Source organism: Citrobacter sp. GW821-FHT07H02, from assembly GCF_059418505.1.
Genome location: NZ_JBWKPZ010000020.1, coordinates 1 through 56987, shown reverse-complemented (window position 1 = coordinate 56987; position 56987 = coordinate 1). Strand labels below are relative to the sequence as shown.

The 56987-nt window shown below is 52.3% G+C and carries 52 protein-coding genes, 2 pseudogenes and 1 riboswitch (1 of these 55 running past the window's edge); of the genes and pseudogenes, 30 read left to right on the top strand and 24 right to left on the bottom strand.

The annotated features are described in order from the left end of the window. Window positions 1–437, top strand: the 3' end of a protein-coding gene (lysP, locus tag AC07NP_RS17970; RefSeq protein WP_203360649.1) for a lysine-specific permease. It extends 1033 nt beyond the left edge of the window; 437 of the gene's 1470 nt are visible here — the last part of the coding sequence; its start codon lies beyond the left edge, outside the window; it ends in the stop codon at window positions 435–437. 104 nt (window positions 438–541) lie between these two features. Here the strand turns inward: lysP and AC07NP_RS17965 are convergent, their stop codons facing one another. Both AC07NP_RS17965 and fghA read right to left on the bottom strand, forming a co-directional pair. Next, window positions 542–2527, bottom strand: coding sequence for a ligand-gated channel protein (locus AC07NP_RS17965; protein WP_494661284.1), 1986 nt, complete (start codon window positions 2525–2527; stop codon window positions 542–544). A gap of 284 nt (window positions 2528–2811) precedes the next feature. Continuing rightward, window positions 2812–3648 carry an S-formylglutathione hydrolase gene (gene fghA / locus AC07NP_RS17960; protein WP_494661283.1) on the bottom strand — a complete coding sequence of 279 codons (837 nt, stop codon included), beginning with the start codon at window positions 3646–3648 and terminating at the stop codon, window positions 2812–2814. A gap of 329 nt (window positions 3649–3977) precedes the next feature. Between fghA and folE the strand changes: the two genes are divergently transcribed. The 6 genes from folE to mglC all read left to right on the top strand — a co-directional run bounded on the left by folE (window position 3978) and on the right by mglC (window position 10912). After that, window positions 3978–4646, top strand: a complete 669-nt coding sequence (gene folE / locus AC07NP_RS17955) for a GTP cyclohydrolase I FolE (protein WP_043000121.1) — start codon at window positions 3978–3980, stop codon at window positions 4644–4646. A gap of 14 nt (window positions 4647–4660) precedes the next feature. Then, complete coding sequence (gene yeiB / locus AC07NP_RS17950; protein WP_494661282.1) at window positions 4661–5818, top strand: DUF418 domain-containing protein YeiB; 1158 nt, start codon at window positions 4661–4663, stop codon at window positions 5816–5818. Between the two features lie 149 nt (window positions 5819–5967). Next, window positions 5968–6990 carry an HTH-type transcriptional regulator GalS gene (gene galS, locus AC07NP_RS17945; RefSeq protein WP_203360653.1) on the top strand — a complete coding sequence of 341 codons (1023 nt, stop codon included), beginning with the start codon at window positions 5968–5970 and terminating at the stop codon, window positions 6988–6990. A 297-nt stretch (window positions 6991–7287) separates the two neighbouring features. After that, window positions 7288–8286: a galactose/glucose ABC transporter substrate-binding protein MglB gene (gene mglB, locus AC07NP_RS17940; protein WP_203360654.1), complete on the top strand. Its 999-nt coding sequence runs from the start codon at window positions 7288–7290 to the stop codon at window positions 8284–8286. A 79-nt stretch (window positions 8287–8365) separates the two neighbouring features. After that, entirely contained in the window at window positions 8366–9886 is a 1521-nt protein-coding gene (gene mglA, locus AC07NP_RS17935) for a galactose/methyl galactoside ABC transporter ATP-binding protein MglA (protein WP_203360655.1), read from the top strand. 15 nt (window positions 9887–9901) lie between these two features. Continuing rightward, window positions 9902–10912, top strand: coding sequence for a galactose/methyl galactoside ABC transporter permease MglC (gene mglC / locus AC07NP_RS17930; protein ID WP_203360656.1), 1011 nt, complete (start codon window positions 9902–9904; stop codon window positions 10910–10912). Window positions 10913–10961: 49 nt separating this feature from the next. Here the strand turns inward: mglC and AC07NP_RS17925 are convergent, their stop codons facing one another. From AC07NP_RS17925 to AC07NP_RS17905, 5 genes are all read right to left on the bottom strand, one after another. Then, window positions 10962–11201: a DUF2542 family protein gene (locus AC07NP_RS17925; protein WP_203360657.1), complete on the bottom strand. Its 240-nt coding sequence runs from the start codon at window positions 11199–11201 to the stop codon at window positions 10962–10964. Between the two features lie 2 nt (window positions 11202–11203). Beyond that, entirely contained in the window at window positions 11204–11923 is a 720-nt protein-coding gene (gene sanA / locus AC07NP_RS17920) for an outer membrane permeability protein SanA (RefSeq protein ID WP_203361241.1), read from the bottom strand. 166 nt (window positions 11924–12089) lie between these two features. Beyond that, window positions 12090–12974 carry a cytidine deaminase gene (cdd, locus tag AC07NP_RS17915; protein WP_494661281.1) on the bottom strand — a complete coding sequence of 295 codons (885 nt, stop codon included), beginning with the start codon at window positions 12972–12974 and terminating at the stop codon, window positions 12090–12092. Window positions 12975–13103: 129 nt separating this feature from the next. Then, window positions 13104–13799 (bottom strand): CidB/LrgB family autolysis modulator, encoded by a 696-nt coding sequence (locus tag AC07NP_RS17910; RefSeq protein WP_494661280.1) that lies wholly within the window; start codon window positions 13797–13799, stop codon window positions 13104–13106. Beyond that, window positions 13796–14194 (bottom strand): CidA/LrgA family protein, encoded by a 399-nt coding sequence (locus tag AC07NP_RS17905; RefSeq protein WP_203360660.1) that lies wholly within the window; start codon window positions 14192–14194, stop codon window positions 13796–13798. Before AC07NP_RS17905 ends, AC07NP_RS17910 begins: the two co-directional genes overlap by 4 nt. 190 nt (window positions 14195–14384) lie before the next feature. Between AC07NP_RS17905 and dusC the strand changes: the two genes are divergently transcribed. Together dusC and mdtQ are read left to right on the top strand one after the other, a co-directional pair. Beyond that, window positions 14385–15338: a tRNA dihydrouridine(16) synthase DusC gene (gene dusC, locus AC07NP_RS17900; protein ID WP_494661279.1), complete on the top strand. Its 954-nt coding sequence runs from the start codon at window positions 14385–14387 to the stop codon at window positions 15336–15338. A 219-nt stretch (window positions 15339–15557) separates the two neighbouring features. Next, window positions 15558–16997, top strand: coding sequence for a multidrug resistance outer membrane protein MdtQ (gene mdtQ, locus AC07NP_RS17895; RefSeq protein ID WP_494661278.1), 1440 nt, complete (start codon window positions 15558–15560; stop codon window positions 16995–16997). Between the two features lie 36 nt (window positions 16998–17033). Here mdtQ and AC07NP_RS17890 read toward each other — a convergent pair whose 3' ends face one another. Then, complete coding sequence (locus AC07NP_RS17890; RefSeq protein ID WP_494661277.1) at window positions 17034–17603, bottom strand: DedA family protein; 570 nt, start codon at window positions 17601–17603, stop codon at window positions 17034–17036. A gap of 165 nt (window positions 17604–17768) precedes the next feature. Here AC07NP_RS17890 and AC07NP_RS17885 point away from each other — a divergent pair, with 165 nt between their 5' ends. Both AC07NP_RS17885 and pbpG read left to right on the top strand, forming a co-directional pair. Next, window positions 17769–18356 (top strand): Yip1 family protein, encoded by a 588-nt coding sequence (locus AC07NP_RS17885; RefSeq protein WP_494661276.1) that lies wholly within the window; start codon window positions 17769–17771, stop codon window positions 18354–18356. 176 nt (window positions 18357–18532) lie between these two features. Then, window positions 18533–19480: a D-alanyl-D-alanine endopeptidase gene (pbpG, locus tag AC07NP_RS17880; RefSeq protein ID WP_494661275.1), complete on the top strand. Its 948-nt coding sequence runs from the start codon at window positions 18533–18535 to the stop codon at window positions 19478–19480. Between the two features lie 45 nt (window positions 19481–19525). Here pbpG and dld read toward each other — a convergent pair whose 3' ends face one another. Next, window positions 19526–21232, bottom strand: a complete 1707-nt coding sequence (gene dld / locus AC07NP_RS17875) for a D-lactate dehydrogenase (protein ID WP_494661274.1) — start codon at window positions 21230–21232, stop codon at window positions 19526–19528. Window positions 21233–21427: 195 nt separating this feature from the next. On the opposite strand from dld, the gene bglX reads away from it, so the two are divergent. From bglX to AC07NP_RS17835, 8 genes are all read left to right on the top strand, one after another. Beyond that, window positions 21428–23725: a beta-glucosidase BglX gene (bglX, locus tag AC07NP_RS17870; RefSeq protein WP_494661273.1), complete on the top strand. Its 2298-nt coding sequence runs from the start codon at window positions 21428–21430 to the stop codon at window positions 23723–23725. Between the two features lie 363 nt (window positions 23726–24088). Further along, window positions 24089–25453, top strand: coding sequence for a glycoside hydrolase family 28 protein (locus AC07NP_RS17865; RefSeq protein WP_494661272.1), 1365 nt, complete (start codon window positions 24089–24091; stop codon window positions 25451–25453). A 42-nt stretch (window positions 25454–25495) separates the two neighbouring features. Beyond that, entirely contained in the window at window positions 25496–27052 is a 1557-nt protein-coding gene (locus AC07NP_RS17860) for an MFS transporter (protein ID WP_203360669.1), read from the top strand. Window positions 27053–27099: 47 nt separating this feature from the next. Next, window positions 27100–28347, top strand: coding sequence for an MFS transporter (locus AC07NP_RS17855; protein ID WP_494661271.1), 1248 nt, complete (start codon window positions 27100–27102; stop codon window positions 28345–28347). Window positions 28348–28417: 70 nt separating this feature from the next. After that, the gene (gene osmF / locus AC07NP_RS17850) at window positions 28418–29335 is read left to right on the top strand and encodes a glycine betaine ABC transporter substrate-binding protein OsmF (protein ID WP_494661270.1); all 918 of its coding nucleotides are present in this window, start codon (window positions 28418–28420) and stop codon (window positions 29333–29335) included. Window positions 29336–29350: 15 nt separating this feature from the next. Further along, on the top strand, window positions 29351–30517 hold the full coding sequence (locus AC07NP_RS17845; RefSeq protein WP_494661269.1) for an ABC transporter permease: 1167 nt from the start codon (window positions 29351–29353) through the stop codon (window positions 30515–30517). Then, window positions 30510–31457, top strand: coding sequence for an ABC transporter ATP-binding protein (locus tag AC07NP_RS17840; protein WP_494661268.1), 948 nt, complete (start codon window positions 30510–30512; stop codon window positions 31455–31457). Before AC07NP_RS17845 ends, AC07NP_RS17840 begins: the two co-directional genes overlap by 8 nt. Further along, window positions 31441–32172, top strand: coding sequence for an ABC transporter permease (locus tag AC07NP_RS17835; RefSeq protein WP_494661267.1), 732 nt, complete (start codon window positions 31441–31443; stop codon window positions 32170–32172). The genes AC07NP_RS17840 and AC07NP_RS17835 overlap by 17 nt, the downstream gene beginning before the upstream one ends. On the opposite strand, the gene AC07NP_RS17830 is transcribed toward AC07NP_RS17835, so the two are convergent. Together AC07NP_RS17830 and mlrA are read right to left on the bottom strand one after the other, a co-directional pair. After that, window positions 32153–32260 (bottom strand): protein YohO, encoded by a 108-nt coding sequence (locus AC07NP_RS17830; protein ID WP_192612784.1) that lies wholly within the window; start codon window positions 32258–32260, stop codon window positions 32153–32155. The genes AC07NP_RS17835 and AC07NP_RS17830 overlap by 20 nt on opposite strands. Before the next feature lie 59 nt (window positions 32261–32319). Then, window positions 32320–33051: an HTH-type transcriptional regulator MlrA gene (gene mlrA, locus AC07NP_RS17825; protein ID WP_276294622.1), complete on the bottom strand. Its 732-nt coding sequence runs from the start codon at window positions 33049–33051 to the stop codon at window positions 32320–32322. 222 nt (window positions 33052–33273) lie between these two features. On the opposite strand from mlrA, the gene AC07NP_RS17820 reads away from it, so the two are divergent. From AC07NP_RS17820 to AC07NP_RS17810, 3 genes are all read left to right on the top strand, one after another. Continuing rightward, window positions 33274–34959: a LytS/YhcK type 5TM receptor domain-containing protein gene (locus tag AC07NP_RS17820; RefSeq protein WP_494661266.1), complete on the top strand. Its 1686-nt coding sequence runs from the start codon at window positions 33274–33276 to the stop codon at window positions 34957–34959. Continuing rightward, the gene (gene btsR / locus AC07NP_RS17815) at window positions 34956–35675 is read left to right on the top strand and encodes a two-component system response regulator BtsR (RefSeq protein ID WP_494661265.1); all 720 of its coding nucleotides are present in this window, start codon (window positions 34956–34958) and stop codon (window positions 35673–35675) included. The genes AC07NP_RS17820 and btsR overlap by 4 nt, the downstream gene beginning before the upstream one ends. 179 nt (window positions 35676–35854) lie before the next feature. Further along, window positions 35855–36325, top strand: coding sequence for a YehS family protein (locus tag AC07NP_RS17810; RefSeq protein WP_490470339.1), 471 nt, complete (start codon window positions 35855–35857; stop codon window positions 36323–36325). Window positions 36326–36414: 89 nt separating this feature from the next. Here the strand turns inward: AC07NP_RS17810 and metG are convergent, their stop codons facing one another. After that, entirely contained in the window at window positions 36415–38448 is a 2034-nt protein-coding gene (gene metG, locus AC07NP_RS17805) for a methionine--tRNA ligase (RefSeq protein ID WP_494661264.1), read from the bottom strand. 164 nt (window positions 38449–38612) lie between these two features. On the opposite strand from metG, the gene apbC reads away from it, so the two are divergent. Next, window positions 38613–39722 (top strand): iron-sulfur cluster carrier protein ApbC, encoded by a 1110-nt coding sequence (gene apbC, locus AC07NP_RS17800; protein ID WP_494661263.1) that lies wholly within the window; start codon window positions 38613–38615, stop codon window positions 39720–39722. Window positions 39723–39958: 236 nt separating this feature from the next. Here apbC and AC07NP_RS17795 read toward each other — a convergent pair whose 3' ends face one another. From AC07NP_RS17795 to AC07NP_RS17780, 4 genes are all read right to left on the bottom strand, one after another. Continuing rightward, the gene (locus AC07NP_RS17795) at window positions 39959–40282 is read right to left on the bottom strand and encodes an RcnB family protein (protein ID WP_490470342.1); all 324 of its coding nucleotides are present in this window, start codon (window positions 40280–40282) and stop codon (window positions 39959–39961) included. Between the two features lie 302 nt (window positions 40283–40584). Continuing rightward, window positions 40585–40947 carry a hypothetical protein gene (locus AC07NP_RS17790; protein ID WP_494661262.1) on the bottom strand — a complete coding sequence of 121 codons (363 nt, stop codon included), beginning with the start codon at window positions 40945–40947 and terminating at the stop codon, window positions 40585–40587. After that, complete coding sequence (locus AC07NP_RS17785; RefSeq protein WP_494661261.1) at window positions 40947–41201, bottom strand: hypothetical protein; 255 nt, start codon at window positions 41199–41201, stop codon at window positions 40947–40949. Before AC07NP_RS17785 ends, AC07NP_RS17790 begins: the two co-directional genes overlap by 1 nt. 65 nt (window positions 41202–41266) lie before the next feature. Then, window positions 41267–42232 (bottom strand): YadA C-terminal domain-containing protein, encoded by a 966-nt coding sequence (locus tag AC07NP_RS17780; RefSeq protein WP_494661260.1) that lies wholly within the window; start codon window positions 42230–42232, stop codon window positions 41267–41269. Window positions 42233–42920: 688 nt separating this feature from the next. Next, window positions 42921–43018: riboswitch (TPP riboswitch) on the top strand. 33 nt (window positions 43019–43051) lie between these two features. Here AC07NP_RS17780 and thiM point away from each other — a divergent pair. The 3 genes from thiM to AC07NP_RS17765 are packed head-to-tail and all read left to right on the top strand — an operon-like array spanning window position 43052 to window position 45428. Continuing rightward, complete coding sequence (thiM, locus tag AC07NP_RS17775; RefSeq protein WP_494661259.1) at window positions 43052–43840, top strand: hydroxyethylthiazole kinase; 789 nt, start codon at window positions 43052–43054, stop codon at window positions 43838–43840. Next, window positions 43837–44637 (top strand): bifunctional hydroxymethylpyrimidine kinase/phosphomethylpyrimidine kinase, encoded by an 801-nt coding sequence (gene thiD / locus AC07NP_RS17770; protein WP_494661258.1) that lies wholly within the window; start codon window positions 43837–43839, stop codon window positions 44635–44637. The genes thiM and thiD overlap by 4 nt, the downstream gene beginning before the upstream one ends. A gap of 44 nt (window positions 44638–44681) precedes the next feature. Then, entirely contained in the window at window positions 44682–45428 is a 747-nt protein-coding gene (locus AC07NP_RS17765; protein ID WP_494661257.1) for a GntR family transcriptional regulator, read from the top strand. On the opposite strand, the gene AC07NP_RS17760 is transcribed toward AC07NP_RS17765, so the two are convergent. The 3 genes from AC07NP_RS17760 to AC07NP_RS17750 are packed head-to-tail and all read right to left on the bottom strand — an operon-like array spanning window position 45402 to window position 48642. After that, entirely contained in the window at window positions 45402–46367 is a 966-nt protein-coding gene (locus AC07NP_RS17760) for a PfkB family carbohydrate kinase (RefSeq protein WP_494661256.1), read from the bottom strand. The two genes, AC07NP_RS17765 and AC07NP_RS17760, sit on opposite strands and share 27 nt — an antisense overlap. Next, complete coding sequence (locus AC07NP_RS17755; protein WP_494661255.1) at window positions 46364–47368, bottom strand: ADP-ribosylglycohydrolase family protein; 1005 nt, start codon at window positions 47366–47368, stop codon at window positions 46364–46366. The genes AC07NP_RS17760 and AC07NP_RS17755 overlap by 4 nt, the downstream gene beginning before the upstream one ends. After that, window positions 47365–48642 (bottom strand): nucleoside permease, encoded by a 1278-nt coding sequence (locus AC07NP_RS17750; RefSeq protein ID WP_494661254.1) that lies wholly within the window; start codon window positions 48640–48642, stop codon window positions 47365–47367. The genes AC07NP_RS17755 and AC07NP_RS17750 overlap by 4 nt, the downstream gene beginning before the upstream one ends. Window positions 48643–48894: 252 nt before the next feature. Between AC07NP_RS17750 and fbaB the strand changes: the two genes are divergently transcribed. Continuing rightward, window positions 48895–49947: a class I fructose-bisphosphate aldolase gene (gene fbaB / locus AC07NP_RS17745; RefSeq protein WP_203360688.1), complete on the top strand. Its 1053-nt coding sequence runs from the start codon at window positions 48895–48897 to the stop codon at window positions 49945–49947. Window positions 49948–49995: 48 nt separating this feature from the next. Here the strand turns inward: fbaB and yegS are convergent, their stop codons facing one another. The 4 genes from yegS to AC07NP_RS17725 form a co-directional block, all read right to left on the bottom strand. Then, complete coding sequence (gene yegS, locus AC07NP_RS17740; RefSeq protein ID WP_494661253.1) at window positions 49996–50895, bottom strand: lipid kinase YegS; 900 nt, start codon at window positions 50893–50895, stop codon at window positions 49996–49998. Between the two features lie 342 nt (window positions 50896–51237). Beyond that, entirely contained in the window at window positions 51238–52080 is an 843-nt protein-coding gene (locus tag AC07NP_RS17735; protein ID WP_494661252.1) for an MBL fold metallo-hydrolase, read from the bottom strand. 13 nt (window positions 52081–52093) lie between these two features. Then, window positions 52094–52420 carry a hypothetical protein gene (locus tag AC07NP_RS17730; RefSeq protein WP_494661251.1) on the bottom strand — a complete coding sequence of 109 codons (327 nt, stop codon included), beginning with the start codon at window positions 52418–52420 and terminating at the stop codon, window positions 52094–52096. Next, window positions 52413–52973: a sugar ABC transporter gene (locus AC07NP_RS17725; protein ID WP_494661250.1), complete on the bottom strand. Its 561-nt coding sequence runs from the start codon at window positions 52971–52973 to the stop codon at window positions 52413–52415. The genes AC07NP_RS17730 and AC07NP_RS17725 overlap by 8 nt, the downstream gene beginning before the upstream one ends. A 155-nt stretch (window positions 52974–53128) precedes the next feature. On the opposite strand from AC07NP_RS17725, the gene AC07NP_RS17720 reads away from it, so the two are divergent. From AC07NP_RS17720 to AC07NP_RS17710, 3 genes and pseudogenes are all read left to right on the top strand, one after another. Further along, window positions 53129–54010, top strand: a complete 882-nt coding sequence (locus AC07NP_RS17720) for a LysR substrate-binding domain-containing protein (RefSeq protein ID WP_494661249.1) — start codon at window positions 53129–53131, stop codon at window positions 54008–54010. Window positions 54011–54159: 149 nt separating this feature from the next. Then, a pseudogene (locus tag AC07NP_RS17715) lies at window positions 54160–54240 on the top strand (hypothetical protein); the annotation flags it as partial. Window positions 54241–54550: 310 nt separating this feature from the next. Further along, on the top strand, window positions 54551–55267 hold the full coding sequence (locus tag AC07NP_RS17710; RefSeq protein ID WP_494661248.1) for a YebC/PmpR family DNA-binding transcriptional regulator: 717 nt from the start codon (window positions 54551–54553) through the stop codon (window positions 55265–55267). Window positions 55268–55937: 670 nt separating this feature from the next. Here the strand turns inward: AC07NP_RS17710 and AC07NP_RS17705 are convergent. Next, window positions 55938–56913, bottom strand: a pseudogene (locus AC07NP_RS17705) (IS3 family transposase); the annotation flags it as partial. Window positions 56914–56987 lie beyond the last annotated feature (74 nt).

The window sequence follows — 56987 nt, the reverse complement described above, 5'->3', positions numbered from 1 at the left end:
CGCGTAACGCACTGTATGCGACAACGGTGGTTGCGGGTCTGTGCTTCCTGACCTCTATGTTTGGCAACCAGACTGTTTACCTGTGGCTGCTGAACACGTCCGGGATGACGGGCTTTATCGCCTGGCTGGGGATCGCCATTAGTCACTATCGTTTCCGTCGTGGCTATGTGATGCAGGGGCATGATATTAAGGATTTACCGTATCGTTCAGGATTCTTCCCGCTGGGGCCGATCTTTGCGTTCGTGCTGTGTCTGACGATTACGCTGGGCCAGAACTACGAAGCCTTCCTGAAAGACACCATTGACTGGGGCGGCGTGGCGGCGACCTACATAGGTATTCCGCTGTTCCTGATTATCTGGTTCGGCTACAAACTGACCAGAGGTACGCGCTTCGTTCGTTACAGCGAAATGCAATTCCCGGAACGCTTCAAGAAATAGTGTGAGTCAGTTGTCGGCGGGATTTGGTGTTTGCGCAGCCCTTCGGCAACGATGAATAAGAAAAAACCCCGGCAGAGATGCCGGGGTTTTTTGTTGTACTGAACTCAGAAGTTGTACGTTAAACCGACTGTATAACGACGACCATCAAGAATCGTGTCATAGGTATCGTAATCGATCTGCTTATCCAGCGCGTTGTATACCCCAGCGGTCACCAGCAGATTTTTGTTGGCGTTGTAGCGCATGCCCACATCAACCTGAGTATAAGAGGGCGTTCCCTGCGACATTGACGTACGGCTCAGGTATTCAGAGGTTTTACCGCGGAAGTTCAGGCGGCTCCAGAAACCGACATCCTGCGTTGCCTGCCAGTCCAGCGTGGTGTTGAACATGTGTTTCGGCATCTTGTTCAATGGCTTACCCGAGAACTGGCCGCTTTTCTGCTCTGATTCGGTATAGGTGTAGTTCGCCGTCCAGTTCAAATCAGAGGTGATCTCCCAGCCAAACGTCGATTCCACGCCGCGCATGTTTGCTTCATCAACGTTGACACGATCGCTGACGAAATCGTAGGTTTCATCGCCGATAGTACAGGCGGGATCGGCGCTGCTGTTGCAGCGGCGAACTTCGGTGATCTTGTCTTTGAAATCGGTGTTGAACAGGGTGACGCCGGCGTTGAGGTTATCGCCGTTATCCCACAGCAGGGCGATTTCTTCGCTCAGGCTTTTTTCGGGTTTCAGATCCAGGTTACCCACAATGATGCCATTCAGTCGACCACCGCCAGTGACCTGTCCCCAGCTTGCTGAAGACTGGCGCAGATCAGGGGCGCGGTAGCCCGCAGAAACGCCACCTTTCACGGTCCACTGCTCCGCCAGATGCCAGACACCGTAGCCGCGTGGCGTCCAGTTGTCGCCGTAGTTTTCATCTTTATCCATTCGCAGGCCGCCGGTCAGCGTGAAGGTGTCGGTTACCGCCCACTCATCTTCAGCAAACAGCGCCCAGCTCCAGCGCGTCAGTTTGTTCAGGCCATCGGCCGCCTGCAACTGGTTTCCGTTATCGCGGAGTTTTTCATAACGGTATTGCCCGCCCAGCGTCAGAGTATGTGCGCCGAGGAATATCTGGTTCTGGTTGTTGAAAATCGTATTGTAAGACTTCATCTCGCGACCCGGGTTATTGGTCTCTTCCTGCTGAACGTAGCTGGTGGTGTTGAAGTCATCGTAATAACCGCTGTGTGTTAATGAGTACGTGGTGTGCTCGTAGCGGTTTTCGCTTTTGGTGTTGGGTTTACAGGTGGTGCCACGGCAGGTGACTTCCGCCATTGACATACCCGGCGTGCTGTCGCGGTCCTGCAATTCGCGCGCAATGTCGAAATCAACATCGTTTTTTTCATCTGGCGTAAAGTTAAGTGTCAGGCCGCCGTTGCGCAGGCGCTGCTCATTAAAGCCATTGACGATCTGATCCTCGGCGCGGCGTGACAGCAACCCTGTCACTTTAGCACCCAGCAATCCGTCAATTAATGGACCAGAGGCATAGGCGTTTGTCTGGAAGAGATCGCCGGAATCACTGTTTTCCTGGAAGGTGGCATCGCCATGCAGAGAACCGGTCCAGCCTTTGGTATTGGAGACTTTCTTGGTGATCACGTTGATCACGCCGCCCATCGCGTCTGAACCGTAAAGAGATGACATCGGTCCACGAATCACCTCAATCCGCTCAATAGACTCCAGTGGGGGCAGCCAGCCTTGTTCAATCCCGGCGTTATCGCTGTTCGGTCGCGTGCCACGGGTACTGATTCGCTTGCCGTTGACCAGGAAAAGTGTGTATTGCGAGGCCATGCCGCGAATACTGATGTCGCTACTGCTCCCGCCGCCAGTCACTACCACGCCAGGGACATCTTTTAGCGCATCGGTGACATCGCGATAGGCTTTATCCTCAATCTGCTGTTTGGTAATCACAGAGATGGAGGCGGGGGCGTTCTGAATCTTCTGCTCAAATCCCGTAGCGGTAACAACGACGGTGTCCTGGTCAGCAGCATGGGTGACTGATGGGAGGCTGGCTACGCTTACTGCGATAGCTACGGCCTTAACGTGAGGTATGGTCATTTGTATCATTCCATTAAATGAATAAAAAAACTGCGTGTCATGTGTAAAGCCACGACGACTGTATGTATTTGTCTTTTAAGTATTCTTTACGTAGATGAGGCGGGGGAATTGTACAAAAGAATGATTTTTTGTAAACACAAATGATAATTGGAATCATTTGTGTTTGTGTGAGTTTGAGTTGAAATAGTTTTAAATCAATAAGATATATAAATGTAAATATGGCGGGAATGTGAAGGAAAAATGAAGATACGCGGGAGGAGAAGGAGGGCTTGCGCCCTCCAAAATTACTTCAACAAATGCTGTGCGTGGAACCGCAGATGATCCTCAATAAAAGAGGCAATGAAGTAATAGCTGTGATCGTAGCCGGGTTGAATGCGCAGTGTCATAGGCCATGACGTCTGGCGAGCCGCTTCCGCCAGTACCGCAGGCTGGAGCTGATCGGCGAGGAATTGATCGTTATCCCCCTGATCCACCAGCGTTGGAATAGCGTGTTCGGGTTTACTGGCCAGCATTAACGCACAGCTATCCCACTCGGCCCACTGCTCCCGCTCTTCGCCGAGATACGCGGTAAAGGCTTTTTCACCCCACGGCACGCGACTCGGATTCACAATGGGCGCAAAAGCGGAAACGCTGGTGTATTTACCGGGATTCTTCAGCGCCATGATGAGCGCGCCATGCCCGCCCATCGAATGTCCGCTGATAGCGCAGCGGCTGCTGACGTTAAATTGAGACTGGATCAACGCCGGCAGTTCATCGCGCAGATAATCATACATACGAAAATGTGTGGCCCAGGGCTGCTGCGTCGCATTCAGGTAGAATCCGGCCCCTTTGCCCAAATCGTAATGTTCATCATCGGCGACCTGTTCACCACGTGGGCTTGTGTCTGGCATGACCAGCACAATACCCAGTTCTGCCGCGATGCGCTGCGCACCGGCTTTGGTGGTGAAGTTCTCATCATTGCAGGTCAACCCTGACAGCCAGTACAGCACGGGAGGCGGCGCGGTATCACGGGGAGGGGGAAGAAAAATACTGAATGTCATCGCGCAATTCAGCGTGCTGGCGTCGTGCCGCCAGCGTTGCTGCCAGCCTTCAAAACAGCGGTGCTCTTCGAGCATTTCCATGCGTGGCTCCTGTTGTGTTGTGCGTTGTGAACTCCCCATAATACAGATTATTCATTGTGCTGTGAGTAACTTTCACTTCCGCATTTAGCTAACATGCTTCATCATCTACACAACTTTGCATTAACACTCAGGCATCGTGAGCCATCAGGTTTGCCGGTCAGGGGAGGCGTGTAAAATCCAGGTGATGAAAGGCAGCGTCAATTTCAATAATTATCACTGCGAATACTGGATTATGTGCGCGGCCTCACGCACAATGTTTGGGCTGTCATACAGCTTAAAAACTTTGCCCCACGTAGGGCAGAGGCGCCACACCTGCAGGAGAAAAAGAAATGTCATCACTCAGTAAAGAAGCGGCCCTGGTTCATGAAGCGCTGGTTGCGCGTGGTCTGGAAACCCCGCTGCGCCCGCCCGTGCATGAGATGGATAACGAAACGCGCAAACGTCTTATCTCAGGCCACATGACTGAGATCATGCAGTTATTGAATCTTGATTTGAGCGATGACAGTCTGATGGAGACGCCTCACCGCATCGCCAAGATGTATGTCGATGAGATCTTCTCCGGTCTTGATTACGCCAACTTCCCCAAAATCACCGTCATTGAAAATAAAATGAAGGTCGATGAAATGGTAACGGTGCGTGATATCACCCTGACCAGCACCTGCGAACACCATTTCGTGACCATCGATGGGAAGGCGACGGTGGCATATATCCCGAAAGAGTCGGTGATTGGCCTGTCGAAAATTAACCGTATCGTGCAGTTTTTTGCCCAACGCCCGCAGGTTCAGGAGCGTTTGACCCAGCAAATTCTGACGGCGCTGCAAACGTTACTCGGTACTAACAATGTGGCGGTGTCGATTGACGCAGTGCATTACTGTGTGAAAGCGCGTGGAATTCGCGATGCGACCAGCGCAACGACGACGACCTCGCTCGGCGGGTTGTTTAAATCCAGCCAGAATACCCGCCAGGAGTTTCTGCGCGCTGTTCGTCACCACAACTGATTAAGGCCCAGACTATGGAGCGTAATGTCACGCTGGATTTTGTTCGTGGCGTTGCCATCCTGGGCATTCTGCTTCTCAATATCAGCGCCTTTGGTTTGCCAAAGGCCGCGTATCTCAATCCCGCCTGGTACGGCGATATTACCACTGCGGATGCCTGGACCTGGGCTGTCCTCGACCTCTTTGCGCAGGCCAAATTTCTCACACTCTTTGCACTGTTGTTCGGCGCGGGGCTGCAAATGTTGCTGCCGCGCGGCAAACACTGGATCCAGTCACGTCTGACGCTACTGGTATTGCTAGGATTTATTCACGCCCTGTTTTTCTGGGATGGTGACATTTTGCTGGCCTACGGTCTTGTGGGGCTGATTTGTTGGCGACTGGTGCGCGACGCTCCCTCCGTGAAGAGTCTGTTCAATACCGGCGTCGTGCTTTATCTGGCTGGGATTGGTGTTTTGCTGCTGCTGGGAACGATCTCGGGTAATGAGATCAGCCGGGCCTGGACCCCGGATGCTTCCGCGCTGTTGTATGAAAAATACTGGAAGCTGAACGGGGGAGTGGAAGCCATCAGCAATCGAATTGACGGGCTGTCGAACAGTTTGCTGGCGCTGGGGGCGCAGTATGGCTGGCAACTGGCGGGGATGATGTTGCTGGGGGCGGCGTTAATGCGAAGCGGCTGGTTGAAAGGTCAGTACAGCCTGCATCACTACCGCCGAACAGGCACCTTACTGATTGTCGCCGGGGTCTTGATTAATCTGCCCGCCATCGTCGCGCAATGGCAGTTGGACTGGGCCTGGCGTTGGTGCGGTTTTCTGTTACAGGCGCCGCGAGAGCTGAGCGCGCCGTTTCAAACGCTGGGGTACACCGCGCTGATGTTTGGCTTCTGGCCTCAGTTGAGCCGCAGCAAACTGGTTATTGCCATTGCTTGCGTAGGGCGAATGGCGCTGAGTAATTACCTCTTGCAGACGCTGATCTGTACCACGCTGTTTTATCACTTCGGTTTGTTTATGAAATTCGACCGACTGGAACTGCTGCTGTTTGTGGTTCCGGTGTGGCTGGCGAACCTGCTTTTCTCCGTCATTTGGCTCCATTTCTGGCGGCAGGGGCCGGTGGAATGGCTGTGGCGTCAATTGACCCTACGTGCGTCAGGGGCATCATTATCTCGATCATCCAGATAACGATCTGGATCACATTCATTAACAAAACGCATGTAACCGTTTCCAACCCTGTGACCTTACTCACGCAGTCCTCCGCGCGTCGCTGACAAAATGGCCGCCTGCAAAGGGGGTGTCTGTGAGCAACGGCAATTTCAAACAGGGTAGTGAATATGATAACCATTCGTGATGTGGCACGTCAGGCGGGTGTCTCTGTGGCTACCGTTTCTCGTGTACTGAATAACAGTACGTTGGTGAGTCCTGATACGCGTGACGCCGTCATGAAAGCGGTCACTTCACTGGGTTATCGTCCGAATGCAAATGCGCAGGCGTTGGCAACGCAGGTGAGCGACACCATCGGCGTTGTGGTGATGGATGTCTCAGATGCCTTTTTTGGCGCGCTGGTAAAAGCGGTCGATCTGGTTGCTCAGCAGCATCAGAAATATGTGCTGATTGGCAACAGTTACCACGAGGCTGAAAAAGAACGGCATGCCATTGAGGTGTTGATCCGCCAACGCTGCAACGCCCTGATTGTCCACTCAAAAGCGCTAAGCGATCGGGAACTGAGCGAATTTATGGATCAGATCCCCGGCATGGTGCTGATCAACCGTCTCATCCCCGGCTATGCCCACCGCTGCGTCTGTCTGGACAATATCAGCGGCGCAAAAATGGCCACGCGGATGCTGCTTAATAATGGCCATCAACGCATTGGCTATCTGGCTTCCAGCCACCGTATTGAAGATGACGCGATGCGGAAAGAAGGGTGGTTAGCCGCATTGAGAGAGCAGGGGATCACCCCGTCTGAGAGTTGGGTTGGTACAGGCTCGCCTGACATGCCGGGTGGCGAATCCGCCATGGTTGAGCTTTTGGGGCGCAACCTGCAACTCACCGCCGTGTTTGCTTACAACGACAACATGGCCGCCGGCGCGCTCACCGCGTTGAAGGACAACGGTATTGCCATCCCGCTACACCTGTCGATTATCGGTTTTGATGATATTCCCATCGCACGTTACACCGACCCGCAACTGACGACGGTGCGCTACCCGATTGCGTCAATGGCAAAAATGGCGACTGAGCTGGCGTTACAGGGCGCAGCAGGAACGTTAGATGCGTCCGCAACGCACTGTTTTATGCCGACTCTGGTGCGTCGGCATTCCGTGGCATTGCGACAGAATGCGGCCCTGATCACTAACTAAAAATGTCGTTGTATGTAACCGCTTTCAATATGTGAGTAAATTCACAGTATCTTAACAATGTGATGGCTATGATGGCACCGTTTCAAGCGCTGTAACTATTATGTAACGGTGAGCAATCAGTTTTACCGCTGCGTTAGCGCTTTAAACAATAATTAAAGCCTATTTTTGGAGCGTTACCGGGCACGGAATAAAGATTTTTTAAAAGTGAGCTTCGGCGTTCAGTAACACTTCATTAACGTTCTGCCCTGCCGAGCATTTTTCTCAAGTACTACCCTGCATAATAAAACCGGAGATACCATGAATAAGAAGGTGTTGACTCTGTCTGCTGTGATGGCAAGCATGTTATTCGGCGCGGCTGCGCACGCTGCTGATACCCGCATTGGTGTGACGATCTATAAATATGACGATAACTTTATGTCCGTGGTACGTAAGGCGATCGAGCAAGATGCCAAAGCGGCACCTGACGTACAGCTGCTGATGAATGACTCCCAGAACGATCAGTCTAAACAAAACGACCAGATCGACGTTCTGCTGGCGAAAGGCGTGAAAGCGCTGGCGATCAACCTGGTTGATCCGGCGGCGGCAGGCACAGTGATTGAGAAAGCGCGTGGTCAGAATGTCCCGGTTGTCTTCTTCAACAAAGAACCTTCCCGTAAGGCGCTGGACAGCTATGACAAAGCCTATTACGTCGGCACTGACTCTAAAGAATCCGGAATTATTCAGGGCGACCTGATTGCGAAACACTGGCAGGCGAATCAGGGTTGGGATCTGAACAAAGATGGCCAAATTCAGTTTGTTCTGCTGAAAGGCGAGCCGGGCCACCCGGATGCTGAAGCCCGTACCACCTACGTTATCAAAGAGCTGAACGATAAAGGCATCAAAACCGAGCAGCTGCAGTTAGATACCGCAATGTGGGATACCGCACAGGCGAAAGATAAAATGGATGCCTGGTTGTCCGGTCCGAACGCCAACAAAATTGAAGTGGTTATCGCCAACAACGATGCAATGGCAATGGGTGCTGTAGAAGCCCTGAAAGCGCACAACAAAACCAGCGTACCGGTATTTGGTGTGGATGCATTGCCTGAAGCGCTGGCTCTGGTGAAATCCGGCACGCTGGCGGGTACCGTGCTGAACGATGCCAACAACCAGGCGAAAGCGACGTTCGATCTGGCGAAAAACCTGGCGGATGGCAAAGCCGCTGCTGAAGGCACCAACTGGAAAATTGAGAACAAAATTGTTCGCGTTCCTTACGTAGGTGTTGATAAAGATAATCTGACTGAGTTCACCAAAAAATAATCGTTGTTATCCGTTTTCTCGGGCGCAAATCTCTTGCGCCCTTTAATAACGCACTCTGCGAGGCCAACAAGGTATAATTATGGTCAGCACTACTACTCAGTCGTCAGGCGAATTCTTGTTAGAAATGAGCGGCATCAACAAGTCTTTTCCCGGCGTTAAGGCACTTGATAATGTCAATTTAAAAGTCCGCCCCCATTCCATTCATGCATTAATGGGAGAAAACGGTGCAGGGAAATCAACATTATTAAAATGTCTTTTTGGAATCTATCAAAAAGATTCTGGCAGCATTTTATTTCAGGGCAAAGAAATCGATTTTCATTCTGCCAAAGAAGCGCTGGAGAATGGCATTTCGATGGTTCACCAGGAATTAAACCTGGTGTTGCAGCGTTCCGTGATGGACAACATGTGGCTGGGGCGTTATCCCACGAAAGGCATGTTTGTTGATCAGGACAAAATGTATCGCGATACCAAAGCGATATTTGATGAGCTGGATATTGATATCGACCCGCGGGCGCGAGTGGGGACGTTATCCGTTTCACAAATGCAGATGATCGAAATTGCGAAAGCGTTCTCGTATAACGCTAAAATCGTGATTATGGATGAACCGACCTCTTCATTAACAGAGAAAGAGGTTAATCATCTGTTTACCATTATTCGTAAGCTGAAAGATCGCGGCTGCGGTATTGTCTATATCTCTCATAAAATGGAAGAAATTTTCCAGTTATGCGATGAGGTCACTGTCTTGCGCGACGGCCAGTGGATTGCGACACAACCGCTGGAAGGGCTGAATATGGACAAAATTATCGCCATGATGGTCGGGCGCTCGCTGAACCAGCGCTTCCCGGACAAAGAAAACACGCCTGGCGAAGTGATTCTGGAAGTGCGTAATCTGACCTCGTTACGTCAGCCTTCAATCCGTGACATCTCGTTTGATCTGCATAAAGGCGAGATCCTGGGGATTGCCGGTCTGGTCGGGGCAAAACGTACGGACATCGTTGAAACGCTGTTTGGTATCCGTGAAAAATCGTCTGGCACCATTACGTTGCACGGCAAAAAGATTAACAACCACAGTGCTAATGAAGCCATTAACCATGGTTTTGCGCTGGTGACGGAAGAGCGTCGTTCGACCGGTATTTACGCCTATCTGGATATTGGCTTCAACTCCTTGATTTCCAATATTCATAATTACAAAAATAAAGTCGGTCTGTTGGACAACTCCCGGATGAAGAGTGATACCCAATGGGTCATTGACTCTATGCGGGTAAAAACGCCGGGCCACCGTACGCAAATTGGTTCTCTTTCGGGCGGAAACCAGCAAAAGGTCATTATTGGCCGTTGGTTGTTAACTCAGCCAGAAATATTAATGCTGGACGAACCTACGCGTGGGATTGATGTGGGCGCGAAATTTGAAATTTATCAGTTAATCGCGGAGCTGGCGAAGAAAGAGAAGGGAATCATTATCATCTCCTCGGAGATGCCGGAATTGTTAGGGATCACAGATCGTATTCTGGTAATGAGTAACGGTCTCGTTGCTGGAATTGTTGACACCAAAACGACTACGCAAAACGAAATTCTGCGTCTTGCGTCTTTGCACCTTTAAGATCAGGGGCTCCTCATGAGTGCGTTAAATAAGAAAAGTTTTCTTACTTATCTAAAAGAAGGCGGCATTTACGTCGTTCTTTTAGTCTTACTGGCCATTATTATTTTCCAGGACCCCACATTCTTAAGTCTGCTGAACTTGAGTAACATCCTGACGCAGTCTTCCGTACGTATCATCATCGCATTGGGTGTTGCCGGACTGATTGTTACCCAGGGAACTGACCTGTCAGCGGGGCGTCAGGTCGGGCTGGCGGCGGTGGTTGCGGCGACGCTGCTGCAATCGATGGAAAACGTCAATAAAGTCTTCCCAGAAATGGCGACCATGCCTATTGCGCTGGTGATCCTGATCGTCTGTGCGGTGGGGGCCATTATCGGTCTGGTGAACGGCATTATTATTGCCTACCTCAATGTGACGCCGTTTATCACAACCCTTGGCACGATGATCATCGTTTACGGTATCAACTCCCTCTACTACGACTTCGTGGGGGCATCGCCAATCTCTGGCTTTGATAGCGGCTTCTCGACCTTCGCGCAGGGCTTTATTGCGCTGGGCAGTTTCCGACTCTCTTACATCACCTTCTATGCGCTGATTGCTGTAGCTTTCGTATGGGTGCTGTGGAACAAAACCCGCTTTGGCAAAAACATTTTTGCTATCGGCGGTAACCCGGAAGCGGCAAAAGTCTCTGGTGTTAACGTCGCGCTGAACCTGCTGATGATCTACGCATTGTCAGGTGTGTTCTACGCTTTTGGTGGTTTACTGGAAGCCGGTCGTATCGGTTCTGCTACCAACAACCTTGGCTTCATGTACGAACTGGATGCGATTGCGGCGTGCGTGGTTGGCGGCGTGTCGTTCAGCGGTGGGGTAGGGACCGTTTTCGGGGTCGTGACCGGTGTGATTATCTTCACCGTCATCAACTACGGTTTGACCTATATCGGCGTGAACCCTTACTGGCAGTACATCATTAAGGGCGGCATCATTATCTTCGCGGTCGCGCTGGATTCTCTGAAATACGCCCGTAAGAAGTAATTCATCAACGGAAAACAAACCGGTGCAGAGACGTTCTGCACCGGTTTTTTTATTTGAGAAAGACTAACCAAATTCCCACCAGCAGTGCGCCCAGCGAAAGCCCAAAATAGACACCGATATAGATCCAGTACGTCGTGGGTTCAGCGGAACGTTGAATTAAGAGTGGCTCTTGCGAGCCTTTGACCGTTTTCTCGATGACGCCAGTGCGTATCCCCTTTAGCCCTTGCCGGAAGGTCCAGACGACGACCATCAGTACGCCAATTACGATAAAAAGGGTTTTATCTTCCACGCTTATTTTCCTTGTTTCTTTTGTAATTCCAGCAGTTGCTCAGGCGTTACCGCCGGATAACCCTGTGCATCGTCAGGGACCTGATGCATAGCGGGAATGGGCACCAGCGGGCCTAAAAAGCGCGGTTCACGCTTGAAGAGATAGAGGTCGGCCAGCGCGCCAAAACGCGCGCCGAATTCGCGCACCCGGACGGTGAGCATATCTTTTGGCGAAGGCACTGCGTAGCACTGCGCCTGTATTCCCATATGCAGCGCAATGAATAAGGCGCGTTCACAGTGGAAGCGCTGAGTGATGATGATGAAATCGTTGGTATCAAAGACCTTGCGGGTGCGCACAATCGAGTCCAGCGTGCGAAAGCCCGCGTAATCGAGCACGATATCGGCAGGATCAACGCCTGCTGCGATGAGATCTTTACGCATCGTCATCGGCTCGTTATAGCTTTGCAGCGCGTTGTCGCCGCTAAGCAGGAGGTAGTTAACCTTACCGCTGTTGTAGGCGTTAAGCGCGCCCTGAATACGGTAGCGGTAATACTGATTAATCACGCCGGTGCGATAGTATTTGGCGGTGCCTAAGACCACGCCAACCTGGCGATAGGGCAGGTCCTGCAATTCGTCATAGATGTACGGGGCCGTTTTCCAGCTCATCCATCTGTCGAGGCCAAGCGCAGTTAACAGCAGCAAGCCGACCAGGACTAACAGGCTGTAAAACAGACGCTTTAACATTGCGAAGAACTCGATAAAAGGAAGAATTTTCAATCAGGCTACTTTACCCAGCGGCGTTGCGCAAGAAACGGTAGTCTGATTGCGGGGATTTTCGACAGACTTCAACGTTGCCGGACGGGGCTTGCCGTTTCAGGCCCGGTAAGCTTGCGCCACCGGGCACAACGATTTACGCCAGCAGTACGCGCTCGATGTTGTCGCAGCCCAACGCTTTCAGCGTCGCGGCGGTGGCATCCCATTGAATCAACGGCGCATCCGCTTTCTCTGCCAGAATTGCACGCTGGATATCCGGATAGTCGTAACCGTTCAGATTCAGCAGGTTTAATGCGCCTTGCAGAGGCGGCAGCGTTGGGTTAAAGGCGGCGTTTTCAGCATAGCTACCGGTGAAAATACGCCCGTCTTTGCACTCCAGCGCCACACCGCTCGGGGAGTTGCTGTAGGGCATATGGCATCGGTTGGCTGCGCGAATCGCTTCCTGAGTCAGCGCGTCGCCTTTCAGGGCGAAGCCGTGATCTTGTTCGTCCATCAGCAGCGTTTTGATCTCCAGATCTTTCGGGCCGAAAGCGTCTGGCAAATAGTGACGCAGCGTGTGCGGCTCGCGGCCTGGCAGGTGAATGCGCAGATCCAGTCCGCTGTTCAGTTCGTTCATAAACTGACGGCAGTGACCACACGGGGTGTAGTTGACGGTAATGGCGGCAAGGGCTTTTTCGCCGCGTAACCAGGCGTGGCTGATGGCGCTTTGTTCGGCATGGACGGTTTGCTGCATGGTGGCCCCCAGGAACTCCATGTTCCCACCGAAATACCATCTCCCACTGACGCCGCGCGCCACGGCGCCAACGTTAAAATGGGAAAGGTCGGTACGCGCGCAGGCGGCAGCCAGCGGCAGGAGCGCGAAAGCCAGCGCGTCTTCGTCCAGCCCCGATTCACTTTTAAGCGTCGAGACCTGCTCCGCACTCAGCATGGCGGGGAAATGCTTATCCGCCAGAAGTGGTGCCAGCGCTGATTGCAAATTATCCGCTAGTTGGGCAAAAGCAGTTTGAAAACGTGGATGCATAGCGTTGCCTCATAACAATGTAATGGAATGGTAGTGTACGGGCCTGTTACCGCTTTATATGTGATTCATATCTCATTACTTGTGCAACTTATGAAACTTAAACTAAAAATGCGCGACGCATCGCAAATTTTAACCCACCACGGCCAGAATGACAGGAAACAAAAAGGGAGCCAAAAGCGATGTGATGATCCCGCAAATCACCAGCGCCAGCGAACTAAAGGCGCCTTCCTGGTAATCCAGCTCAGCACAACGTGAAGTGCCGAGGGCATGTGATGCGGTTCCCATTGCCAGCCCGCGCGCGGCTTTAGTACGGATCCGCATGGCGTTTAACAGCGTATGACCAAAGACGGCTCCGAGGATCCCGACAAATATCACGCATACGGCGCTGATCGCCGGAATGCCGCCAAGACTCCCCCCAACCGCCATCGCGATAGGCGTGGTGACAGATTTAGGCAATACCGATGCGGCGATTTCAGGCGTGGCGCCCATTAACAAGGCCACCGACGTGCCCGTCACCATGGCGACCACGCTGCCAAAGAAACAGATAGTGATGATGGATTTCCAGCGGGCGCGGATCTGGTGCAGTTGCTCATAAAGCGGATAGGCCAGCGCGACCACAGCAGGTTGCAGCAGGTCGTTCAGCACTTTGCTGCCCTGAAAATAGTGTTCGTAAGGCGTCCCGGTGAGGATAAGCAACGGAATGATGACCACCATGGCGACCAGCAGCGGGTTCAGCAATGGCATCTTAAAACGTACCGCCAGTTTGCGTGCTGCAAAAAACACCGCCAGTGTCAGAGGTAATGACCACCAGATGTACGACATCATTGTTTTGATCCTTTATGCCCAATCACTTTTCGTTCGCCATGCACAATATGCGAGCTCCAGCTAACCACCAGAAAGACGACCAGCGTACTTATCGCGCAAGAGACAATGACAGGCCCAAACTGCGCGCGTAGCAGGTCAAAGTACTGCATTACGCCAACGCCAATGGGAACGAAAAGTAATGCCATATAGCGAATCAGCACGTAGCAGCCCGGGTTGACCCATTTAGCCGGCAGAATTTGCAGTGCCAGTAAAACGAAGAGGATCAGCATGCCGATGATGCTGCCGGGAATCGTAATGGGAAGCAGCGACGCAATAAAAATACCGGCATATAAGCAGGCATAGATCAGCACAAATGCGCGTAAATATTGCCAGACAATATTCAGTGATTTACTCATAGTAAACGTCCTTGATGAGAGGTATTCATCATACAATTAAACTTTAAAATGTGCTACCGATCACATCATGAATTCTGAGCATGGTGAATATAGACAACGGGAACGTTGCGTCATAAAGATCATAGCGGAGAGACTTTAAACCGCCCTGGAGAGACGCTACCATAGCGCCTCTTTTTTTGCGGGTAACGATATGCGTGTTTTGCTGGCGCCGATGGAAGGCGTGCTTGATTCTTTGGTGCGCGAGCTCCTGACCGACGTGAACGACTACGATCTGTGCATCACGGAATTTTTGCGCGTGGTGGATCAACTCTTGCCTGAGAAAGTATTCCACCGTATTTGCCCGGAACTGCTCAATGCCAGCCGGACACCCTCGGGCACATTGGTGCGCATACAGCTTCTGGGGCAATATCCGCAATGGCTGGCGGAAAATGCCGCGCGCGCGGTGGAGTTAGGATCGTATGGCGTTGATCTTAACTGCGGCTGTCCGTCAAAGCTGGTTAATGGCAGCGGTGGCGGTGCAACCTTGCTCAAAGATCCTGAACTTATCTATCAGGGGGCAAAGGCGATGCGTGAGGCAGTACCGGCACATCTGCCCGTGACGGTTAAAATACGTCTTGGCTGGGACAGCGGCGACAGAAAATTCGAAATTGCCGATGCGGTACAGCAGGCGGGTGCGAGCGAACTGGCGGTACACGGTCGCACGAAAGAACAAGGGTATAAAGCGGAGCACATTGACTGGCAGGCGATTGGCGAAATCCGACAGCGGTTAACGATTCCGGTTATCGCCAACGGTGAGATCTGGGACTGGCAAAGTGCGCAGGACTGTATGGCAGTCAGCGGTTGCGACGCGGTGATGATGGGGCGAGGGGCATTAAATATTCCCAACCTGAGTCGTGTCGTGAAATATAACGAACCGCGTATGCCGTGGCCTGACGTGGTTGTTCTGCTGCAGAAATATAGCCGACTGGAAAAGCAAGGCGATACCGGGCTGTATCACGTGGCGCGCATCAAACAGTGGCTGGGGTATTTACGTAAAGAGTACTCAGAAGCGACAGCACTTTTTCAGGAGATTCGTTCTCTCAATAATTCACCGGATATTGCCCGTGCGATCCAGTCCATTGATATTGCGTCGTTGCGGCCATGAGACATGGCCGATGGCGCATCGGCGGATTGGGCAAATAAGGGGAACAAAATGGGGTCTATATTTATTTATCATTTAAATAATTTTTAAATATTCATTTAAGCTGAATATATTTTTCTGATTATTTCTTTTATTTTCCAAAGATGTATTGCCACGCGTAACTAAAAAAAAAGATGCGACACCACGTAATCTCTGCGCACCTTTTCTCACCAGAACACCCCCATGAATTGTTATTCTCCTTTTGTTGCGACCGCGTGTTTGCCGCTAATTATTGCACTTGCGGGATGCGCCCCGATGCACGACAACCGCCAGACGCTGGCGCAGCAGGTGCCCACTTCACACGTTGAATCTGCATTACCGGCAGCATTAAAAAACGGTTGGCCGGACAGCCAGTGGTGGCGGGCTTATCAGGATCCTCAACTGAATGCGCTGATTGAGAGTGCGCTGGCACATGCGCCAGATATGCAGGTGGCAGAGCAGCGCATTCAATTAGCGGAGGCGCAGGCCAAGGCTGTTGAAGTGCAGGACGGACCGCAGATCGATTTCTCGGCGAATGCAGAGCGGCAGAAAATGTCAGCTGAAGGGGTGATGGGGCCCTTTGCCAGCAGCGATCCCGCTGCGGGCACGACCGGCCCGTGGTACACCAACGGGACATTTGGGCTAACGGCAGGCTGGAACCTGGATTTGTGGGGCAAAAACCGGGCAGAAGTGACGGCGCGGATTGGCACCGTCAAAGCGCGTGAAGCCGAGCAGGAACAGACTCGTCAACTGCTGGCGAGCGGGGTGACGCGTTTATACTGGGAGTGGCAAACCCAGGCGGCGCTGAGCAACGTGTTAACGGAGATTGAACAAGAGCAAAAAAACATCATTACGGCTGACCGCCAGTTGTATCAAAACGGCATTACCTCCTCCGTGGAAGGCGTGGAGACGGACATAGACGACAGCAAAACGCAGCAACAGCTCAGTGATGCCGCCGGTAAAATGAAAATCATTGAGGCAAGGCTGGCGGCGCTAACCCATCAGCAATCCACGCCGCTGACGCTGCATGCGGTTGCGCTGCCGAAGGTGGAAAGCGCATTACCCGCGCAGTTAGGATACTCATTACTGGCTCGTCGGGCGGATCTGCAGGCGGCGCACTGGTACATTGAGTCCTCTCTGGGCAGCGTCGACGCGGCGAAAGCGGCCTTTTATCCTGATATCAACCTGATGGCCTTTCTGCAGCAGGATGCTCTGCACATGAGCGACCTGTTCCGCAGTTCAGCGCAACAAATGGGCGTCACTGCCGGGCTGACGCTGCCGATATTCGACAGTGGCAGGCTGAATGCGAATCTCGATATCGCCAGGGCGCAGAGTAACCTCTCAATAGCGAATTACAACAAAGCGGTGGTTGATGCGGTGAATGACGTGACGCGCGCGGCAAGTCAGGTTGAAACGATGGCGGCAAAAAACCAACACCAGATGCAGATTGAACATGATGCTCAACGGGTTGTTGGACTGGCGCAGGCGCGTTTCAATGCCGGTATCATTGCCGGTTCGCGGGTCAGTCAGGCGAAGATCCCGGCGCTGCGCGAGCATTGCAATGGCCTGATTTTACAAGGCCAGTGGCTTGATGCCTCTGTTCAACTGACCAGCGCATTAGGCGGGGGCTACCACACAAGCTGACAGCCAGCAGCCGTCAGCGCGGGCTGTCGGCTGCCTTTATTGCACTTTTTGCTTGCTGCGCCGTTTCAGCCACCAGCGTGTCCCCACCACCAGTCCGACGATCAGCACCAGCCAGACCCCATGTTTGATGTGCTGATCGAGATGGTGCAGCCAGGGTGCAATCACTTCGCCGCCGAGATAGCCCAGAGCCGTAAACAGCAGCGCCCAAATCAGCGCGCCCAGAATATTCAGCGGCAGAAAGATCTTTGGCGGTAGATGGCTGGCGCCAATCAGAAGCGGGCCGATGACGCGAAATCCGTACATGAATCGTGTACCGATCACAAACAGGTAAGGGCGGCGTTGGATCATCTTTTGCGCGTAATGAATTTTGCTGCGGTGACGTGAGAAGCGGCGCAGCAGTTTCCCACCAAATCGACGCCCCACTAAATAAAGGACCTGATCGCCGATCATGCCGCCGAGCGCAACGGAGATGACGACCAACGGAAATTTGAGCAACCCCTGATGAGCGGCAACACCCCCTAACAGGGTGATGGTTTCGCCTTCGGCCAGACTGCCAATGACCAGCGCGGCATAGCCGTAATGCGCGATAAGACTGTTTATATCCATACGTCGGTATGACCTCCACAATCTTTAGCATACACCTTATGAATCTTTATGACCGGAAAAGCGCCCGTTCAGCGGACCGGTATTTCGTGGGCTGTACATAAAATAATCGAAAGCTGAATTATACTTGAAGTGTTGAGGTCCGGAGCTGACAAGAAGGGGGGCGGTATGAACCATGTCTGGGGGCTGTTTTCCCATCCCGATCGTGAAATGCACGTGATCAAAAGTGAGAACGAAACCATTTCGCACCACTACACCCACCATGTCCTGATGATGGCGGCAATCCCGGTGATTTGCGCATTTATTGGCACCACGCAAATTGGCTGGAATTTTGGCGATGGCAATGTGTTTCAGCTCTCTCTGTTTACCGGTTTTGCACTGGCCATTGTTTTTTACGCGGTCATGCTGGCAGGGGTGGCGGTAATGGGCCGGATCATCTGGTGGATGGCGCGAAACTATCCGCAACGTCCTTCTCTGGCGCACTGCATGGTCTTTGCCGGCTATGTCGCTACGCCGCTTTTCCTGAGCGGTTTTGTCGCGCTATATCCGCTGGTATGGCTGTGTGCGCTGGTCGGTACCATCGCGTTGTTCTACACCGGTTATTTGTTGTACCTCGGTGTCCCGACATTCCTGAACATTAACAAAGAGGAAGGGCTGAGCTTTTCCAGTTCGACGCTGGCTATCGGCGTGCTGGTGCTGGAGGTCCTGTTAGCTATCACGGTGATCCTGTGGGGCTACGGGTACCGGTTATTCTGATTTAATCTTCTTCAATGGCGTTGCTGGCGTAAAAGTCAGCAACGCAGCATTTGTTGACGATTCTTCTGTGGCGGCAAACCTGCCCGATCGCTATGATGCCTGAGCTAGCTTGAGTTTATACTTAACTCCGGCGGTGCGCGTTGTGACGTGCGTGAACCATTATCAGAAATCTCATCATGCTGAAATTCCGAGTTTCAATACTAAGCCTTGCCCTGATGCTGGCTGTCCCTTTTGCGCCGCAGGCTGTGGCGAAAACGGCGGCTACCACAACAGCGTCTCAACCTGAGATTGCGTCTGGTAGCGCGATGATTGTTGATTTAAATACCAACAAAGTGATCTATTCGAACCATCCTGACCTTGTGCGTCCGATAGCGTCGATAACCAAATTAATGACGGCGATGGTGGTGCTTGATGCGCAGCTGCCGCTGAACGAAAAACTGAAAGTGGATATCAGCCAGACGCCAGAAATGAAAGGGATATACTCCCGCGTGCGTCTGAACAGTGAAATTAGCCGTAAAGATATGCTGCTGCTGGCGCTGATGTCCTCGGAAAACCGCGCGGCGGCAAGCCTGGCGCACCATTATCCGGGCGGCTATAACGCGTTTATCAAAGCGATGAATGCCAAAGCCAAAGCGTTGGGCATGACCCACACGCGGTTTGTGGAACCAACGGGGTTGTCCATTCATAACGTCTCAACGGCCCGCGACTTAACAAAGCTGCTGATTGCCAGCAAACAGTATCCGCTGCTGGGACAGTTGAGCACTACCCGCGAAGACATGGCCACGTTTGCCAACCCGGCCTACACGCTGCCATTCCGCAACACGAACCATCTGGTGTATCGCGATAACTGGAATATTCAGTTGACCAAAACAGGCTTCACCAACGCGGCGGGTCACTGCCTGGTGATGCGCACCACCATTAAGAACAAACCGGTGGCGCTGGTAGTGATGGATGCGTTCGGCAAATATACCCACTTTGCCGATGCCAGCCGTTTACGTACGTGGATTGAAACCGGCAAAGTCATGCCGGTTCCGCCAGCGGCGCTGAGTTATAAGAAGCAAAAAGCCGCACAGATGGCCGCCGCAGGTGCCAATAAGAGCGAGCAAACGGCACAGAACGATTAATGTGTTTCAGTATGCCCGAGAGCGCTACGCTCTCGGGCAATCACTTCACTTCCAGAACTTCTGCTTACTTGTCTTACCGATACCCGGATTCATGCTATTCGTCGGGTCGTTTTCACGATAAAAACGCGTGAGCGTTTCTGGCGCCTTATACAGATGCCCTACGTTATGTTCCGCCGGGTATTGCGCCCCGCGCTGCTGGAGAAGTTCCAGCATCTGCTCTTTTAACGCATGCGCATCGACGCCTTTCTTCACGATGTAATCCTGGTGGAAGACGTAGCACATGAAATGGCCGTAATAGAGTTTATGCACCAGTTTATCGCTGATTTCGGGCGGCAGGTGCTCATACCATTCGGTGTCGTTGCGGCGCAGGGCAATGTCGAGCGCCAGAATATCCTCTACCTCATCAGCATGAACTGCCTGATAACGAATGGCCGCGCCAGCTGCTGCAAAACGGTGCAGGAACGCCTTACTGCCTTCTTCCGGCGTACAGGCGAAAAAGTCACCCTCGGCTGTTTTGAAGAACTCCGTCAACCAGCTTTGCGCTTCCGCTACACCGTCTCCCGCCATTTTTAACAACAGGTGATGTTCGTATTTATCGCGCCAGTTTTTCATCCGCGGCGGCAGGTGACTCGGGAACAGATGACCGAACTTTTGCATTGCGCGGTCAGTGAAGTGCGGACGGAAAAATTTTACGTTTTCCAGCATCGCATCGGTGCGGCCTTTCAGAGTGAAGAAGAACGGCATTTTGTCGGTGCCGAGCTTATCGATCATCAGGAACGTATCTTTGCCGTACTTTTCCGCGATGTCATAGATGTCGCGATGCATATATTCGCCCGCAACCGGCAGGTTCTCAAACGTCGCCAGGATATGGCGGCGGATCTCCGTCAGTACGTCCGGCTGGTTGGTGCCGATGTAGAAGACCTGCTGATTTTTTTCCGCCGGGAAGGTGTCCAGACGTACGGCGAATACGGCCAGTTTGCCTGCGCAACCGGAGGATTCATATAGGCGGTCCGGGTCGGCGTTGTAGCGTGCGGGGGTGTCGGCTTCAATATCGCGCACGCGGGTGACGTAATCATGGTCATGAGCGTGGCGACCATCATGGCGAACGTCTTCATCTTTGACGCGTTCGTCATCCAGTTTGCTGAGGATCTGCTCCGGCGTCTCGCCCAGCTCGATTCCCAGATGGTTAACGAGTTGCAATTTACCCTGTTCATCAATGCGCGCGAACAGTGACATCTCGGTGTAGGCCGGGCCACGCTGCACCAGCGATCCGCCCGAGTTATTACAGATACCGCCGATGACGGAAGCGCCAATGCAGGAGGAGCCAATCACCGAGTGCGGTTCGCGACCAAAGGGCTTAAGCGCTTTTTCCAGCGAGTAGAGGGTGGTGCCAGGAAACGCCAGCACCTGCTCGCCTTTATCCAGCAGATGAAGTTTGTCGAGGCGCAGGGTGCTGATAATGACAATGTCCCGGTCGTAGTCATTGCCGCTGGGCGTGGAGCCTTCGGTCAGCCCGGTATTGGCGGCCTGCATCAGAATAATTTTATCGGCGTTGACGCAGGCATTGAGCACGCGCCACAGTTCCATCAGCGAGCCAGGGAAGACCACGGCCAGCGCGTCGCCGTGTCCGGAACGAAAGCCTTTGCGATAGCGGGCGGTTTTAGCCGGGTCAGTGAGCAGGTGTGAATGACCCACCAGGCGGGCGAGCTCATGAATAAGATCGTTATTATCGGTTGTTGTAATGGAAGACATTTTCCACTCCTTGTGGTGGGACAAAATATCGGTGTTAAGCATAGCGCTTTGTATGACGATTTCATTCATGAATGTTTCGAAAAAATCAGAGAATAACCTTAGCTTTCTTTTTCTCACCCGTTTAGGCTTATGCCAAACTCCGGTTTTTGCTATATTTTCGCCGCCTCTGCGGGCTAAAAATAAGAGAGAAACAACATGAAATGGCTATGTTCTGTAGGTGTCGCGGTGAGTCTGGCCATGCAGCCAGCGTTGGCGGAGTCGCTGTTTGGCAATCATCCCTTAACACCTGAAGCGCGGGACGCGTTTGTCACCGATTTGCTCACCAAAATGACCGTTGATGAAAAGATTGGTCAGCTGCGTTTGATAAGCGTGGGTCCGGACAATCCAAAAGAAGCCATCCGCGAAATGATCAAAGACGGGCAGGTGGGGGCGATTTTTAATACCGTCACCCGCCAGGATATCCGCAAAATGCAGGATCAGGTCATGGAACTCAGCCGCCTGAAAATTCCTCTGTTCTTTGCCTACGATGTGCTGCACGGCCAGCGTACCGTTTTCCCTATCAGCCTTGGTCTGGCATCCTCCTTTAATCTGGATGCGGTCAACACCGTGGGACGCGTTTCAGCCTATGAAGCGGCGGATGATGGTCTGAATATGACCTGGGCGCCGATGGTGGATGTTTCGCGCGACCCGCGTTGGGGCAGGGCTTCTGAAGGGTTTGGCGAAGATACTTACCTGACCGAAACGATGGGCAAAGCCATGGTTGAAGCGATGCAGGGCAAAAGCCCGGCGGATCGCTACTCGGTGATGACCAGTGTGAAACACTTCGCCGCTTACGGTGCGGTTGAAGGCGGTAAAGAGTACAACACGGTGGATATGAGTCCGCAGCGCCTGTTCAACGACTATATGCCGCCGTACAAAGCCGGGCTGGATGCCGGAAGCGGCGCGGTGATGGTGGGGCTTAACTCATTAAATGGCACCCCGGCGACCTCCGATGCCTGGCTGCTGAAAGAGGTATTGCGCGATCAGTGGGGCTTTAAAGGCATCACCGTTTCCGATCACGGGGCAATCAAAGAGCTGATTAAGCACGGTACCGCCGCCGATCCTGAAGATGCTGTGCGTGTGGCGATCACGTCCGGTATCAACATGAGCATGAGTGATGAGTATTACAGCAAATACCTTCCGGGTTTGATTAAGTCGGGCAAAGTGACGATGGCGGAGCTGGACGATGCTGCGCGTCACGTCCTCAACGTTAAGTACGATATGGGGTTGTTTAACGATCCCTACAGCCACCTGGGGGCAAAAGAGACTGACCCGCAGGACACCAACGCTGAAAGCCGTCTGCACCGTAAAGAAGCGCGTGACGTTGCCCGCGAGAGCTTGGTGTTGCTGAAAAACCGTCTTGAAACGCTGCCGCTGAAAAAATCCGGCACCATTGCCGTGGTGGGGCCGTTGGCCGACAGCAAGCGTGATGTGATGGGCAGTTGGTCCGCCGCAGGCGTTGCCGATCAGTCCGTGACGGTGCTGACGGGCATTCAAAATGTATTGGGCGATAAAGGAAAAGTGGTGTACGCCAAAGGGGCGAACATTACCAACGATAAAGGCATTGTTGATTTCCTCAATCTGTATGAAGAGGCGGTGAAGGTCGACCCACGCTCGCCGCAGGCGATGATTGATGAAGCGGTGGCCGCCGCGAAGCAATCGGACGTTGTAGTCGCCGTGGTCGGGGAAGCCCAGGGGATGGCTCACGAAGCCTCCAGCCGTACCGATATCAATATTCCGCAAAGCCAGCGTGATTTAATCACTGCGCTGAAGGCGACGGGTAAACCGCTGGTGCTGGTGTTGATGAATGGGCGTCCGCTGCAGCTTGTGAAAGAAGACCAGCAGGCCGATGCGATTCTGGAGACCTGGTTTGCCGGTACGGAAGGCGGCAACGCCATCGCCGATGTGCTGTTTGGCGACTATAACCCCTCCGGTAAGTTGCCGATGTCCTTCCCGCGCTCTGTCGGGCAGATCCCGGTTTACTACAGCCACCTGAACACCGGTCGCCCGTATAACGCTGACAAGCCGAACAAGTACACCTCGCGTTATTTTGATGAGGCGAACGGCCCGCTATATCCGTTTGGCTATGGGTTGAGTTACACCACCTTTACGCTGTCGGAGGTGAAACTCTCCTCCCCGACGATGAAACGTGATGGCTCAGTCACCGCCAGCGTGCAGGTCACCAATACCGGCAAGCGTGAAGGCGCGACGGTCATTCAGATGTATCTGCGGGATGTGACGGCGTCCCTGAGTCGCCCGGTGAAACAGCTAAAAGGGTTTGAGAAAATCACGCTGAAACCGGGTGAAACGCAGACCGTCAGTTTCCCGATTGACATCGACGCGCTGAAGTTCTGGAACCAAAGCATGAAGTATGATGCTGAACCCGGTAAGTTTAACGTCTTCATCGGCATGGATTCCGCCAGGGTAAAACAAGGCGAGTTTGAACTGCTGTAACCTGTAAACAAAAAGGCTGGGAAACCAGCCTTTTTTTCTTTGCATTGAACATTTTCTTGTTTGCAATAGCGATTCTTTTGATTTTCATGGAATTGTGATGGCCGTCGATATTTATTGCGTATGAGGAAGAATGACCTCTACATGCGATCCCCTGCTCCCTTCATTTAAGTTAAAACTGTGCGTTAGATCACCTCTCAGGTGAAATTGCTGTCGCGTTTTGTGCGCGTGTTCAAATTTTTATTGCCTCCACCTACCCAGACGTGAAGCGTTTCACTGTTACGTCAAAAAGCCGGTTTTCGTCGCGGGCGAGAGAGAGAAAAACTTCGTTAAATGCCGTCCAATACACTTGTGACAGGTAGGACTATGAAGCTCTCTTTAGAAAATAGCTCGCTTGATAAAACCGGTAATACGGTGGTCACCACGCAGCTTCAGCAAATGATTGACGAGATTGATAGGGCGGGCGGCGGTACGCTTACCCTCACGCCTGGAATTTATCGCACCGGTACGCTGGTACTTCCTTCGAATTTTACGCTGCATCTCGAGGCTGGAGCGAGCCTGCTTGCAAGTGCCGATGCTGAGGATTATCAGACGGTAGAAACGGTCACGATGGCTGAGCTGTCGCGCATGGCGCTGATTTATGCCCGTGGCCAACACCACATTACGCTCAGTGGCGAAGGTCGCATTGACGGCGAGGCCGCCAGCTGGTTTGCCGCACAGCCGGACTCGCAAGGCTATCGACTGCCGAAAAACCAACGCCCACGTTTGCTGGTGCTGGAAGGGTGTGAACAAATCCGCATTCGCGATATCACGTTGTATGATGCCCCGATGTGGACTGCGCATCTGGTGAGCTGCAACCACGTCTATATTCGCAATCTGACGATTGATAACTCCCTGACGCTGCCGAACACCGACGCGCTGGATATCGACAGTTGCCAGCACGTGCATATCAGCGACAGCTACTTCAGCGCGGCAGATGACGGTATTTGCCTGAAGACCACCAACAAGCCCGCCTCGCTGCAACAGCCTATTCGCAACGTTGTGGTGAATAACTGCATCGTGCGTTCGAAAAGCTGCGCCATCAAGATCGGCACCGAAACGTTTGCCGATATCGAAAATATCACCCTGTCCAACTGCACCATTTTTGAGTCTAACCGCGGGATTGGCCTGGTGTCGCGTGACGGCGGACGTTTTCAGCAGATGGTGTTCAGCAACATTCTTTTTGACTGCTGCCATGCTCACCCTTGCCATTGGGGTAAAGCCGATCCGGTCTACATTTCTGTGCGCCATCGCGCGCCTGACATTACGCCTGGCATTGTTTCAAACATCACCTTCAGCAACCTGGCCGGGACTGCGGAAGGGGCGATTAACCTGCACAGCGAAACGGCAGGCATGATCCGCGATGTCATGTTCAATGGGGTCAGTATCGAACAACGGGTCAGCACGTCTGAAGAACAGGGGTTCTACGACATTCGCCCGCCGTGCAATCCAGAACGCCCAACGGGTATGGGACTGGATAATGCGTACAACGTTAACCCGCAGACAGGTCGCGCCCATGGCGTTGAAGCCTTCCCCGGCGGATTACCTGTGTTTTACGCCAACGGCGTCACGGGATTGCGGTTGTCGGGCATCACTGTTCGCCGCCCTGAAACGCTGCCTGCTCACTGGCATACACAACCCATCGTATTGCTCAACGTTCAGGACTGCCTGACGGATTCTCCCTCTGTATGAGGGAAATGCTTTGTATGCCTTCTCAGTGACCGGGGATAGAAAATGATAAAAAAAGCTCGTGAAATAAAAATGCACAACTACGTCTGCTATGGTCTTGCAGATGTGATTGGCTCCGGCGCCTTCACTCTGGTGAGCGCATGGCTGCTGTTCTTTTTAACCACCTTTTGTGGACTGACGCCGATTCAGGCCGGTTCACTGTTTGCCGTGGCGCGTATCGTTGATGTGATCATGTGCCCGTTAATGGGATACATCTCGGACAACTTCCACAAAACGCGTCTGGGCCGTCGTTTTGGTCGCCGCCGTTTCTTCCTGCTGCTGAGTATTCCGCTGGTGGCGGTGTATAGCCTGCTGTGGGTGGAAGGCTTCAACTATTGGATGTATCTGCTGGTCTACATCCTGTTTGAAGTGGTCTATTCCATGATCATCATCCCGTATGACACGCTTTCTGCGGAGATGACGTCCGACTTTAACAAACGCTCAAAACTGACCAGTGCGCGTATGTACATCGCACAGCTTGCCGGTTTTGCCGCGGCGTTCCTGCCAGGACGACTGATCTCTTACTTTGGCGCAGATTCGTCAGACTCGTTTTTCTATGCGGGCGCTATCTTCACCGTTTCATTCATGATTGTGCTGTTCTTTGTTTATTTCGGAACCTGGGAACGCTCCCTGGAAGAGATCGAGCAAAACGAGCGCAAAATTGATGAGACGGAAAAACTGCCTCTCGGCACCCGTATTTACAATATTTACTACGATTTTGTCTCCACGCTGAAAATCAAAACCTTCCGTTCGCATCTGGGGATGTATCTGGGGGGCTCTGTTGCCCAGGATATCTTCAACTCCGTGTTCACCTATTTTGTGGTGTTCGCGCTGATGACCTCTTCTGTGACGGCGTCAAACCTGCTGGGAATGATCAACGGTCTGCAATTCTTTGGTGTGGGTCTGGCGACCTGGTTAACGCTGCGCTTCTCGCCTTCACGCGCGTTTGCCACTCAGGGTGCGCTGGCTGTTCTGGCATTCATTCTGTTTACCGTCACCTGGATGAACGGCTCAACCAGTATGGCAATGCTGTATCTGGCGGCGGGTATTGCTGGTCTGGCGCGCGGTGGCATTTATGCCATTCCGTGGAACAACTACACCTTTGTAGCTGACGTGGATGAAATCCTCACCTGTAATCGTCGTGAAGGGATCTTTGCCGGGTTCATGAGCCTGCTGCGTAAAGCCTCCCAGGCGCTGTCCATTTTCCTGGTCGGTGTGGCGCTGCAGATGGCCGGTTTTGTTTCCGGACAAACCAACCAGCCAGAGTCTGCCATCAATATGATCATGATAATCATGATTGTCCTGCCGGTGCTCCTCACCCTGTGGGGGATCTGGTCTGCATTCCAGTTCAAGGTCAATAGCCGCACTCACGCGATCCTCAATGAAGAGGTTGCCCGTCTCAAGCGTGGCGAAAGCAAAGCGACCGTTAGCGCTGAAAACAAAGCCGTTATCGAAAGCCTGACCGGGATGCCGTACGAGCAGTGCTGGGGCGAAAACACCGTTGGCTACATCAACCGCAGCCACATGAAATCGCAGTCAGCTGCCCAACCTAAAAATGCCTGAATACCGGGGCGGACAGCAATGTCCGCCTGCTATTGGAAGAGAACAAAATGACTGAACAGAGCCTGGTGATGCAACAAGGGCTATGGGCGCGGATGGGATTACCTCGCGAACTTTGCTGGGGATTTATCGGCGTATTTCTTTTTATTACGGGCGCAACAATAGAACAAAGTTGGCTCTCCTCAATGCTGCAACAGCGGGGATTCTCTCCGTTTGATATCAGCCTGTTGTCATCCATATTTGGCCTGTGCGTGGCGGCGATCTCCTGGTTTTCCGGCATCGGTGCCGGGGTTCTGGGATTACGCCGTTTAATGTGGGTCGCAACGGCGGTGTACTTTATCGGTTCTGTGCCGTTTATCTTTTTTGCCTTACCGCAAAACAACTACCCGCTGATGGTCGCCACGTATGCGCTGCGCGGCGTCGCATACCCGCTTTTCGCCTACTCGTTTCTGGTGTGGATCAACCAGCGCTGCGAGATTCGGATCCTGGGGCGCGCGGTGTCCTGGTTCTGGATTGCGTTTGGTGTCGGCATGACCATCGTCGGCCCGTGGTATTCAAGCCTGATGATTGCGAAATGGGGTGAAACCAACACGCTGCTGAGTGGCTTTATCTTTGTCCTGTGCGGCGCGTTTTGTGCGTTGGTGCTGAACCGCGATCGTCCCGACTGGCAGCGCGGTCAGGCGCTGGGACCGGCGCTTCTCGAAGGGATAACCGTACTGGCGCGTGAACCGAAAATGCGTCTGGCGGTGGTGGTGAAAACCATCAACGACATTGGTAAGTTTTCACTGGTGATCCTGATGCCAGTGTACCTGCCCCGGTTTGGCTTCAGCATCGCGGAGTGGCTGACTATCTGGGGTCTGGTCAACGTCATCAATATTTTCTCCAGTTATCTGTTTGGCTGGTTAGGCGATACCATTGGCTGGCGGAATACGGTGGTGTGGTTTTCCGGCACGCTGTGTGGGGTTGCCTCGCTGGCGGTCTGCTATGCGCCGGTGTTGTTTGGTCATAGCGAACTGGCGCTGTTCCTGGCGTTGTCGATTTATGCGATTGGGCTGGGGGCGTTTGGGCCACTGAGCGCACTGATCCCCTCGTTGTTGCCGCAAAATAAAGGGGCGGCCATTTCGTGTCTGAACCTGGGGTCCGGGTTAAGTAATTTCGCCGGACCGTTTATTGTGACGCTGTGCGTCGGGCCGTTGGGCGTGGAGGGGACGCTGTGGGTGATCGCCATTCTCTATTTTGCCGCCAGCCTGTTGACGATCCCGCTGAGATTGCCTGATAACCCGCAATCTCCAGGTTAACCTCTAACTTTTCGTCTATGCTTTTTCCTCAAGTCTCTGAAAAGGGCAGCAAAAGAGTGAGGAAAGCGACATGACAATCTCAAAGCTATGGTTGAGCTCACTGGCGCTGGTCGCGGCAGTGAGCCTGCCATTACAGGCTGCATCTCCTGTCACCGTCGGGTCGAAGATCGATACCGAAGGGGCGCTGCTCGGCAATATTATTCTGCAAGTGCTGGAAAGCCACGGCGTTAAAACAGTCAATAAAGTGCAACTGGGCACCACGCCCGTGGTGCGCGGGGCGATCACCTCCGGGGAGCTGGATATTTATCCGGAATACACCGGTAATGGCGCCTTCTTCTTCAAAGATGAAAACGATCCGGCGTGGAAGAACGCCCAGGCAGGCTTTGAAAAAGTCAAAAAGCTGGACGCTGAGCAAAATAAACTGGTCTGGCTCACACCTGCACCCGCTAACAATACGTGGACCATCGCCGTACGTCAGGACGTGGCAGAAAAGCACAAACTTGCGTCGCTTGCCGATCTGGGGCGTTATCTGAAAGAGGGCGGTGAATTCAAGCTGGCGGCGTCTGCTGAATTTATCGAGCGCACTGATGCGCTTCCCGCCTTTGAAAAAGCCTACGATTTTAAACTAAATCAGAACCAACTGCTGTCGCTGGCCGGTGGCGATACGGCGGTCACCATTAAAGCCGCCGCCCAGCAAACCTCCGGCGTCAATGCGGCAATGGCGTATGGCACCGATGGGCCGGTGGCGGCGCTGGGTCTGCAAACGTTGAGCGATCCTAAGGGTGTTCAACCGATTTATGCCCCCGCACCGGTGGTGCGCGAGGCGGTGCTGAAAGCGCATCCGCAAATCGCCGAATGGCTACAGCCGGTATTTGCCAGTCTCGATGAGAAAACGTTGCAGCAATTAAACGCCAGCATTGCCGTCGAAGGACGGGATGCGAAAAAAGTGGCGGCAGACTACCTGAAGCAAAAAGGGTGGGTGAAGTAACTGAATTTGTCTGCGATGCGTAAGGTGTCAAACGTCAGCCTCAATCGTGTGCTGTTGCTGCTGGTTCTCCTGACCGCCATTGCTGCTGCGCTTCCTTTCGTGAACTACGCCCCGAACCGACTGATGTCAGGTGACGGGCGTCAGCTCTGGGATATCTGGCCGGACATTAAATGGGGACTGCCAGGGGGATTCGCGCTACTGCTTGCCCTGTGTCTGTTCCCCGGTCAACGCGGTTCTGTCGCTACGCTGGTGGTTGTGCAACTGCTGCTAACGGGCGTGCTCATCGCGGCCGGAAGTGCGGCGACGTATCTGGCCCAGACAGGCAGCCCGCTGGCGCGTACCAGCCTCGGCAGCGGTTTTTGGCTGGCGCTGGGTATGACGCTTTTGGCCTGTAGCGATGCGATTCGACGTATCACCGTACACCCGCTGTGGCGCTGGATATTGCACGCGCAAATCGCGGTGGTGCCGCTGGCGCTGTTGTTTTCCGGCACCTTCAACGATCTCTCGTTACTGAAAGAGTACGCCAACCGCCAGGATGTCTTTGATGCGGCTTTCGCGCAGCATCTGACGCTTTTGATCGGTACGGTGGTGCCTGCGCTGCTGATTGGTGTACCGCTGGGGATCGGCTGTTATTTCTCAGCCGCGCGTCAGGGGGCTGTCTTTGCGGTACTGAATGTTATCCAGACCATTCCCTCAGTCGCTCTGTTTGGCCTGTTGATTGCGCCGCTTGCCGGGCTGGTGAAGCACTTTCCCTGGCTGGGGAGCGTGGGGGTGGCAGGCACCGGCCTGACGCCGGCGCTGATCGCACTGGTGCTGTATGCCTTATTGCCGCTGGTGCGCGGTGTGGTGGCAGGGCTAAACCAGGTGCCGCATGAGGTTCTGGAAAGCGCCAGAGCCATGGGGATGAGTCTTCGTCAGCGTTTTATCCATGTCCAGTTGCCCCTGGCGCTACCGATTTTCTTGCGCAGTTTACGGGTGGTGATGGTGCAGACCGTCGGAATGGCGGTGATCGCCGCGCTTATCGGCGCCGGAGGATTTGGCGCGCTGGTCTTTCAGGGACTGCTCAGTAGCGCCGTTGACTTAGTCTTGCTGGGGGTCGTTCCGGTCGTTGCACTGGCGATAGTTATTGATGCGCTGTTCGATTTATTGGACGCACTCCTGAAGGTCAAACACGATGATTGAATTTAGCCATGTCAGCAAATCGTTTGGCGAACAAAAGGCCGTCAGCGATCTCAACCTGCATTTCCGTGAGGGCAGCTTTTCGGTCCTGATTGGAACGTCTGGCTCAGGAAAATCCACCACGCTGAAGATGATTAACCGACTGGTGGAGCATGACAGTGGGCGGATCCGCTTTGCTGGGGAAGAGATTCGTAGCCTGCCGGTGCTGGAACTGCGCCGACGTATGGGATACGCCATCCAGTCGATCGGACTTTTCCCCCACTGGACGGTGGCGCAGAATATCGCCACGGTTCCGCAACTGCGGAAATGGTCGCGTTCGCAAATTGATGACCGCGTAGAGGAATTGATGGCGCTTCTGGGGTTAGAGGCGGGACTGCGTGAGCGTTATCCCCATCAGCTTTCCGGTGGTCAACAGCAGCGGGTGGGCGTGGCGCGCGCACTGGCGGCGGATCCGCAGGTATTGTTAATGGACGAACCGTTCGGCGCGCTGGACCCGGTGACACGCAGCGCGTTACAGCATGAGATGACCCGCATTCATCGCCTGCTAGGGCGCACTATTGTGTTGGTGACGCACGACATTGATGAAGCATTACGCCTCGCTGAGCATCTGGTGCTGATGGATGGTGGTGAAGTGGTGCAGCAGGGGACGCCGCTGGAGATGCTGATGTCTCCCGCCAGTGATTTCGTACAGGAATTTTTTGGCCGCAGCGAGCTTGGCGTACAACTGCTGTCGCTCCGCCATGTAGGCGATTTTGTCCGGCGTCAGGAGCGGCTGGAAGGAGAAGCGCTGGCAGAGGAGATGACGCTGCGTGACGCGCTTTCCGCCTTTGTGGCGGGTGGGTGTGACGTCTTGCCGGTGGTTAATCAGCAGGGCGTTCCCTGCGGGACGCTCCATTTTCGCGATTTACTTTCAAAGACCTTGCCTCATGAAACTTCTGCGTGATCCGCTGTTATGGCTCATTGTCATTTTTCTGCTGTTGCTGGTGAGTTTGCCGCACAGTCAGGCGCTGTTTGGCGCGCTGTTTCCCCAATTACCGCGCCCGGTGTATCAGCAGGAAAGTTTTATCGCGCTGGCGTTGGCGCACTTCTGGCTGGTCGGTACTTCGAGCGTGGTTGCCGTGGCGGTAGGCGTTGGGGCGGGGATTGCAGTGACGCGTCCGTGGGGGGGCGAATTTCGTCCGCTGGTTGAAACCCTTGCGGCGGTTGGACAAACCTTTCCCCCGGTGGCGGTGCTGGCGATAGCGGTTCCGGTGATGGGATTCGGTCAGGAACCGGCGATCATCGCCCTGATCCTGTATGGCGTGTTACCGGTTTTGCAGGCCACCCTGGCGGGGCTGGGGGCAATCCCGGAGAGTGTGGTCAGCGTGGCGCGTGGGATGGGGATGAGTCGCGGGCAGCAGCTGCGCAGCGTTGAGCTTCCGTTGGCGGCGCCGGTGATTTTGTCCGGTATTCGGACATCGGTGATTATCAATATCGGAACGGCGACCATTGCTTCAACGGTGGGGGCCAGCACGCTGGGCACACCCATTATCATTGGGCTCAGCGGGTTTAACACAGCCTATGTGATTCAGGGGGCGGTGCTGGTGGCGCTGGCGGCAATTATTGTCGATCGCGTGTTTGAACGACTCGGGCAATACCTTACCCGGCATGCAAAATAAACGTATAGCCTGCGAGCATGACGCCGCCAATGCCACCGATGGCCATCAGCAGGAAGAGGGTAATAACACCGATTTTAGCTACGCTCATTATGCACTCCTTATGTTAACGGAGCGATTATATGATAAAGCGTATTTGTTAATGAACCATTAAATGCCGAGTAGATGAATATCGTGACCCTGCGCAAGCCATTCGGCAAGCTGTTGCTGCTGGGCGGGGGTCTGGTTTTCGCCGCACCAGATGAGCAACGTTCGACCATCAAACAGTTCCGGGCGCAGCTGATTCAGTGAATGGGGCAGCACGTCAACGCGCCATCCCTGCTGGCTGGCGATCCAGCCTTCCAGCCATAATCGCGTGGTATCGTGAATATTCCAGCCGACGACCAGCGCATCTTTTCCTTGTTTTTTGCGGGCAGAGGCCAGACAAATCGCAATGTAGTTAATGAGAACGCCGTCGAGAATACCCAGCAGCGCCTGTAGGGTGGGCTGCTGGCATTGCAAACGTCGGCGCAGGGGAATAAACAAGTGTGTGGTGAGTGTTTGGGCCGGGTAATCCTGGCCGCGTTCTTTGATCCACAGCCTGAGGCTTTGCAGATTGTTGCTTTGCAAATAGTGCAGCAGAGTTTCTTGCTGTTCGCGCCAGCCGTTTTGCAAATCGATATTATCATTACTCAGTAGCATTTTGACCTTGCTGACCTGCACGCCGTTGTCTATCCAGCGCTTGATCTCACGGATCCGGTCGATGTCCGCATCGTTAAACAGGCGATGACCACCGTCGGTTCGTTGCGGTTTCAACAACCCGTAACGCCTCTGCCACGCGCGTAATGTGACAGGGTTGATATCACAAAGCAAAGCCACTTCACCTATCGTGTAAAGCGCCATCGTCTCACCCTTGCTCGCGAGGTCCCAGTCTTACTGTAGACGCTCTTTTGCGAACCAGGTAGTTTTGTCTGTTTTTTGTCCGGCCAGGGGGTGAGAATGTGCGCATTCGCGTGCTTTTGAGTGATCGTTCTCACGAATTGATGTTTTTATGCAACAGTTCAAAGAAAGTTCAGCGGACTCAATGTATGTTACGCGGTTTTAAGTGATGTGTGGTTAGCGGGTATGTACGAGTTCAATCTGGTGTTGCTGCTGCTTCAGCAGATGTGCGTGTTTTTGGTTATCGCGTGGTTGATGAGTAAAACGCGTCTGTTTATCCCGCTGATGCAGGTTACGGTTCGTTTACCGCATAAATTCCTCTGCTATATCATCTTCTCTATTTTCTGCATTATGGGCACCTGGTTTGGCCTGCATATTGACGATTCCATCGCCAACACGCGTGCTATTGGCGCGGTGATGGGCGGTTTGCTGGGGGGACCGGTGGTCGGTGGGCTGGTGGGCTTGACCGGTGGCTTACATCGCTACTCAATGGGCGGTATGACGGCGCTCAGTTGCATGATTTCGACCATTGTCGAAGGGCTGCTGGGAGGGCTGGTGCATAGCGTGTTGATTCGCCGTGGCCGGACCGACAAAGTCTTTAGCCCGTTGACGGCAGGGGCAATTACCTTTGTGGCTGAACTGGTGCAGATGCTGATCATTCTGCTGATTGCCCGTCCGTTCGAAGATGCGCTGCACCTGGTCAGTAACATTGCGGCGCCGATGATGGTGACCAACACCGTCGGGGCGGCGTTGTTTATGCGTATTCTGCTCGACAAGCGCGCCATGTTTGAAAAATACACCTCGGCGTTTTCGGCGACCGCGCTGAAAGTGGCGGCCTCCACCGAGGGGATCCTGCGTCAGGGCTTTAACGAAGTGAACAGCATGAAAGTGGCGCAAGTGCTGTATCAGGAACTAGATATTGGCGCGGTGGCGATTACCGATCGCGAAAAACTGTTGGCGTTTACCGGGATTGGCGACGATCACCATTTGCCTGGCAGACCTATCTCGTCGACCTACACGTTAAAGGCGATTGAAACCGGAGAGGTGGTCTACGCCGATGGCAATGAAGTGCCATACCGGTGTTCATTGCACCCGCAGTGCAAATTAGGTTCGACACTGGTTATCCCGCTACGTGGAGAGAACCAGCGGGTCATGGGCACCATTAAGCTGTATGAAGCGAAAAATCGTCTCTTCAGCTCGATCAACCGCACGTTGGGGGAGGGGATCGCCCAGCTATTGTCGGCGCAGATTCTGGCGGGTCAGTATGAGCGGCAAAAGGCGCTGCTTACCCAGTCGGAAATCAAATTGCTGCACGCGCAGGTGAATCCTCATTTTCTGTTTAACGCGCTCAACACGATTAAGGCGGTGATCCGCCGCGACAGCGAGCAGGCAAGCCAGTTGGTTCAGTACCTTTCGACCTTCTTTCGTAAAAATTTAAAACGCCCGTCGGAGATTGTTACCCTTGCCGATGAGATTGAGCATGTGAATGCCTATTTGCAGATCGAGAAGGCCCGCTTCCAGTCTCGTCTACAGGTGACGCTGACCGTGCCGGACGCGCTTTCGCACCAACAACTGCCCGCATTTACCCTGCAACCCATCGTTGAAAATGCCATCAAACATGGGACTTCCCAGCTACTGGGAACCGGCGAGGTCTCCATTACCGCGCGCCGTGAAGGGCAGTATCTGATGCTGGATATTGAAGACAATGCCGGACTGTATGAGCCAACGAACAATGTCAGCGGCCTCGGTATGAACCTGGTGGATAAACGGCTGCGGGAGCGATTTGGCGACGACTACGGTATCAGCGTGGCCTGTGAACCCGATTGTTTTACCCGAATAACTTTACGACTTCCTCTGGAGGAACACGCATGATTAAAGTGCTGATTGTGGATGACGAGCCGTTAGCGCGGGAAAATCTGCGGATTCTGCTAGAAGTTCAGAGTGATATCGACATTGTGGGTGAATGTTCAAACGCCGTGGAAGCGATTGGTGCGGTGCATAAACTACGCCCTGACGTCCTGTTTCTGGATATTCAAATGCCGCGCATCAGCGGGCTGGAAATGGTGGGGATGCTTGACCCGAAACACCGCCCTTATATCGTCTTTCTGACGGCATTTGATGAGTACGCTGTTAAAGCTTTCGAAGAGCATGCGTTTGATTATTTGCTCAAGCCCATCGAAGAAACACGGCTGGAGAAAACGCTGGCGCGTCTGCGTCAGGAGCGGAGCAAGCAGGATGTTTCGGTACTGCCGGAAAATCAACAGGCATTAAAATTTATTCCCTGTACCGGACATAGCCGGATTTACCTGCTGCAACTGGATGATGTGGCGTTCGTCAGCAGCCGGATGAGCGGTGTCTATGTGACGAGTAGCGAAGGCAAAGAAGGTTTTACCGAGCTGACGCTCAGAACGCTGGAAAGCCGCACGCCGCTTCTGCGCTGTCATCGCCAGTATCTGGTTAACATGGCGCATTTGCAGGAGATCCGCCTTGAGGACAATGGTCAGGCTGAACTGCTGTTGCGTAACGGGCAGACAGTACCGGTCAGCCGTCGCTATTTAAAGACCCTGAAAGAGGCGTTGGGGCTGTAAATCATGTATACTCGTCGCGCTTCAAGTTGCAGCTGCGTTAGCTGCGCTCGTTCACCCCTGTCACATAGTTCTCTATGCTCCAGGGGATTCGCTCGCTTGCCGCCTTGCTGCAACTCGAACTGCTTAGAGTAGAGACTTAACCCCCGCATTTTTTATTTTTCACCATCACCGAAGGCACTATGGTCAGTAACGATATTTTACGCAGCGTCCGCTACATCCTGAAAATCAACAATAACGATCTGGTGCGTATTTTCGCGCTGGGGGAAGCCGAAGTGACGGCGGAACAACTGGTTCCCTGGCTGCGTAAAGAAGATGAAGAGGGCTTCGTGCGTTGCCCGGACATCTTAACGTCGTGCTTTCTGAACGGTCTGATTTATGAAAAGCGCGGACGTGATGAATCGGCTCCGGCACTGGCGGTTGAACGTCGCATTAACAACAATATTATGCTGAAGAAGCTGCGTATTGCGTTTGCGCTGAAAACCGATGATATCCTCGCCATTATGACCGAGCAGAAGTTCCGCGTTTCGATGCCGGAGATCACCGCCATGATGCGCGCCCCTGACCACAAAAACTTCCGTGAATGTGGCGATCAGTTCCTGCGTTATTTTCTGCGTGGGCTGGCGGTGCGTGAGCACGCGAAAAAAGCCTGAACGTTGCAGGCCTGATAGCGCTACGCTTACCAGGCCAGTGCTACCCGACATAAAAAAAACGCTGCCGAAGCAGCGTTTTTTTATGCAGATTATTTCACCTGCTGACCCGGCTTCGCGCCTTCATCCGGGCTTAACAGGAAAATATCCTTTCCACCAGGACCTGCGGCCATCACCATCCCTTCAGAGATGCCGAAGCGCATTTTGCGCGGCGCCAGGTTGGCGACCATCACCGTATGGCGACCGATCAGCACCTGCGGATCGGGATAAGCCGTACGGATCCCCGAGAAGACGTTACGTTTCTCACCGCCAAGATCGAGCGTCAGACGCAGCAGCTTATCGGAGCCGTCAACAAACTCGGCGTTTTCGATCAGTGCGATGCGCAAATCCACTTTGGCGAAATCATCAAAGCTGATGGTTTCCTGAATCGGGTCGTCTGCCAGCGGACCGGTTACCGGCGTGCTCAGCGCTTTGACTTCTTCTTTAGAGGCTTCAACCAGTGCTTCGACTTGTTTCATCTCGATGCGGTTGTAGAGCGCTTTGAAGACATTTACTTTGTGCGCGAGCAGCGGCTGCGCCATGGCATCCCAGTTCAGTTCCGTATTCAGGAACGCTTCCGCACGTTCGGTCAGCGTTGGCAGAACCGGCTTCAGATAAGTCATTAGCACGCGGAACAGGTTGATACCCATTGAGCAAATCGCCTGCAGGTCGGCATCGCGGCCTTCCTGTTTCGCAACGACCCACGGTGCCTGTTCATCGACATAACGGTTGGCGACGTCGGCCAGCGCCATGATTTCACGGATCGCTTTACCGAATTCACGGCTTTCCCACGCTTCGCCAATTACCGCTGCGGCGTCGGTGAAGGTTTTATACAGCTGCGGGTCAGCCAGCTCAGAAGCCAGTACGCCATCAAAACGCTTGTTAATAAAGCCCGCGTTACGCGACGCAAGGTTAACCACCTTGTTGACGATATCGGCGTTCACGCGTTGCACGAAATCTTCCAGATTCAGATCGATATCATCAATACGGGAAGAGAGCTTCGCGGTGTAGTAATAACGCAGGCTGTCGGCGTCAAAATGGTTCAGCCAGGTGCTGGCTTTAATGAAGGTGCCGCGTGATTTTGACATCTTCGCGCCGTTCACTGTCACATAGCCGTGAACAAACAGGTTCGTCGGTTTGCGGAAGTTGCTGCCTTCCAGCATCGCGGGCCAGAACAGGCTGTGGAAGTAGACAATATCTTTACCGATGAAGTGATACAGTTCGGCATCGCTGTCTTTCTTCCAGTATTCGTCAAAGCTTACGGTGTCGCCGCGCTTGTCGCACAGGTTCTTGAATGAACCCATGTAGCCGATTGGCGCATCCAGCCAGACGTAGAAATATTTGCCCGGCGCATTCGGAATTTCAAAACCGAAGTACGGCGCATCGCGGGAGATGTCCCACTGTTGCAGACCGGATTCAAACCATTCCTGCATTTTGTTTGCGACCTGCTCCTGGAGTGCGCCGCTGCGGGTCCACGCCTGAAGCATCTCGCTGAAAGAGGGCAGGTCAAAGAAGAAGTGCTCAGAATCACGCATTACTGGCGTGGCGCCGGAAATCACGGATTTCGGCTCGATAAGCTCAGTTGGGCTGTAGGTCGCGCCGCACACTTCGCAGTTATCGCCGTACTGGTCCGCCGCCTTACATTTCGGGCAGGTGCCTTTGACAAAACGGTCCGGCAGGAACATGCCTTTTTCCGGATCGTAAAGCTGAGAGATGGTGCGGTTTTTGATAAAACCGTTCTCTTTCAGGCGCGAGTAAATCAGCTCGGACAATTCACGGTTCTCATCGCTGTGCGTCGAGTGGTAGTTGTCATAGCTGATGTTGAAACCTGCGAAATCAGTCTGATGCTCCTGACTCATTTCGGTAATCATCTGCTCAGGCGTGATGCCCAATTGCTGTGCTTTCAGCATGATTGGCGTGCCGTGGGCGTCGTCTGCGCAGATGAAGTTAACCTGATGGCCGCGCATTCGCTGGTAACGGACCCAGACATCAGCCTGGATGTGCTCCAGCATATGGCCGAGGTGGATAGAGCCGTTTGCGTACGGCAGCGCGCACGTTACCAGAATTTTCTTCGCGACTTGAGTCATAGTAGGTATTACTTCTTCTCTATTAAAAGGGGGTTCTGATGTTACCTGAAAGGGAATAACTACGCCAAGTGATAAGGGCATTTATCCATAAATGAATATTTGTTACCACTGGAGTAGACTAGGTAGTTACAATCGTTTTTTCAGAACAACAAAAAGGAGTCGGGATGAACGCACAATCCCAGGCCAAATCACCAGAAACCTTGCGCGCTATGGTCGCCGGGACGCTGGCGAATTTTCAGCACCCCACCTTGAAGCATAATCTTACAACGCTTAAAGCGTTGCATCACGTTGCCTGGATGGATGACACGCTGCACGTTGAGCTGGTCATGCCGTTTGTCTGGCACAGCGCGTTTGAGGTGTTAAAAGAGCAATGTAGCGGTGACCTGCTGCGGATCACAGGCGCAAAAGCGATCGACTGGAAGTTGTCACACAACATTGCGACGCTTAAGCGTGTGAAAAACCAGCCGGGTATTAACGGTGTTAAGAACATTATCGCGGTCAGTTCCGGTAAAGGCGGAGTGGGTAAATCGTCTACTGCGGTGAACCTGGCATTAGCGCTGGCTGCGGAAGGGGCGAAGGTCGGCATTCTGGATGCGGATATTTACGGTCCGTCTATTCCCACGATGCTCGGCGCAGAAAATCAACGTCCAACGTCACCTGACGGCACCCACATGGCGCCGATCATGTCTCATGGGCTGGCGACGAACTCAATCGGGTATTTGGTGACAGAAGATAATGCCATGGTATGGCGTGGTCCAATGGCCAGCAAAGCGCTGATGCAGATGTTGCAGGAGACGTTGTGGCCCGATCTGGATTACCTGGTTCTGGATATGCCGCCGGGAACCGGTGACATTCAATTGACGCTGTCACAGAACATTCCGGTGACGGGAGCTGTGGTCGTCACGACCCCGCAGGACATTGCGCTTATCGATGCCAAAAAAGGCATTGTGATGTTCGAGAAGGTCGAAGTGCCTGTACTGGGCATTGTTGAAAACATGAGTATGCATATCTGTAGCCACTGTGGTCATCATGAGCCGATCTTTGGCACGGGCGGCGCGCAGAAGCTGGCGGAGCAGTACCGTGCTCAGTTGCTGGGACAGATGCCGCTGCATATTAGCCTGCGTGAAGACCTCGACCGGGGAACGCCGACGGTGATCAGCCGTCCTGACAGTGAATTCACAGCGATGTACCGAGAACTGGCTGACCGTGTTGCCGCGCAACTGTACTGGCAGGGTGACGTTATCCCGGGCGAAATTGCCTTCCGTGCGGTCTAATATTCGCTAATTTACGCCTCTAATCCGTTCGCCACATCAATATTAAACTGGTGTGGCGAACGCTTTTAACCTGCCATAGCTTCCATTTCGCTTATCTCGTTTAAAGATAACGCACATGTCTGAAATCGAAACGCAACGCGATGTAAGTTATGGCAGAACGCGTAAGAATGAGTTCGCGGTGAATAATTAAGAAAGCAGTTTCTGAGTTCCCCCTCTGAAAAGAGGGGGAAATTTGATTATCGGTGATAAAAAATCTCGCCGTCGTAGGCTTTCACGATTTTGCCATCGGTATCGTTGACCAGAACGTAAGCGCTGCCCATATAAGTCCAGTGAGTTCCCGCATCCGGAGCAGGCAGGTTGCGCAGTTGCCACTGTTTAATTTTGTACTCATCAGTAAGGTACAATTGCGGGACGGTATCCCCGGGTTTGAAATGGGTGAAGTCGGCAACAAATCCGCTTAATTCGTACTGAGCGATGCCTGTTTTGGCTCCCGTAGCGGCCCAGACGGTGCTGGTTGCTATCATCAGGGCGCCCATCAACATCATTTTCTTCATACCCATATACTCTCCACTTTCCACTCTATCGGGTCACAAAATTTAGCCGTGTATCATTCCCACTGCGTGGTATGTGTGACAAGCACTTTTTTGTAATCACACCTATTATTTCGTAAAAAGTGTAAACGAAAGCGCCAATAAACGGTATCACTAACCCGTAGTCCCTTTTGCGAACAGTGGTTTTAAGAATCATCCAGGTCAATTTTCGGTTTGCATTGCATGATGCAGACAACGTCGCTCTATATCCATGTTGAAAGAAGGGATTAATAATTATATTTTATTATCGCTCATCCTTAAGCGATTATTACTTACTTCGCATATCCAGCAAATTGGTCATTCTTCATTACGGCAATTTTATGGTTTTTATAAGTGATGATTTTATAGATCCCTTGTTGCCATGTGGCACCGTATCCACCGGATTCAATCACCACCGCCGGTTTACCATCGACCGTGACGCTCTCGTTAATTTTCCAGATGATTTTTAAGCCGTCATAGTGCTTGATGATTGTTTGGCTATCAGAAACAGCCTGGTGATGACCACACGTACCGGCAGCATCCTCGACTTGCGTACAGCCAGATTTCTCCAGGTTATCGCGATAAGAATGGCTGATAGCAAAAGCCGGAGAGGTGGCCAGTGTAGCCAGAACCAGAGATACAATTAGCGTTTTCATTAATAACCCTCGCTGTTGGCGTTTTTGTGATGGTGGTGAGTCTGTTCGGTTTTATTACTGTACAGCGCGTTGGCATTTTCTAATGCTTGTTTCTCCGCTGCGGCGTTAATTGCCGATTGGCGGTTTTGATCTGCGATATAGCAAGCATCGCGACTGACGCCCTGAGACTCGCATGCCGCCATACGAGAAGCGGAGGTCGAGCAGCCACTCAGAATAGCGCACGCGGTGGCCAGAATAAGAATAGCTTTCATCATATACCTTTATTTATTTGAAATATGTCTTCATCTCATCCCCTGTTATATAAAGGGGAGTGCCGTTATTAGAAACCGATACCCACGCCTGCACCCATCGCAAAATCATTATTGGTTGAATCGCTAATTCCTGCTTTGATAATGGTGTTACTGCCTGCGTGGAAAGATGCACCAACACTTAACGCTTGCTCATTTTTAAAAGAACCCACGCCAGCAGAAACCATCATGGCCTGGCTTGCCTGAACCTGCGGCATTGAAGCAATCGCAATTGCTGAAGCAGCGCCGCTGCGAGCCTCTTTTTTATTACTATCGACTTCATCTTTTAACGAATTGAACTGCGCATTGCTGCTGGCTTGCTGTTGAGTGAAAAACTGCTTCGCATCCTGAAGGTCTTGCGCGACATTTGCCGATTGTCTAGCGGTAGCGGTAATAGCCTGGCTATTACTGGCAACTTTCGATTGCGTCGCGGTATCGACTTTTGTCACCGTGGTGGTGACTCCATCGCGCCCATCTTTGCCATCTTTTGGTTTAGGGGCGTCTTCAAGGGCTTTAATGCGGTTGTCTTCGTGGATATTTTGATTCAATAACGCATGATTCACTTGCTGCTGGTCGGCTTTGTTAGTGGTGATTTGCGTTTGCAAATTCTTATCCCCACTTAAACGGTTCGCCGCTTCACTATCAACAGTGCTCTGATCCGCTTTGGTGTTGAATAAAATACCAATTTGATGATTATTCGAGGCAATTTGGCCAGTATGTAAATCGGCTTGCGTTTGAACATCATCCACTTTTTTGTTTACGACAATGACTGCATCTTTCGTGCTATTTAAATCAGCATCAACAGACGTAATGCGATTGGTATTATTTTGAATCTGATCCAGGTCGTATGTTTTAACAGACTCATCAACCCCTTTAACAGCGATAAAGGTATTTGTACCATCTATCGTACCGATATAACCAACGCTGGCAGCATGAGCAGAAGAAATGGCGATGGCGCTAAAAACAACGACAGAAACTGCAGATTTAACAAATTTCATTTAAACATTTCCACAAGAAATTAACATAAGTGTTATTACTGTTATTTTTAAGCGTTGAGACGGCCTTTGTCTCTTCCAGACAATATCTTACCGAGTGGTGACTAATTTCCTTTTTTAGTAACGCGAATAAACTATCCAGCAACGTGATAGGTTAAACTTTGATGTAGATCACGCATGGCACGAATAGCTAAAGTTTTGGGGGGTGAAAATCTGCTGTTATCCAGATCAATAGAAGATTAGAGAATAAATGGAAGGGCTGTTGAATTATATTTAATCTAAGAATGAACTGTTTGTAACCTGGGTTATTATTTATTTCTGATACTTTATTTTGTTTTTTCTGGTTCACTATTTTGAATTTTATTGATGATACGTAGTGTTAATATTTTAGATAGGATGGTTCTATTAGATGGCTTAAAGTAGAGTAAGTGATATTGATATGTAAAAAATATGCATAGCATTAATCACGGCTAGCATGCTCAATAACGTCATCTTTACGCTTTAACGAATGCAACACGGTGTTATCCGGATGAAATATTGACGGTAAAAATGGGCGTGATATGTACTGGCGTCATTTATCGTTTTCGCTTTCTTGCTGACCCTGAAACAGGGCTGGATATCAGCCTGCCAGCGAGGGCTTGCAATCGCCAACTGCTTTCCTTACTCTGTTAATAATCAAGCGATTTGTACTACTAACGACTCGGGGTGCCCTTCTTAAATGAAGGCTGAGAAATACCCGTACCACCTGATCTGGATAATGCCAGCGTAGGGAAGTCTGACACTGCTCGTGTCTCATCTTCTTCACGCGGGCAGGAGCTGAACATGCAGCCTGACCTGCACAGCCGCGCTCTGGCGGCTCGTACCTTGCACCAATTTCGAACACTTTCTCCTCTCACACACTGTATGACGAATGATGTCGTACAAACGTTTACAGCGAACACATTGCTGGCGTTAGGCGCTTCACCTGCCATGGTGATTGAACCTGAAGAGGCCGGCCAGTTTGCCGCCATCGCGAGTGCGCTTCTGATTAATGTCGGAACACTGACACAGGCACGCGCTGAAGCCATGCGCACGGCGGTGGAGCAGGCGCGCATTGCCAATACCCCCTGGACGCTTGACCCCGTCGCCGTGGGCGGACTCGATTTCCGTCGTCACTTCTGCCTGACGTTGTTGGCGCAGCAACCTGCCGCTATTCGCGGGAATGCGTCTGAAATTCTTGCGCTTGCCGGAATGTCTGCGGGCGGACGCGGAGTGGATACTACCGATACAGCCGCCTCGGCGTTACCTGCTGCGCTTGCCCTGGCGCGTCAGTACGGAAGTGTCGTGGTGGTGACGGGAGAGGTGGATTACGTGACCGATGGTCAACGCACCGTCTGTGTCACCGGTGGCTCACCTTTGATGACGCGTGTCGTGGGTACGGGGTGTGCTTTATCCGCGGTGGTGGCGGCAATCTGCGCGTTGCCGGGGAATACGCTGGACAATGTCGCCTCCGCCTGTAGCTGGATGAAGCAAGCGGGGCAAATAGCAACCGATCGCAGTCAGGGACCCGGCAGTTTTATTCCTGCTTTTCTTGATGCTCTCTATAACCTGAACGCGGAGGAATACGCATGAAACGGATAAATGCTTTAACCATTGCTGGCACGGACCCCAGCGGCGGTGCGGGAATTCAGGCCGATCTGAAAACATTCTCGGCCCTCGGTGCGTATGGTTGCTCCGTCATTACCGCGCTGGTCGCGCAAAATACGCGCGGCGTTCAGTCGGTCTACCGAATTGAACCTGATTTTGTCGCGGCGCAGCTTGATTCTGTGTTCAACGATGTGCGAATTGATACCTCCAAGATCGGTATGCTGGCGGAAACCGATATCGTTGAGGCGGTGGCCGAACGTTTACAGCGCCATCAGGTGAAAAATGTGGTGCTGGATACCGTCATGCTGGCAAAAAGCGGCGATCCGTTGCTTTCGCCTTCCGCCGTTGAGACGCTGCGAACCCGCTTGTTGCCGCAGGTATCCATTATTACGCCAAATTTACCTGAAGCCGCGGCGTTGCTTAACGCTGAACATGCGCGTAGCGAGCGGGAAATGCTGGAGCAAGGTCGCGCGCTGCTGGCGATGGGCTGCGGCGCGGTGCTCATGAAAGGAGGACATCTGGACGATGCTCAAAGCCCGGACTGGCTGTTTACGCGCGAAGGCGAGGTGCGTTTTACCGCCCCCAGAGTGAACACCAAAAACACCCATGGCACGGGCTGTACGCTGTCGGCGGCGCTGGCGGCGCTTCGTCCTCGCCACCAAAATTGGGCAGAAACGGTGCAGGAGGCAAAAATCTGGCTTTCTGCGGCGCTGGCTCAGGCAGATACGCTGGAAGTGGGCGAGGGGATTGGGCCGGTACATCATTTCCACGCATGGTGGTAATGGTAGTATACTGGCAACAGACTCGTCTGCCAGGAAAAAGATAAATGGAACAATCGCATACCCGGCTGATTGCGCAACTGAACGAACGAATTTCAGCGGCGGATAATACGCCGCTCTACATGAAGTTTGCAGAAACGGTCAAGAATGCTGTGCGTAGCGGAATTCTTGAGCATGGCAATATTTTGCCTGGTGAGCGTGATCTTAGCCAGTTGACTGGCGTTTCGCGAATTACCGTTCGTAAAGCGATGCAAGCGCTGGAAGAAGAAGGGGTGGTGACTCGCGCGCGCGGATACGGGACGCAAATCAACAATATCTTTGAGTATTCCCTTAAAGAGGCGCGTGGTTTTTCTCAGCAGGTGGTCTTACGCGGTAAAAAGCCCGATACGCTGTGGGTCAATAAACGCGTTGTCACCTGCCCGGACGAGGTGGCACAACAACTGGCGATTGCGAGTGGAAGTGATGTCTTCCTGCTAAAACGCATTCGCTATGTGGATGAAGATGCGGTTTCCATCGAAGAATCATGGGTGCCGGTGCATCTTATTCATGACGTGGATGCCATTGGCGTCTCACTGTATGACTATTTCCGCAGCCAGCACATTTTTCCCCAGCGTACGCGTTCTCGCGTTAGCGCACGTATGCCGGATGCTGAGTTTCAGTCACATATTCAGATGGACAGCAAAGTGCCGGTGCTGGTGATAAAGCAAGTGGCGCTTGATCAACAACAGCGGCCCATTGAGTACAGCATCAGCTACTGCCGCAGCGATCTATACGTTTTTGTGTGCGAGGAGTAGCTCTTCGCGCAGGGGCGCGCAATCTCCCCCGCGATGCCCAACCACCCAGGATGCCACTGCGTTGCCGAGCAGCACGGCATCTGCCAGTGACCAGCCGGATGACAGTCCGGCCAGCACACCTCCGGCATGGCTGTCGCCTGCGCCGATCGTGTCTACGACCTCGACAGGAAACGCCGGGACGCAGCCCGCAGCGTGCTGACTGAAGTACCATGCGCCGTCTTTATCGTGGCGCACGACCACCGGCGCTGAAAATCGCGCCAGCCATGCTGCGCCAAAGGCGGTCATTTCGGTGCTGAGTTCAAAACGTTCGGCGGCGATTTCCGCCTCCTGGCGGTTGAGAGACACCAGCGGACGCAGCGCCATAATCCGTGACATTAATGCGTCAGGAATATCGCCGATGCGTGGGCCAAAATCGATAAAAGGCGTCACGTCGTCCAGACTTTCCAGCCAGCATACCAGCCGTTCACCGCAAGGGGCGGCGAGCTGATAGCCGGAAAGGTAGAGCAAACTCTGGCGGGGGACGGACAACTGCGCCAGCCAGTCGCTATTCCACTGGTTTTCTACGCCGCTGAATGACATAAAGGTGCGCTCGCCATCAGGCTCCACCAGGGCCAGACACCAGCCGTTATCGCCTTCGGCGTTGTCGATAAGACTCAGTAAACCCTCTTTTGCCATTCGGTTACGGATAATATCAGCCCATACGCCCTGGCCCAGCGGCAGGGCATTGCTGGCTTCAATCCCCAGACGTTTTAAGGCCACGGCGATATTCAGCGCGCAGCCGCCAACATGCACACCCTGTTGTTTTAACTCAATGTCGCAGCCGCGCCAGGGCAGAGCCCAGGCATCGGCAATCACGTCAATCACCGCCGCGCCCACCACGGTGACAGGGCGACGGGTGGTCAGGGTCGGCAACAGATCTCGCAAGTGTGCGGCATTCATGATACCTCCCGCATTTGACGCAAACGCACCAGTTCGGTGGCGTAGCGATCAAAATCCAGCTGATTAACCGCATCCAGTTCTTGTTTCAGGTCCGGGGAGATAGCCCCAATACCGTTTAATGCACCGCAAATCGCGGTCGCCATCGCGCCAATGGTGTCGGTATCGCCGCCGAGATTGGCGCAGAGGATCGCGCAACGATTCGGGTCGGTCTGCGCCAGCTCCACCATCGCGATGGCGCAGGGAACAGATTCAATGGTACTGGTGCCCGCCCCGACGACCTGGTAAAGCTGTTCGCTGGCGGATTCAACGCCGTTGGCTTCACGAACGATCTTCAACGCCAGTTCCAGGCGGGCCGAGAGCGAAGCGCTAAAGGTGGTGATGCGTTTTTGCTGGGCGTGATGGGCGATGGCAGGCAGTGAGTCGACAATTCTCTCCCAGGGCTCGCCATCAATCGCACGAGATATCGCCCACGCGACCACCACGGCACCGGCCACCGCGAGATCGGACTTATGCGTTGGACTGGAGGCCAACGCCACCTCATCGATAAAGGTATCCAGAGAATGCGTCGGCAACAGGCAGCCTAATGGTGAGACGCGCATCGCAGCACCGTTAGTGACGCCGTTGTTCTCAAGCTCAGCCACCGGTTTACCGTTACGAATGGCGTTAAGCGCAATTTTGGATGTTGGGCCCAGCACGTTTTTGTTGAAAGCATCGAAGCGTTCCGCCCACGCCAGAATGTTGCGTCCGATCAGGTCAGGATTAATTTTCCCGTCACATTCGAGCAAGGCATCCGCCAGACACAGCGCCATGGAGGTATCGTCCGTAAACTCCGCACGATTAAAATAACAGGCGGCGTTGTTCTCCTCCGGGCCTGGCAGGAAGCGGTCAATCCAGCCAAAATGTGCTTTTACGCGCGTTCTTGGCCATAGCTCAGACGGCATTCCCATCGCATCTCCTAATGCTTGCCCGTAAAGAGCGCCGAGAATACGTTCAGCTTTCATTTTACTTCCCCTTTTGTCAGTGCAATATCGCGATCGTCCACGTTAATCGCGGTGATTTCCTTATCGGATTCGCGAAAGAAAATCATAAACAGGACGGCAATCACCGCGATCATCACCGCGCCAAATGTCCACATGCCCGCCCAGTTGAAGGTGAGGCCGTTTACCGGTTCTTTATACGCAAACATCTTTTCCATCATCATGCCGCCGAGACGGTAGCCCAGCAGACTGCCAAACCCCTGGCAGCAGAGCGTAATCAGACCCTGAGCCGCCGTACGCATATGAACGGGCGCTTTTTTGTCGACATAGATGTAGGCCGTTACGTAGTAGAAGTCGTAACTTACCCCATGAAGCAGAATGCCGAGGAACAGCAGGGCGTAAGTGAAGTATTCCTCTGCGCCGCCGTAAATAAAGAATCCGTAGCGAATGGCAGCGGTGATAAGACCAAGCAATAGAACCTTTTTAATACCAAAGCGTTTGGTAAAGAAAGGCAATGCCAGCATAAAGAAGATTTCAGAGAACTGCCCAAGCGTCATCCAGCCGGTCGCATTCTGCATGCCCACTTCCGTCAGATAGCCATTGGCGAAGATGTAGTAAAACGCCAGCGGCATGGCAAACAGGAATGAACAGAAGAAGAAGACCAGAAAGTTTTTATCACGCAGCAGGATCAACGCGTCCAGACCCAGCATCACTTTGAGATCCAGCTTGCCGGTACTTTTTGGCGGCGTATCCGGCAGGAAGAGGGCAAAGACGCCCAGCAATGCCGAGCTGCCCGCGGTGATAAGCAGCGGAATATTGGTCGGCGAGATATCGCTGTAACCCAGCATCTGCGGTAAGAATCCGCAGGCCAGACCGGAGGCTATCCAGCCGATCGTCCCCATGACGCGGATGCGCGGAAAGTCGCTTTCAACATCCCCTACGTTGGCAAACGCAATGCTGTTGGTCAACGCGATGGTCGGCATATAGGTGAGCGAGTAGGCCAACAGCAGCGGGAAGAAGCCGGAAAATGTGGTTTGCTGCGCGGCGAAATACATCAACACGGCGCCTGCAAGCATCAGTACTGCTAACACTTTTTGCGCGGAGAAAAAGCGGTCAGTTAACGAGCCGACGAGGATAGGGGAAAGGATGGCGGCGATGGCGGTACACGCGTAAGACCAGCCGATTTCACCGGCAGTAAAACCGCTTTTACTCAGCCACAACCACAAAGGGACGAACCAGGCGCCCCAGATAAACCATTCAACAAACATCATGAACGACAGCTTCACTGTAGTTTTCATCTTTAAATCCTTCATGACAGGTAAGGTACGCTCAGACACTACCATTAAATAATACCTTTAAAATACCTTTGAGCTGCAAATTTGACCGCTGTAACACTTTTTTGTACGTGAATCGTGCCAGCAGATAGCGCTGAAAAGTGTCTTAAAGTTGGAAAAAATGCCCACCTGATACCAGGCTTATGGCTGCCCGCAAAAAGGCGGGTCAGGATAATACACACTCCGATACGCAATCGGAATGACGGGAGCATAGCTATGACTGATATTGCGCAGTTGCTTGGCAAAGACGCCGACAGCCTTTTACAGCATCGTTGTATGACCATTCCTTCTGATCAACTTTATCTGCCCGGACATGACTACGTTGACCGCGTGATGGTTGATAATAATCGCCCGCCCGCTGTCCTGCGTAACATGCAGACGCTGTATAACACCGGGCGTCTGGCAGGGACCGGGTATCTCTCTATTTTACCTGTCGATCAGGGGGTAGAACACTCTGCCGGGGCGTCCTTTGCGGCGAATCCACTTTATTTTGATCCGAAGAACATTGTGGAACTGGCGATTGAGGCGGGCTGTAACTGTGTGGCCTCCACCTACGGCGTACTGGCGTCGGTTTCTCGACGCTACGCGCACCGCATACCATTCCTCGTGAAACTCAACCACAACGAGACGCTGAGTTACCCCAATACCTTTGATCAAACGTTGTATGCCAGCGTCGAGCAGGCATTCAATATGGGCGCGGTGGCGGTCGGCGCAACCATCTATTTTGGTTCGGAGGAGTCGCGTCGCCAGATTGAAGAGATTTCAGCTGCCTTTGAGCGTGCGCATGAGCTGGGAATGGTAACCGTGCTCTGGGCGTATCTGCGTAATTCAGCCTTCAAGAAAGACGGCGTGGATTACCATGTGTCTGCCGACCTGACCGGGCAGGCCAACCATCTGGCGGCCACCATTGGCGCGGACATCGTCAAACAGAAAATGGCGGAAAACAACGGCGGCTATAAAGCGGTTAACTTCGGCTATACCGACGATCGTGTCTACAGCAAGCTGACCAGCGATAACCCCATCGATTTAGTGCGTTACCAACTGGCGAACTGCTACATGGGGCGTGCGGGGCTGATTAACTCCGGTGGTGCCGCAGGAGGAGAGACCGATCTCAGTGACGCCGTACGTACTGCGGTTATCAACAAACGTGCAGGCGGCATGGGCCTGATTCTGGGGCGCAAAGCCTTTAAGAAATCGATGGCGGACGGCGTGAAATTGATCAATGCCGTACAGGATGTCTATCTGGACAGCAAAGTGACCATCGCCTGATATCACTCATTCCTCTCTCGCTGTGGGAGAGGAATGTTCTCCATGACTTCAGCGAAGCAAAGGACAGTCTGGCGGCAAGCGGCAGCGCAATGCGGCGGGCAGGATCTCAATGTGAAACTGTTGACCGCTGAGCGGTTCGCCATCCAGGTTAAAGGTTATTTCGTGCGGTGCCTGAATATCAAACCACGATGAAGCGCCGTCGATGATGTTCGGGTTTTCCTCGGGTTGCTTCAGTGTCGATAGCAACGCAGGGAGGAGTTCTTCGCCCGTGAAGATCCGCAGCTGTAAAAGACCATCATTAATGAGCGCATCCGGGCAGAGCTGTTGTCCGCCGCCAGCCTGACGGCCATTTCCAATGCCAATAACCAGCGCGTCGCCTTGCCATTGAAAGTTCTCGCCCCGGATTTCGCAACGGTCAGGTTTAAGGGTATCCATCCGCATCAACCCATGAATAAGGTACGACACGCCGCCCAGCGCCGCTTTCAGTTTTTCTGGCGTTTCGGTCGTGATCCGCGTACCGAACCCGCCGGTCGCCATATTAATAAAATAGGTTTTATCATTGACCTGCGCGATATCGATTTCCACCGCAGAACCGGCGATGGCCAGCTTGAGGGCGTTGTCCAGCGCATCAGGAATTCCCACGCTGGTGGCGAAATCATTGGCGGTGCCCAGCGGCAAAATCCCGAGGGCAGGGACGTTTGCCCCCTGACACTGGATGAGCGCGGTAGACACTTCATTGATCGTGCCGTCACCGCCCCCCGCGATAACGGTCTCAACGCCTAACTGGCGGGCCTCTTCGACATAACGTTGCGCGTCGCCCTTTTCCCAGGTGATGCGGACATGGATCTCTACGCCTTCGTTACGCAGCAACGCAATGGCTTCGCGTAGAAGTGGGTTGTCTGCACTTTTACCATTCAGGATCAGTAAGCTGGCGGGGAATTTTGCCATCCGTTATCTGCCTTTTTCATTAATCTGTTGAAAGTGTAGAGCAGAACGGGAAAGAGAGGTTCAGAACAGGATGAAATACCGATGCGTTTAACCAGGATTAGGGACAGTTCTCAGTAAATAATGCATGTGGAAAATGCAGTTTTTTTGTCTTTGATGATGTTGCGGTGACGTGACCGTTGGCAAAGTGCCAGAAGCGGACATTGCTAATACCAAGGCGTGTTGAACAATAGGGAACAGGTCAACCCAATTACTATTTAATGCCCAGCCGTACGACAACCCCAAACCAGAAATATAGTTCTCTGTTAGCGTTCTGTTACCTGAGTTGAGGTTGCGCATACCCATTCATTCTTCTGAGTAAGAAATACGATATCCACCCTCAGCCATGAGAACGTTTGCAAATCCAGCTCGGTCGAGGTGCATTCCTGCAATGAGCAGTTTCTCCCTGACTGCCTGTTGCAGTATTTTTTTTCGTGTTTCTTCGGCCTGAGCGGGATTGCAATCAAATTCAATGGAAACGGCCGGATGCGCTGACTGAATATGTGGGAAATGGACGATGTCTCCCCATATCAATAAACTTTTATCTCCAGCATTGATACGAAATCCGGTATGACCTGGCGTGTGGCCCGGTAGCCATACCGGGAAAATACCCTCTGTTATTTCGCTCCCGCCAATAAAGTGTAATTTCGCTGCATAACCTTCTAATGTTCGACGGACCAGCATGAAATTACGTTGCCTACGCTCGCTGGCCATTTTCATTTTTTCATCATCCTGCCAGTATTCTGCTTCGAGAGGATGAAGATGAAGTTCAGCATGTTTATAGGCTGGTCGTCCTTCAGCGTCCAGCAGACCGCCGATATGATCAGGATGGCCGTGTGTCAATAAAACGGTGTCCACATCATCTGGGGAGACCCCAACTTCGCTGAGGTTTTTTTCGAGCAGACCTCCCACGTTGTTAAGACCCCCGGTACCGGCATCAACGAGTATGGTTCGCCCCCTACCGCGGATTAGATAACAGTAGATATGAATATTTCCGGGTTCAGCGATCCCGGCACTTTGCTGAATTAACCTGGCATCAGCTATTTCAATGCCTGACAGTAAATCCAGGCTGGCTGGCATACTACCATCACTCAGGGCAGTAACCAGAAAATTCCCAATCTGACAGGAGGTAAAAGGTGGATAGTTCATAAATACCCCAAGGTTAGTTTCGAGCGTGTATTTGCGGTGCGGTAAAGCCAAAACAGCGAATACGTACCATCAGCCCCATGGTCTGTCGAATGGCCAGGTCCAGTTCGCTCATAAAATTCTCCATCACTTCCGGCGTACGCCATTTTGTCAGACGATAAAAGAGTTCCGCGTAGACCGGATGCCCGCATCCCGGTCTTACATCGACATATATGATGTGAACCTTTTCCGGTTCTGCACCGAGAATATCACTGCACAGCTTACTGCAGTGACGGGTGAAATTTGGCTGTTCAGTGAACCTGTCGGAATGATCAGCCGAAATATAAAAAGTAAGGTTAGGCATGATTTTTCGGTTTTCCTCCCTGATGAGCCTTCACAGAGTTTTGCAATTGTGTTGTAAGAGGTTCGTAGAGATATGCGTCGGGTACTGTGCCTGCTAACTGTGCAGCAGTTTCCCATGCAAGAACGTATGCCACTCGCCGCTCCGGGAAATTATCCAGCCCTGACGCCTGCATTTCCAGCGGCCTGTAACCCAGTTCGGTCTCTATAAAACTGATCGGATGAGAGCTGAGCAGCAGTATTTCCTCTGAGGATACGGCCGGAGCCAGGCATTCGCATTCATACAGATTACGGTGCCAGTCAGTAATATGCGTCTGCCAGTGGGAGAAATTACCGCCGCCTTTTAGCCGGTACTCGTCACTGATGATAACGTCCGCATCGTTAACGGTATGAATGGCGAGATAAACAGGACAGCCTGGCTGTCGGGCCCGGAAACGCTGGGACGTGCTGAATCCGCTGACAGAGACCAATGCGGGAAGTTTTTCCAGGCTGTAAAATTTATTCCAGGCTTCCTCGCTTTTGGGATCGTTATAAGTGCATTCCACGATATACAACATCGACTTACCTCTGCATGAATAAATATTGAATCTGCTCAATGATTTTTCATCATGCTACATGCTGTATTTTCGGCTATAAAACGATATTACTTCATCAATCAGTGATATTACGTCACTGAAAGGTCATCGTATGCACAAATCAAGGGACAGTTATTATGCGCAGAAAAATTCCGAGTAGTACTTCCCTGCAGGCTTTTGATGCCGCCGCCAGACACGGTAATTTTGCCCGGGCAGCAGAGGAGTTATCGCTGACGGAAGGAGCCATCAGCCGACAGATCGCACGCCTTGAGTCTTTGCTGAACTGCAAACTTTTTGACCGGGCGGGAAGCCGCGTAAAGCTTAATCCTGTCGGGGCTCGCTATGCACATCACGTACGCGAAACGCTCGAACGGCTCGACAGGGACACCCAATACATAATGGGAATGCCTGAGGGTAGTAAAAGTCTGGATATTGCCGTCCTGCCAACGTTCTCCAGTCGATGGCTTATTCCCCGCCTGAACGGCTTTAGAGCGATGTACCCGGGAATAACATTAAATATAGCGGCCAGAACAGACCCTTTCATTCTCACCGGGAGTGGCTTTGACGCCGTCGTTCATTTTGAGCATCCTGCATGGGCGGGCATGCGCATGCATTTTCTCTTTCAGGAAAAACTGCTTCCTGTGTGCCATCCTGCACTGCTAACGAAAAAGAACGTCAATGAGCAGTTGAACGAACTGCCCCGCATTCACCGGCGGCAGAACCCGGAAGCATGGCATAACTATGCCCAGGAAAGCGGGATAGTCCTTGATAATCCGGCTCAGGGTGTCCGGTATGACCTTCATGAAATGGCGATAGCGGCCGCACTGGCGGGACAAGGCGTGGCAATGGTTCCGCGCATGTATGTTGACAAAGAGCTGCGTAGCGGAATACTTGTCGCGCCCTGGCCAGAATCAGAGCACCTGAGCAAAAAATTCTGTTTGGTAAAACCACAGGAAACTGGAATAAATGAACCTGCACTGCAGGATTTTGAACGCTGGCTCCTGACGGAAATCAGTTGACGTTAATGTCCGTTCCTCGCTCATAGCTGCCGTTTAGATACTGTGCATAGCTAACTGTGTATTATCAGCAGATCAACCTGCGATGGACTGAATCACCTCAACGTTGGACTGACCCCGCTCCGGTAGACGATCCTGCCCGATAGCGGAAACTGTTTCCTGGTGACCACGACCCACGTAAGCCGATGAGCGAAAATACCATCAATAAGGCGCTGCGCACGATGGCCGTAGAGCCCTGTAAGCAGTGTAGCGGCAACGTTAATAGTCGGCATTTTTGTCTGGATTATCACTTTTGTTTCTCTTGTCTTATGTATTATTGCTGTGGTTCAATATTGAGAATGAAAAAAAAAGAACCAGAAGAAATTTTGGAAATAATTTATCAACAATGTTAACTATTGATGAAATTAAAGTAACATCTCGTAAATTTGTCTTTTTTTATTTCTCATAGACGAGAATTTACATATCATGATATAATGTGACAGAAAAACACGCAGGTTATTAACCTGCCAGTAATGTAAATAAATTTTTTAGGAGACTATTCCAGTGGGACGTAAATGGGCCAATATTGTTGCTAAAAAAACGGCTAAAGACGGTGCAACGTCTAACGTATATGCAAAGTTCGGTGTAGAAATCTATGCTGCTGCTAAACAAGGTGAACCAGATCCAGAATTAAACTCATCTTTAAAATTCGTTATTGAACGTGCGAAACAAGCACAAGTTCCAAAACACGTTATTGATAAAGCAATTGATAAAGCCAAGGGTGGCGGAGATGAAACGTTCGTGCCAGGCCGTTATGAAGGCTTTGGACCAAATGGTTCAATGATCATCGCTGAAACATTGACTTCAAATGTTAACCGTACAATTGCTAATATCCGCTCAATTTTCAATAAAAAAGGCGGGAATATCGGTGCGGCAGGTGCTGTCAGCTATATGTTTGACAATACTGGAGTGATTGTATTTAAAGGAACAGACCCTGACCATATTTTTGAAATTTTGCTTGATGCTGAAGTTGAGGTTCGTGATGTAACCGAAGAAGAAGGGAACATCATTATCTATACTGAATCTACAGACCTTCATAAAGGAATTGCAGCGCTAAAAGCTGCTGGGATTACTGAATTTTCAACAACAGAATTAGAAATGATTGCTCAATCAGAAATTGAACTTTCACCAGAAGATTTAGAAATCTTTGAAGGGCTTGTTGATGCCCTTGAAGATGACGATGACGTTCAAAAAGTATATCATAACGTTGCAAATCTCTAATTATAAATTAAAGAAATCTGTCATTGTGGCAGATTTTTTAACTTATAAATTTGTTATAAAAAACATATCTGGCCAGATATATTGATTATAAAAAATAGATAAAAACCACTATCTCCAAGAAGAAATTACATTAATTGAAATTTCTGGCCTTAACTATCTGATGATAGACGGCAAAGGAGCACCTGCAAGTTCAGTTTTTCAAAACACGATTTAATTTTTATATGCGACGGCTTATATGATTTCAATGTCTTACCGAAATCCAGATTTTTCAATTGAAAATTTATTGATATTCTGCGTCAGGCTTCAGCGTACTTTGCTCTGACGGAGGTCGACCGCCATGGTAAGTGTCAAATCACGTTATTTCAGCAATACTTAATCCTCTCCACGATAGCGTTGCCCCAGTGTGTTGTATCCCATAGCCGAACACACCTCTGATTTCTTCAAGCAGAGCAACCTCAGACAGATGAGTGCTCCGGCGCTGATTCTGTTTACGACCACAGTCAACAAACTCCTCATTAAATATCCTTCAAACCATCAGGATTTGTGAAATCCGCCATAATTAGTAGGGATATTCAACGGTAGGAGACAATCATGAAGGAGTTACTAAAGCTAAATATCGACGAGTTCAAAACTCACTTCCTGGGGAGGTGATTCTGTAAATAGACCCGTTTTAGTTCCATGCATTTTTTGAGATCCCAGCCAAATAATGGTGTTGTCGATATTCCTCCGGCGTCATATTGTTCAGTGATTCATGCGGGCGTTCACAGTTATATTCTGACAACCATTTTTCCGTGATTTCCCGCACTTCATTCAGCGTTCTGAACAGATAAAAATCGAGTATTTCTGTACGGTATGTCCGGTTAAAGCGCTCAATGAAAGCGTTCTGCGTCGGCTTACCCGGCTGGATAAACTCCAGTTTTACTGCATGTTTCTCTGCCCATTCAGCCAGTGCCAGTGAGATAAATTCCGGACCATGCGTAGCATGACCGGATAGCCACGATTTGCCGCGTTCCTGTCGAGTACACGGACCACTCGCAGAGCTGGCAGATTCAGATCAATTTCAATCGACAACGCCTCACGGTTAAAGTCATCAACGACATTGAACGTACGAAAACGACGGCCACAGACCAGGGCATCATGCATAAAATCGACAGACCAGCTCTGGTTCAGCGCTTCCGGCGTGACCAGTGGCGAGGGATTACGCACCGGCAGCCGTTGTTTGCCCTTACGGCGAAAATTCAGCTTCAGCAGACAGTAAATACGGTGGATCCTTTTGTGATTCCACGGGTATCCCTGCCGCCGCAGAACCTGGAAGAGTTTCGGAAAACCGTATCGTGGGTATCGCTCTGCCACTGCCTGCAACGCGACAATAACGGGTTCGTCACGCGTGGTATCCGGGCGATAATGGTAAGCCGTTCTGCTCAGGTTCAGGCTCCGGCAGGCCTGACGAATACTGAGTCCGAACGTCGTTATCAGATGAGTGACCAGCTCACGCTTAAAGGCTGGTTTTAAAGCTTTTTTTCGATAACGTCTTTCAGCGCCCGGTTCTCAAGGCTCAGGTCGGCAAACATCTGTTTGAGACGTCGGTTCTCGTCCTCAAGATCCTTGATCTTTTTAATATCAGAAGCCTCCATGCCACCGTATTGATCCTACCCACGTAATGTGGACACGGCCCTAAGCGAGGTTCTGGTTTTCAAACTGTTCCGGGCTGAGTCCGCCA

Excerpts from the sequence above, each read along its gene's own strand:
- apbC (WP_494661263.1), top strand. The coding sequence starts at position 38,613 with ATGAACGCACAATCCCAGGCCAAATCACCAGAAACCTTGCGCGCTATG.
- AC07NP_RS17840 (WP_494661268.1), top strand. The coding sequence starts at position 30,510 with ATGATTGAATTTAGCCATGTCAGCAAATCGTTTGGCGAACAAAAGGCC.
- folE (WP_043000121.1), top strand. The coding sequence starts at position 3,978 with ATGTCATCACTCAGTAAAGAAGCGGCCCTGGTTCATGAAGCGCTGGTT.
- metG (WP_494661264.1), bottom strand. The coding sequence starts at position 38,448 with ATGACTCAAGTCGCGAAGAAAATTCTGGTAACGTGCGCGCTGCCGTAC.
- dld (WP_494661274.1), bottom strand. The coding sequence starts at position 21,232 with ATGTCTTCCATTACAACAACCGATAATAACGATCTTATTCATGAGCTC.
- pbpG (WP_494661275.1), top strand. The coding sequence starts at position 18,533 with ATGCTGAAATTCCGAGTTTCAATACTAAGCCTTGCCCTGATGCTGGCT.
- AC07NP_RS17820 (WP_494661266.1), top strand. The coding sequence starts at position 33,274 with ATGTACGAGTTCAATCTGGTGTTGCTGCTGCTTCAGCAGATGTGCGTG.
- AC07NP_RS17860 (WP_203360669.1), top strand. The coding sequence starts at position 25,496 with ATGATAAAAAAAGCTCGTGAAATAAAAATGCACAACTACGTCTGCTAT.
- mglA (WP_203360655.1), top strand. The coding sequence starts at position 8,366 with ATGGTCAGCACTACTACTCAGTCGTCAGGCGAATTCTTGTTAGAAATG.
- fghA (WP_494661283.1), bottom strand. The coding sequence starts at position 3,648 with ATGGAAATGCTCGAAGAGCACCGCTGTTTTGAAGGCTGGCAGCAACGC.
- AC07NP_RS17865 (WP_494661272.1), top strand. The coding sequence starts at position 24,089 with ATGAAGCTCTCTTTAGAAAATAGCTCGCTTGATAAAACCGGTAATACG.
- AC07NP_RS17835 (WP_494661267.1), top strand. The coding sequence starts at position 31,441 with ATGAAACTTCTGCGTGATCCGCTGTTATGGCTCATTGTCATTTTTCTG.
- dusC (WP_494661279.1), top strand. The coding sequence starts at position 14,385 with ATGCGTGTTTTGCTGGCGCCGATGGAAGGCGTGCTTGATTCTTTGGTG.
- bglX (WP_494661273.1), top strand. The coding sequence starts at position 21,428 with ATGAAATGGCTATGTTCTGTAGGTGTCGCGGTGAGTCTGGCCATGCAG.
- AC07NP_RS17830 (WP_192612784.1), bottom strand. The coding sequence starts at position 32,260 with ATGAGCGTAGCTAAAATCGGTGTTATTACCCTCTTCCTGCTGATGGCC.
- yegS (WP_494661253.1), bottom strand. The coding sequence starts at position 50,895 with ATGGCAAAATTCCCCGCCAGCTTACTGATCCTGAATGGTAAAAGTGCA.
- AC07NP_RS17965 (WP_494661284.1), bottom strand. The coding sequence starts at position 2,527 with ATGACCATACCTCACGTTAAGGCCGTAGCTATCGCAGTAAGCGTAGCC.
- mdtQ (WP_494661278.1), top strand. The coding sequence starts at position 15,558 with ATGAATTGTTATTCTCCTTTTGTTGCGACCGCGTGTTTGCCGCTAATT.
- fbaB (WP_203360688.1), top strand. The coding sequence starts at position 48,895 with ATGACTGATATTGCGCAGTTGCTTGGCAAAGACGCCGACAGCCTTTTA.
- yeiB (WP_494661282.1), top strand. The coding sequence starts at position 4,661 with ATGGAGCGTAATGTCACGCTGGATTTTGTTCGTGGCGTTGCCATCCTG.
- osmF (WP_494661270.1), top strand. The coding sequence starts at position 28,418 with ATGACAATCTCAAAGCTATGGTTGAGCTCACTGGCGCTGGTCGCGGCA.
- AC07NP_RS17845 (WP_494661269.1), top strand. The coding sequence starts at position 29,351 with ATGCGTAAGGTGTCAAACGTCAGCCTCAATCGTGTGCTGTTGCTGCTG.
- AC07NP_RS17725 (WP_494661250.1), bottom strand. The coding sequence starts at position 52,973 with ATGTTGTATATCGTGGAATGCACTTATAACGATCCCAAAAGCGAGGAA.
- AC07NP_RS17890 (WP_494661277.1), bottom strand. The coding sequence starts at position 17,603 with ATGGATATAAACAGTCTTATCGCGCATTACGGCTATGCCGCGCTGGTC.
- AC07NP_RS17855 (WP_494661271.1), top strand. The coding sequence starts at position 27,100 with ATGACTGAACAGAGCCTGGTGATGCAACAAGGGCTATGGGCGCGGATG.
- AC07NP_RS17755 (WP_494661255.1), bottom strand. The coding sequence starts at position 47,368 with ATGAAAGCTGAACGTATTCTCGGCGCTCTTTACGGGCAAGCATTAGGA.
- AC07NP_RS17910 (WP_494661280.1), bottom strand. The coding sequence starts at position 13,799 with ATGATGTCGTACATCTGGTGGTCATTACCTCTGACACTGGCGGTGTTT.
- AC07NP_RS17795 (WP_490470342.1), bottom strand. The coding sequence starts at position 40,282 with ATGGGTATGAAGAAAATGATGTTGATGGGCGCCCTGATGATAGCAACC.
- mglB (WP_203360654.1), top strand. The coding sequence starts at position 7,288 with ATGAATAAGAAGGTGTTGACTCTGTCTGCTGTGATGGCAAGCATGTTA.
- mglC (WP_203360656.1), top strand. The coding sequence starts at position 9,902 with ATGAGTGCGTTAAATAAGAAAAGTTTTCTTACTTATCTAAAAGAAGGC.
- AC07NP_RS17730 (WP_494661251.1), bottom strand. The coding sequence starts at position 52,420 with ATGCCTAACCTTACTTTTTATATTTCGGCTGATCATTCCGACAGGTTC.
- AC07NP_RS17785 (WP_494661261.1), bottom strand. The coding sequence starts at position 41,201 with ATGATGAAAGCTATTCTTATTCTGGCCACCGCGTGCGCTATTCTGAGT.
- cdd (WP_494661281.1), bottom strand. The coding sequence starts at position 12,974 with ATGCATCCACGTTTTCAAACTGCTTTTGCCCAACTAGCGGATAATTTG.
- AC07NP_RS17760 (WP_494661256.1), bottom strand. The coding sequence starts at position 46,367 with ATGAATGCCGCACACTTGCGAGATCTGTTGCCGACCCTGACCACCCGT.
- sanA (WP_203361241.1), bottom strand. The coding sequence starts at position 11,923 with ATGTTAAAGCGTCTGTTTTACAGCCTGTTAGTCCTGGTCGGCTTGCTG.
- AC07NP_RS17750 (WP_494661254.1), bottom strand. The coding sequence starts at position 48,642 with ATGAAAACTACAGTGAAGCTGTCGTTCATGATGTTTGTTGAATGGTTT.
- AC07NP_RS17765 (WP_494661257.1), top strand. The coding sequence starts at position 44,682 with ATGGAACAATCGCATACCCGGCTGATTGCGCAACTGAACGAACGAATT.
- AC07NP_RS17720 (WP_494661249.1), top strand. The coding sequence starts at position 53,129 with ATGCGCAGAAAAATTCCGAGTAGTACTTCCCTGCAGGCTTTTGATGCC.
- AC07NP_RS17810 (WP_490470339.1), top strand. The coding sequence starts at position 35,855 with ATGGTCAGTAACGATATTTTACGCAGCGTCCGCTACATCCTGAAAATC.
- thiM (WP_494661259.1), top strand. The coding sequence starts at position 43,052 with ATGCAGCCTGACCTGCACAGCCGCGCTCTGGCGGCTCGTACCTTGCAC.
- galS (WP_203360653.1), top strand. The coding sequence starts at position 5,968 with ATGATAACCATTCGTGATGTGGCACGTCAGGCGGGTGTCTCTGTGGCT.
- mlrA (WP_276294622.1), bottom strand. The coding sequence starts at position 33,051 with ATGGCGCTTTACACGATAGGTGAAGTGGCTTTGCTTTGTGATATCAAC.
- thiD (WP_494661258.1), top strand. The coding sequence starts at position 43,837 with ATGAAACGGATAAATGCTTTAACCATTGCTGGCACGGACCCCAGCGGC.
- AC07NP_RS17905 (WP_203360660.1), bottom strand. The coding sequence starts at position 14,194 with ATGAGTAAATCACTGAATATTGTCTGGCAATATTTACGCGCATTTGTG.
- AC07NP_RS17885 (WP_494661276.1), top strand. The coding sequence starts at position 17,769 with ATGAACCATGTCTGGGGGCTGTTTTCCCATCCCGATCGTGAAATGCAC.
- AC07NP_RS17780 (WP_494661260.1), bottom strand. The coding sequence starts at position 42,232 with ATGAAATTTGTTAAATCTGCAGTTTCTGTCGTTGTTTTTAGCGCCATC.
- btsR (WP_494661265.1), top strand. The coding sequence starts at position 34,956 with ATGATTAAAGTGCTGATTGTGGATGACGAGCCGTTAGCGCGGGAAAAT.
- AC07NP_RS17735 (WP_494661252.1), bottom strand. The coding sequence starts at position 52,080 with ATGAACTATCCACCTTTTACCTCCTGTCAGATTGGGAATTTTCTGGTT.
- AC07NP_RS17790 (WP_494661262.1), bottom strand. The coding sequence starts at position 40,947 with ATGAAAACGCTAATTGTATCTCTGGTTCTGGCTACACTGGCCACCTCT.